Origin of the sequence: Kangiella sp., assembly GCF_048265365.1 — a bacterium.
Classification (GTDB): Bacteria; Pseudomonadota; Gammaproteobacteria; order Enterobacterales; family Kangiellaceae; genus Kangiella.
The window spans coordinates 403,701-461,371 of the sequence record NZ_JBLXBT010000002.1 but is presented as its reverse complement, the minus strand read 5'-3'; the positions used below and the strand labels follow the sequence as shown (position 1 = coordinate 461,371).

Annotated in this window: 54 protein-coding genes (2 of these 54 cut by a window edge); 42 read left to right on the top strand and 12 right to left on the bottom strand. The window is 44.1% G+C overall.

The window, feature by feature from the left end:
* The 3 genes in view from ACN0VI_RS11285 to ACN0VI_RS11275 are tightly spaced (at most 4 nt apart) and all read left to right on the top strand, a layout consistent with a single transcriptional unit that may run on beyond the window.
* Positions 1–406, top strand: the final stretch of a protein-coding gene (locus ACN0VI_RS11285) for a PD-(D/E)XK nuclease family protein (protein ID WP_417446866.1). 2,333 nt of this gene lie to the left of the window's left edge; the window shows 406 of its 2,739 coding nt (coding positions 2,334–2,739); its start codon lies off the left edge, out of view; it ends in the stop codon at positions 404–406.
* Positions 403–3,822, top strand: coding sequence for a UvrD-helicase domain-containing protein (locus ACN0VI_RS11280; protein WP_417446865.1), 3,420 nt, complete (start codon positions 403–405; stop codon positions 3,820–3,822). Before ACN0VI_RS11285 ends, ACN0VI_RS11280 begins: the two co-directional genes overlap by 4 nt.
* Positions 3,823–3,826: 4 nt before the next feature.
* On the top strand, positions 3,827–4,366 hold the full coding sequence (locus ACN0VI_RS11275; RefSeq protein ID WP_417446864.1) for a GNAT family N-acetyltransferase: 540 nt from the start codon (positions 3,827–3,829) through the stop codon (positions 4,364–4,366).
* Positions 4,367–4,427: 61 nt separating this feature from the next.
* Here ACN0VI_RS11275 and ACN0VI_RS11270 read toward each other — a convergent pair whose 3' ends face one another.
* Complete coding sequence (locus ACN0VI_RS11270; protein ID WP_417446863.1) at positions 4,428–6,290, bottom strand: DUF885 domain-containing protein; 1,863 nt, start codon at positions 6,288–6,290, stop codon at positions 4,428–4,430.
* Between the two features lie 121 nt (positions 6,291–6,411).
* On the opposite strand from ACN0VI_RS11270, the gene ACN0VI_RS11265 reads away from it, so the two are divergent.
* The 6 genes from ACN0VI_RS11265 to ACN0VI_RS11240 all read left to right on the top strand — a co-directional run bounded on the left by ACN0VI_RS11265 (position 6,412) and on the right by ACN0VI_RS11240 (position 13,017).
* A complete protein-coding gene (locus ACN0VI_RS11265) occupies positions 6,412–6,930 on the top strand; it encodes a DUF4442 domain-containing protein (RefSeq protein ID WP_331892734.1) in 519 nt (172 codons plus the stop codon).
* Between the two features lie 193 nt (positions 6,931–7,123).
* Positions 7,124–8,222, top strand: a protein-coding gene (gene prfB, locus ACN0VI_RS11260; RefSeq protein ID WP_331892732.1) for a peptide chain release factor 2 whose coding sequence is annotated in 2 segments (ribosomal slippage) — positions 7,124–7,198 and positions 7,200–8,222 — 1,098 coding nt in all. Because the reading frame shifts where the segments join, the coding sequence is not laid out codon by codon here.
* A gap of 184 nt (positions 8,223–8,406) precedes the next feature.
* Positions 8,407–9,906 (top strand): lysine--tRNA ligase, encoded by a 1,500-nt coding sequence (gene lysS, locus ACN0VI_RS11255; RefSeq protein ID WP_417446862.1) that lies wholly within the window; start codon positions 8,407–8,409, stop codon positions 9,904–9,906.
* A 112-nt stretch (positions 9,907–10,018) separates the two neighbouring features.
* Positions 10,019–10,294, top strand: coding sequence for a DUF3081 family protein (locus ACN0VI_RS11250; protein WP_331892728.1), 276 nt, complete (start codon positions 10,019–10,021; stop codon positions 10,292–10,294).
* A gap of 120 nt (positions 10,295–10,414) precedes the next feature.
* Positions 10,415–12,250: a DUF885 domain-containing protein gene (locus tag ACN0VI_RS11245; RefSeq protein WP_417446861.1), complete on the top strand. Its 1,836-nt coding sequence runs from the start codon at positions 10,415–10,417 to the stop codon at positions 12,248–12,250.
* A 134-nt stretch (positions 12,251–12,384) separates the two neighbouring features.
* The gene (locus ACN0VI_RS11240) at positions 12,385–13,017 is read left to right on the top strand and encodes a peroxiredoxin-like family protein (RefSeq protein WP_417446860.1); all 633 of its coding nucleotides are present in this window, start codon (positions 12,385–12,387) and stop codon (positions 13,015–13,017) included.
* A 90-nt stretch (positions 13,018–13,107) separates the two neighbouring features.
* Here the strand turns inward: ACN0VI_RS11240 and ACN0VI_RS11235 are convergent, their stop codons facing one another.
* The gene (locus ACN0VI_RS11235) at positions 13,108–14,022 is read right to left on the bottom strand and encodes a folate-binding protein YgfZ (RefSeq protein ID WP_331890731.1); all 915 of its coding nucleotides are present in this window, start codon (positions 14,020–14,022) and stop codon (positions 13,108–13,110) included.
* A 107-nt stretch (positions 14,023–14,129) separates the two neighbouring features.
* Here ACN0VI_RS11235 and ACN0VI_RS11230 point away from each other — a divergent pair, with 107 nt between their 5' ends.
* Both ACN0VI_RS11230 and ACN0VI_RS11225 read left to right on the top strand, forming a co-directional pair.
* Positions 14,130–14,384, top strand: coding sequence for a succinate dehydrogenase assembly factor 2 (locus ACN0VI_RS11230; protein ID WP_331890732.1), 255 nt, complete (start codon positions 14,130–14,132; stop codon positions 14,382–14,384).
* 39 nt (positions 14,385–14,423) lie between these two features.
* Positions 14,424–14,930 (top strand): protein YgfX, encoded by a 507-nt coding sequence (locus ACN0VI_RS11225; protein ID WP_417446859.1) that lies wholly within the window; start codon positions 14,424–14,426, stop codon positions 14,928–14,930.
* Between the two features lie 3 nt (positions 14,931–14,933).
* On the opposite strand, the gene nadB is transcribed toward ACN0VI_RS11225, so the two are convergent.
* Positions 14,934–16,535 carry an L-aspartate oxidase gene (gene nadB / locus ACN0VI_RS11220; RefSeq protein WP_417446858.1) on the bottom strand — a complete coding sequence of 534 codons (1,602 nt, stop codon included), beginning with the start codon at positions 16,533–16,535 and terminating at the stop codon, positions 14,934–14,936.
* 243 nt (positions 16,536–16,778) lie between these two features.
* Between nadB and rpoE the strand changes: the two genes are divergently transcribed.
* The 13 genes from rpoE (at position 16,779) to ACN0VI_RS11155 (ending at position 28,111) form a co-directional block, all read left to right on the top strand.
* On the top strand, positions 16,779–17,369 hold the full coding sequence (gene rpoE / locus ACN0VI_RS11215; protein WP_331890735.1) for an RNA polymerase sigma factor RpoE: 591 nt from the start codon (positions 16,779–16,781) through the stop codon (positions 17,367–17,369).
* A 351-nt stretch (positions 17,370–17,720) separates the two neighbouring features.
* Positions 17,721–18,419, top strand: a complete 699-nt coding sequence (locus ACN0VI_RS11210) for a sigma-E factor negative regulatory protein (RefSeq protein ID WP_417446857.1) — start codon at positions 17,721–17,723, stop codon at positions 18,417–18,419.
* A 162-nt stretch (positions 18,420–18,581) separates the two neighbouring features.
* Positions 18,582–19,073 carry a SoxR reducing system RseC family protein gene (locus ACN0VI_RS11205; RefSeq protein ID WP_331890737.1) on the top strand — a complete coding sequence of 164 codons (492 nt, stop codon included), beginning with the start codon at positions 18,582–18,584 and terminating at the stop codon, positions 19,071–19,073.
* Positions 19,074–19,228: 155 nt separating this feature from the next.
* Complete coding sequence (locus ACN0VI_RS11200) at positions 19,229–20,527, top strand: trypsin-like peptidase domain-containing protein (RefSeq protein WP_417446856.1); 1,299 nt, start codon at positions 19,229–19,231, stop codon at positions 20,525–20,527.
* A 194-nt stretch (positions 20,528–20,721) separates the two neighbouring features.
* Positions 20,722–22,530, top strand: a complete 1,809-nt coding sequence (lepA, locus tag ACN0VI_RS11195; protein ID WP_331890739.1) for a translation elongation factor 4 — start codon at positions 20,722–20,724, stop codon at positions 22,528–22,530.
* 15 nt (positions 22,531–22,545) lie between these two features.
* Positions 22,546–23,418 carry a signal peptidase I gene (gene lepB / locus ACN0VI_RS11190; RefSeq protein WP_417446855.1) on the top strand — a complete coding sequence of 291 codons (873 nt, stop codon included), beginning with the start codon at positions 22,546–22,548 and terminating at the stop codon, positions 23,416–23,418.
* A gap of 75 nt (positions 23,419–23,493) precedes the next feature.
* The gene (locus ACN0VI_RS11185) at positions 23,494–23,859 is read left to right on the top strand and encodes a DUF4845 domain-containing protein (protein WP_331890741.1); all 366 of its coding nucleotides are present in this window, start codon (positions 23,494–23,496) and stop codon (positions 23,857–23,859) included.
* A gap of 48 nt (positions 23,860–23,907) precedes the next feature.
* Positions 23,908–24,597, top strand: a complete 690-nt coding sequence (gene rnc / locus ACN0VI_RS11180; RefSeq protein ID WP_417446854.1) for a ribonuclease III — start codon at positions 23,908–23,910, stop codon at positions 24,595–24,597.
* 2 nt (positions 24,598–24,599) lie between these two features.
* Positions 24,600–25,499 carry a GTPase Era gene (era, locus tag ACN0VI_RS11175; protein ID WP_331890743.1) on the top strand — a complete coding sequence of 300 codons (900 nt, stop codon included), beginning with the start codon at positions 24,600–24,602 and terminating at the stop codon, positions 25,497–25,499.
* Positions 25,499–26,218 carry a DNA repair protein RecO gene (recO, locus tag ACN0VI_RS11170; RefSeq protein WP_417446853.1) on the top strand — a complete coding sequence of 240 codons (720 nt, stop codon included), beginning with the start codon at positions 25,499–25,501 and terminating at the stop codon, positions 26,216–26,218. Before era ends, recO begins: the two co-directional genes overlap by 1 nt.
* A gap of 121 nt (positions 26,219–26,339) precedes the next feature.
* Positions 26,340–27,089 carry a pyridoxine 5'-phosphate synthase gene (pdxJ, locus tag ACN0VI_RS11165; RefSeq protein WP_331890746.1) on the top strand — a complete coding sequence of 250 codons (750 nt, stop codon included), beginning with the start codon at positions 26,340–26,342 and terminating at the stop codon, positions 27,087–27,089.
* Positions 27,090–27,098: 9 nt separating this feature from the next.
* Positions 27,099–27,482 carry a holo-ACP synthase gene (acpS, locus tag ACN0VI_RS11160; RefSeq protein WP_331890747.1) on the top strand — a complete coding sequence of 128 codons (384 nt, stop codon included), beginning with the start codon at positions 27,099–27,101 and terminating at the stop codon, positions 27,480–27,482.
* 119 nt (positions 27,483–27,601) lie between these two features.
* Entirely contained in the window at positions 27,602–28,111 is a 510-nt protein-coding gene (locus tag ACN0VI_RS11155) for a porin family protein (RefSeq protein ID WP_331890749.1), read from the top strand.
* A gap of 64 nt (positions 28,112–28,175) precedes the next feature.
* Here the strand turns inward: ACN0VI_RS11155 and ACN0VI_RS11150 are convergent, their stop codons facing one another.
* Both ACN0VI_RS11150 and ACN0VI_RS11145 read right to left on the bottom strand, forming a co-directional pair.
* The gene (locus ACN0VI_RS11150) at positions 28,176–29,006 is read right to left on the bottom strand and encodes an SDR family oxidoreductase (protein WP_417446852.1); all 831 of its coding nucleotides are present in this window, start codon (positions 29,004–29,006) and stop codon (positions 28,176–28,178) included.
* On the bottom strand, positions 28,999–29,484 hold the full coding sequence (locus ACN0VI_RS11145; protein WP_417446851.1) for a glutathione peroxidase: 486 nt from the start codon (positions 29,482–29,484) through the stop codon (positions 28,999–29,001). The genes ACN0VI_RS11150 and ACN0VI_RS11145 overlap by 8 nt, the downstream gene beginning before the upstream one ends.
* Before the next feature lie 107 nt (positions 29,485–29,591).
* Between ACN0VI_RS11145 and ACN0VI_RS11140 the strand changes: the two genes are divergently transcribed.
* The 10 genes from ACN0VI_RS11140 (at position 29,592) to ACN0VI_RS11095 (ending at position 38,782) form a co-directional block, all read left to right on the top strand.
* Positions 29,592–30,986, top strand: a complete 1,395-nt coding sequence (locus ACN0VI_RS11140; protein WP_417446850.1) for a M28 family peptidase — start codon at positions 29,592–29,594, stop codon at positions 30,984–30,986.
* A 294-nt stretch (positions 30,987–31,280) separates the two neighbouring features.
* Positions 31,281–31,766 (top strand): Na+/H+ antiporter subunit E, encoded by a 486-nt coding sequence (locus ACN0VI_RS11135; RefSeq protein WP_331890754.1) that lies wholly within the window; start codon positions 31,281–31,283, stop codon positions 31,764–31,766.
* A complete protein-coding gene (locus ACN0VI_RS11130; RefSeq protein WP_012800699.1) occupies positions 31,766–32,041 on the top strand; it encodes a monovalent cation/H+ antiporter complex subunit F in 276 nt (91 codons plus the stop codon). The genes ACN0VI_RS11135 and ACN0VI_RS11130 overlap by 1 nt, the downstream gene beginning before the upstream one ends.
* Complete coding sequence (gene mnhG / locus ACN0VI_RS11125; RefSeq protein ID WP_331890755.1) at positions 32,038–32,412, top strand: monovalent cation/H(+) antiporter subunit G; 375 nt, start codon at positions 32,038–32,040, stop codon at positions 32,410–32,412. The genes ACN0VI_RS11130 and mnhG overlap by 4 nt, the downstream gene beginning before the upstream one ends.
* A gap of 20 nt (positions 32,413–32,432) precedes the next feature.
* Complete coding sequence (locus tag ACN0VI_RS11120) at positions 32,433–33,422, top strand: DUF4040 domain-containing protein (protein ID WP_417447050.1); 990 nt, start codon at positions 32,433–32,435, stop codon at positions 33,420–33,422.
* Positions 33,419–33,787: a cation:proton antiporter subunit C gene (locus ACN0VI_RS11115; RefSeq protein WP_331891973.1), complete on the top strand. Its 369-nt coding sequence runs from the start codon at positions 33,419–33,421 to the stop codon at positions 33,785–33,787. The genes ACN0VI_RS11120 and ACN0VI_RS11115 overlap by 4 nt, the downstream gene beginning before the upstream one ends.
* Positions 33,784–35,262 carry a monovalent cation/H+ antiporter subunit D family protein gene (locus ACN0VI_RS11110; RefSeq protein WP_417446849.1) on the top strand — a complete coding sequence of 493 codons (1,479 nt, stop codon included), beginning with the start codon at positions 33,784–33,786 and terminating at the stop codon, positions 35,260–35,262. Before ACN0VI_RS11115 ends, ACN0VI_RS11110 begins: the two co-directional genes overlap by 4 nt.
* A complete protein-coding gene (locus ACN0VI_RS11105; protein WP_417446848.1) occupies positions 35,259–36,779 on the top strand; it encodes a monovalent cation/H+ antiporter subunit D family protein in 1,521 nt (506 codons plus the stop codon). The genes ACN0VI_RS11110 and ACN0VI_RS11105 overlap by 4 nt, the downstream gene beginning before the upstream one ends.
* Entirely contained in the window at positions 36,772–37,104 is a 333-nt protein-coding gene (locus ACN0VI_RS11100; RefSeq protein ID WP_331891977.1) for a hypothetical protein, read from the top strand. The genes ACN0VI_RS11105 and ACN0VI_RS11100 overlap by 8 nt, the downstream gene beginning before the upstream one ends.
* Positions 37,091–38,782, top strand: a complete 1,692-nt coding sequence (locus ACN0VI_RS11095) for a Na(+)/H(+) antiporter subunit D (protein ID WP_331891979.1) — start codon at positions 37,091–37,093, stop codon at positions 38,780–38,782. Before ACN0VI_RS11100 ends, ACN0VI_RS11095 begins: the two co-directional genes overlap by 14 nt.
* Before the next feature lie 70 nt (positions 38,783–38,852).
* Here the strand turns inward: ACN0VI_RS11095 and ACN0VI_RS11090 are convergent, their stop codons facing one another.
* Positions 38,853–40,934 carry a hypothetical protein gene (locus tag ACN0VI_RS11090; protein WP_417446847.1) on the bottom strand — a complete coding sequence of 694 codons (2,082 nt, stop codon included), beginning with the start codon at positions 40,932–40,934 and terminating at the stop codon, positions 38,853–38,855.
* A 201-nt stretch (positions 40,935–41,135) separates the two neighbouring features.
* On the opposite strand from ACN0VI_RS11090, the gene ACN0VI_RS11085 reads away from it, so the two are divergent.
* Entirely contained in the window at positions 41,136–43,343 is a 2,208-nt protein-coding gene (locus tag ACN0VI_RS11085; RefSeq protein WP_417446846.1) for a winged helix-turn-helix domain-containing protein, read from the top strand.
* Between the two features lie 29 nt (positions 43,344–43,372).
* On the opposite strand, the gene ACN0VI_RS11080 is transcribed toward ACN0VI_RS11085, so the two are convergent.
* Positions 43,373–43,570, bottom strand: a complete 198-nt coding sequence (locus tag ACN0VI_RS11080; RefSeq protein ID WP_417446845.1) for a hypothetical protein — start codon at positions 43,568–43,570, stop codon at positions 43,373–43,375.
* Positions 43,571–43,964: 394 nt separating this feature from the next.
* On the opposite strand from ACN0VI_RS11080, the gene fadR reads away from it, so the two are divergent.
* From fadR to ACN0VI_RS11055, 5 genes are all read left to right on the top strand, one after another.
* Positions 43,965–44,687, top strand: coding sequence for a fatty acid metabolism transcriptional regulator FadR (gene fadR, locus ACN0VI_RS11075; protein WP_331891984.1), 723 nt, complete (start codon positions 43,965–43,967; stop codon positions 44,685–44,687).
* A 118-nt stretch (positions 44,688–44,805) separates the two neighbouring features.
* Positions 44,806–46,947, top strand: a complete 2,142-nt coding sequence (locus ACN0VI_RS11070) for a hypothetical protein (protein WP_417446844.1) — start codon at positions 44,806–44,808, stop codon at positions 46,945–46,947.
* A gap of 202 nt (positions 46,948–47,149) precedes the next feature.
* Positions 47,150–48,304: a protease SohB gene (gene sohB / locus ACN0VI_RS11065; RefSeq protein ID WP_417446843.1), complete on the top strand. Its 1,155-nt coding sequence runs from the start codon at positions 47,150–47,152 to the stop codon at positions 48,302–48,304.
* Between the two features lie 13 nt (positions 48,305–48,317).
* Positions 48,318–48,980 (top strand): thiopurine S-methyltransferase, encoded by a 663-nt coding sequence (gene tmpT / locus ACN0VI_RS11060; RefSeq protein ID WP_417446842.1) that lies wholly within the window; start codon positions 48,318–48,320, stop codon positions 48,978–48,980.
* A gap of 5 nt (positions 48,981–48,985) precedes the next feature.
* Positions 48,986–50,878 carry a S9 family peptidase gene (locus tag ACN0VI_RS11055; protein ID WP_417446841.1) on the top strand — a complete coding sequence of 631 codons (1,893 nt, stop codon included), beginning with the start codon at positions 48,986–48,988 and terminating at the stop codon, positions 50,876–50,878.
* A 14-nt stretch (positions 50,879–50,892) separates the two neighbouring features.
* On the opposite strand, the gene ACN0VI_RS11050 is transcribed toward ACN0VI_RS11055, so the two are convergent.
* The 3 genes from ACN0VI_RS11050 to ACN0VI_RS11040 form a co-directional block, all read right to left on the bottom strand.
* Positions 50,893–51,480 carry a hypothetical protein gene (locus ACN0VI_RS11050; RefSeq protein ID WP_417446840.1) on the bottom strand — a complete coding sequence of 196 codons (588 nt, stop codon included), beginning with the start codon at positions 51,478–51,480 and terminating at the stop codon, positions 50,893–50,895.
* Complete coding sequence (locus tag ACN0VI_RS11045) at positions 51,473–52,024, bottom strand: hypothetical protein (RefSeq protein WP_417446839.1); 552 nt, start codon at positions 52,022–52,024, stop codon at positions 51,473–51,475. The genes ACN0VI_RS11050 and ACN0VI_RS11045 overlap by 8 nt, the downstream gene beginning before the upstream one ends.
* A gap of 95 nt (positions 52,025–52,119) precedes the next feature.
* Positions 52,120–53,430, bottom strand: a complete 1,311-nt coding sequence (locus ACN0VI_RS11040; RefSeq protein ID WP_417446838.1) for a dicarboxylate/amino acid:cation symporter — start codon at positions 53,428–53,430, stop codon at positions 52,120–52,122.
* Positions 53,431–53,580: 150 nt separating this feature from the next.
* Between ACN0VI_RS11040 and ACN0VI_RS11035 the strand changes: the two genes are divergently transcribed.
* Together ACN0VI_RS11035 and ACN0VI_RS11030 are read left to right on the top strand one after the other, a co-directional pair.
* Positions 53,581–53,958 (top strand): BlaI/MecI/CopY family transcriptional regulator, encoded by a 378-nt coding sequence (locus tag ACN0VI_RS11035; RefSeq protein ID WP_417446837.1) that lies wholly within the window; start codon positions 53,581–53,583, stop codon positions 53,956–53,958.
* Entirely contained in the window at positions 53,948–55,963 is a 2,016-nt protein-coding gene (locus tag ACN0VI_RS11030; protein ID WP_417446836.1) for a TonB family protein, read from the top strand. Before ACN0VI_RS11035 ends, ACN0VI_RS11030 begins: the two co-directional genes overlap by 11 nt.
* A 56-nt stretch (positions 55,964–56,019) precedes the next feature.
* On the opposite strand, the gene astB is transcribed toward ACN0VI_RS11030, so the two are convergent.
* Together astB and astD are read right to left on the bottom strand one after the other, a co-directional pair.
* Entirely contained in the window at positions 56,020–57,390 is a 1,371-nt protein-coding gene (gene astB / locus ACN0VI_RS11025) for an N-succinylarginine dihydrolase (RefSeq protein WP_417446835.1), read from the bottom strand.
* Positions 57,391–57,671: the end of a succinylglutamate-semialdehyde dehydrogenase gene (gene astD / locus ACN0VI_RS11020; RefSeq protein WP_417446834.1), read on the bottom strand. The gene runs 1,195 nt beyond the window's last position; 281 of the gene's 1,476 nt are visible here — the last part of the coding sequence; its start codon lies beyond the right edge, outside the window; it ends in the stop codon at positions 57,391–57,393.

Genomic DNA, 57,671 nt, shown 5'->3' with positions numbered 1-57,671 from the left:
TAAAACGGGCACGCCAACCCGCGCCAAACTGTACCCGAGAGATAAAGAGTTAGCGCCTGAGGAGCCACAATTAGCACTGTACGCGATCAATCAGGGCGACACGCCCATTGCCGGCGTTAGCTTCTTTAATATTAATGCTAAAGAAATTCGTTATCAGGGTATTGCCGATAGCATTGAGCATCTTGCGCTTGATAAACGAAGTGCGATTAAAGAAGACATGTCCGATATTATTGATCGTTGGCAGTTGCAAATGTCAGAAGTTGCGCGTGATATTAAGGCAGGAACTGCAATAGTTGATCCCAGAAGTTGCGACTATTGTGACTTTGCCTCCGCATGCAGAATCAACCAACGTAAAACCATGCTACAGCCCAAAGATGATAAGCGCAGCCAGGGAGGTGCAGCATGATAAAAGATTTACAGGCACGTCAGAAAGCCATTGACCACACTCGCTCCTTTATTGTGCAGGCGCCGGCCGGTTCCGGTAAGACTGAATTATTGACTCAGCGAGTGCTGAAACTGCTAGCCGTGGTGCAAAATCCTGAAGAAGTAGTGGCGATTACTTTTACCAATAAAGCTGCACGAGAAATGCAAAATCGTATTGTGCAGTCTCTCTACTCCGCGCAAGGCGAAAAGCCCGAAGAACCACACAAGGTTCTAACCTGGGAGTTGGCTAAAAGTGTATTGCAGCGTGATCAGGAGTTAAGCTGGGGCTTAATGCACAGCCCGCATCGTTTGCGCATTAAAACCTTTGACTCACTGTGTGCCACTATCGCCAATCAGATGCCGGTTCTAGCAAAGTTTGGTGGTCAATTAAGTCCCACTGAAAATCCTTACGAACTTTATTATCAGGCTGCTAAATCTGTGGTGGATGGAGTCAAGACACAGGAACCCTGGGCGGCACATGTTCATCGCGTTTTGGCGCATACCGACAATAAGGTCGAACAATTGCAAGAACTGTTGGCGCAACAGTTGGCGAAGCGTGATCAATGGTTGCGGTTGGAACAGGAAGGCACTGCCGAGCGTGACATATTGGAACAGGGTTTTATTGATGTACTCGAAGCTGAATTAAAGCAACTCGATTCGTCAATCCCTAACGCATTAAAGCATCGATTGCTATCCTGCATAATTTTTGCAGCAAATTATTTTGAAGATACTCATCCATTATTTGAGCTCAAAACTTTGGTGGAATGGCCAGAACCAAAAGCTGGACACTTAATATATTGGCAAGCTATTGCTAACTTCTGTATGAGCAAGAATGAAGCTAAGCTGTTAAAAACGGGGCCAATGCCGCCGCAAAAATTGGGCGAAACCAAAGACGAAAAAGGCATCATCAAATTAAAGAAAGATGAGGCGACAGAAGTTATGGGTGAACTGGCTGAGTATTCAGCTTTTGTTGAACACATGGCCATCATCCGAAATTTCCCCAATATTCATTATCAGGACGACGAGTGGGAAGTGATTGAGTCCTTAACTGAACTGATGCGCATTGCCACCGCTCATTTAACGATAGAGTTTAAGCGACAAGGCATTGTAGATTTTACCGAAATATCTATGGCTGCTGATCGCGCACTGGGCAATATTGATGAACCATCCGAGTTAGCCCTTAAGCTCGACTATGGTATTTCCCATATCCTGGTGGACGAATTTCAGGATACGTCTTATGGTCAGTATCAGTTGATCGAAAAGTTAACTGCCGGCTGGCAAGCGGATGACGGACGTACTCTGTTTGTGGTGGGCGATCCGATGCAATCTATTTATCGCTTCCGTGAAGCCAATGTCGGCTTATTTATTCAGGCTCGGGATTATGGCCTGGGCGATACCCGGCTAGAATTTCTACAGCTGACCAGTAACTTCCGTTCGAGCAAGAAAGTCGTGGATTGGGTTAATAAGAGTTTTGCCAGTATTTTCCCCAGTTATGACGATGCCGTATTGGGGGCTGTGAGTTTGGCAGAAGCAACGGCTACAAAAGAGATTGCAGTTGAAGATAAGGTTGAGTTTAAGATCTTCTTTGGAGATGAACTTGACACTGATTCTGTTTCTAGCTCTGGTTTAGATGAAGTCATCACTGACGCTGCGGCCCAGGAAGCGAGTTTCATCGCTGAACACATTGACGTTTTATTAAAAAATCACCCCGAGCAAGATATTGCCGTATTGGTCAGAGCGCGCAATCATGGCTTTGCCATAATTGAAGCACTGCAACAGCGTTCGATAGCTTATGTAGCGGAAGAGTTTGAAGAGCTGGCCGAAAAGCAAAGTGTTCTCGATGTGCTGACATTGTTAAGGGTATTGATTCATCCTCACGATAAACTGGCCTGGATGGCTTTGTTGAAGTCCCCGTGGTTTGGTTTGACTTTAACAGATATGACTTTAATTGAGTCTATGTTTGGGGATGATGTTTACCGTGTGTTAACAGAACACACTTTAGTAGGCGGCTTGTCCGAGCAAGCGGTTTTAGCACTGACTAACCAAGGCACTATTCTCGAACAGCATCGAACTCAATTGTACCAGCAACCATTAGCCATTCAGTTAGAAGCGCTGTGGTTGCATCTTGGTGGTGCTATGTTGTGCCAGCCTAATGAGATTGAGCAGGTTTACAGCTTCCTCGATTTTGTCAGTCATTATGAACAGAATCAGATCATTACCGATTACAAACCATTGCTTTCGGCAATGAGTAAACTGCATGCGCCACCAAGCCGGGAAGATAATTGCCGCGTGTCGGTTATGACCATGCATAAATCAAAAGGTCTTGAGTTTGATACGGTATTTTTGCCACAGCTGCATAAAGGTAGTGGCAATAATGACAAGCAGCTGATGGTGTGGGAAGAGTTTCCAGCGCAAGATGATTCCAGTCAGTATTTAATGGCACCTGTTGATCAAGTCGGGGAAAGCAACTCGCTGTATAAATTTGTCAATAATTTTTCACGACAAAAAGATCGCCTGGAAAGCGGTCGCTTACTGTATGTCGCATCAACTCGTGCCAAGCATCGTCTCTTTTTAACTTGTTGCGGATCGGTTTCCTATAACCAGAAAGAAGAGCGATTGAAACTGGCTTCCTTTGGCAATGATAGTTTGATGAATCTATTGAAGCCAATTTATGAAACCTTCATCGAATCGGAAGTGCTGAGACTAGAGTCTGATGGTCAAACCAAGCAAAGTTCAGAGCAGACGTTAGACCATAGTTGGCAGCGGCTTAAAGCTGACTGGAGCTATCCCGTATTAAGTGATCCATTCCAAGATATAAAAACACTGCTTGAGCAAAACTCAGTGGTCTCTGAACAAGCAACGATAGAGTTTGATTGGGCAACGGATGTTGCACAAACGATTGGTGTCTTAATGCATCGGCAGTTGGAACTCGTCAGTAAAGGGCAATGGCAACTTAACGAACAATCACTGATGGATTACGCGGCCGCAATGTATGAGCTGTTACTGGGTTCAGGATACAGCGAAAAGAATGCTCGTTATGCCCAACAGCGCATTGAAGAGGGTTTACGCAACGTATTAAGCGATCCTAAGGCGCAGTGGATCTTATCAGCTCAGCACCAACAGTCAGCCTGCGAGCTGGCGTTGACGGGTGTAGTCGATGGGGGATATAAAGCATTTGTGATTGATAGAACCTTTATTGATGAAGAGGGCACTCGCTGGATTATCGATTACAAAACCGGTAGTCACCTTGGCGATGATGTTGCTGGATTTATCCAGTCCGAGAAAGAGCGCTACCAAGCTCAGTTAGAGCAATATAAAACACTGATGGCACAGATTGATGACCGACCCATTAAACTGGCATTGTATTTTCCAATGATGAAACGGTTTGAGGAATTATAACTTGATGGACTATATTATAGAAACAGAACGATTAATGTTAAGGCCATTCATCGAATCTGATGTTGATGATTACCTTGAATATGCACTTGATCCTGAAGTAATGAAATATATCCGTCCTATAGCTGATCCAAAGGAGGCGAGAGAGTTATTCTTAAGTCACGCAGGCGAGTGGGATGGTGAAGAAGGTAAGTGGATGGGTGCTGCGGTCGTGCTTAAAAGTACTAATAAAATGATTGGAGATGTTGGATTCCGTTATAAGAGTAAACAGCATCAACAGATTGAAATCGGTTATAAATTTAATCGTCATTTTCAAGGACACGGTTATGGCTCAGAAGCTTTAGTCACCTTAGTGAAACTGATAGTTAGAGATTGGCCGTTTCACAAACTCGTCGCTTATTGCGAACCAAGAAATATTGCTTCCTGGAAACTGATGGAAAAAATTGGAATGAGAAGAGAGGGATATTTTCAGGAAAACTTCAACTTTGATGGACGCTGGCAAAATGAAGTGGCTTATGGTGTTCTGAAAAGAAACTTGAAGGTATAGAAGTTCACAATAAAAAAGGAGCCGAAGCTCCTTGTTTATTAGATGACATTTTAGACGAGAATTAGGCCTCATCTAGCTGTGAATCAATCCATTCGCGGATTTTAGTTTCCAATACCGGCATTGGCACGGCACCATCCACTAACACTTCTCGGTGGAAAGCTTTGATGTCAAACTTATCGCCAAGCTTTTCTTCAGCTTCGGCTCTTAGGTTGCTGATTACGCGCTGACCAACTTTATAGGAAACCGCCTGACCTGGCCATGCGATATAGCGCTCAACTTCGGAAACCACATCGGTATCTGCCATCGAGGAGTTAGCCACCATATAATCAATGGCATCCTGGCGTGACCACCCTTTGGCGTGTAGTCCAGTATCAACCACTAAGCGCATGGCACGTAACATCTCGTCACTTAATCGACCATAGTACTGCATGGGGTCGCTAAACATTCCCATTTCCTTGCCGATAGATTCAGCATACAGAGCCCAGCCTTCGCTGAAGACACTCAATCCACCAAAGCGACGAAACATCGGTAGGCCTTCGATTTCCTGTTGCAATGAAATCTGGAAGTGGTGACCTGGCGCAGCTTCGTGAATGGACAAGGTTTCCATGCCAAACTTAGGCTGACCTTTTAGATTGAAGGTATTAACATAGAAGATGCCGGGACGAGAACCATCCGGTGAACCTGCCATGTAGGATGCGCCTGCTGCTGACTCAGCACGGAAGGCTTCAACTGCACGAACTTCGTAGTCAGTTTTGGGAGCAATATCGAACATGCTCGGCAATAACTTGTTAACCTTGGCTTGTAAGTCCCGATAGCCCTGCAACAAGTCTTCTTCGTTGTCGTAATAGAACTCAGGATTGGTTTGTACGTACTTGAACCATTCTTCTAATGTACCTTCAAAACCTTCCTGTTCCATCACGCCTTCCATCTCGGAACGGATTCGCACCACTTCATTCAAACCAAACTGGTGAATTTCTTCGGCAGTCAGATCTGTTGTGGTGTAAGTTTTCAGCTGATAGTTATACCAGGCTTCGCCATTCGGTTGCTCGCTTAAGCCAAAGCTATCGCGTGCGTGCTTCAAGTAATCATCTTTGATGTAATCATGGAGTTTTTTATAAGAAGGAACCAGCTTTTGAACGATGGCTGTGCGGTAAGCTTCTTCTAGACGTTTCTTGTCTTCTTCAGCAAAGTCTTCTGGCATATCGCTAATCGGCGTATAGAAAATGCTCTCGGTTGGATCAGAAACCACATGTGCTGCCAGCTGTGGAATCACCTTTTCCATTAAAGCTTTTGGCTGAACGACTTTCTGCTCAATACCTTGATTCATATTAATTATGGCTTGTTCCATTATGGCAACGCCACCGTCAACTCGCTTTAACCAGTTGTCATAGTCCTCAACAGTTTTAAAGGGTTGGAAGCTTTGACCAGAACCCAGCTGAGCAAAGAAATTGGCAATATTGCTGGACTGGTTTATGGGAATAAGGTAGCCAGGGAATTGTTCACCTTTAAGACTGTGTTCTGATTGGTGAACAAAAATGTCATAACTCAGGCGGTCCTGACCGGATAACAGGCTGCGATCAATCTGTTTAACTTTGTCTAGCCACTCAACAGTGAAGTCTTGGCTTTTCTTGCGGAACTCTGAGGATAAAAAATTAGGTAATTTATCGTTATAACCTGGAATGCCTATGGCAGTTGCCTGGATTGGATTGAGAGCCAGGCTAGCCTGAAATTGCTGCTCAAATATTTCATTTAAAGCTTTTGACGCTTCTTCTTTGGTCATGCTTTGTTGTGCTTTATTTTTAACAACGTTTTGCGTCACTTCGCTTGCTGCGGCGTTGGTCGTAGGACTGGTTTGTTCTTGATCATTATTACAGCCATATAAAGCCAGAGCTAAGCTAAGGCTTACTAATGTTATTTTGGTCATACTAATTTGTTCCTGAAAATTTCCTACCGAGCTAAGAACATTAGCACTAAATTATTGAAGAGGATATGATTTGTAATATCTGTTTACAAATAGGCGACAGCCGACTCATCAAGGAATTAATATGAATGAAACAAACTCAGCCAGCGCTTTGCTGGTGGACAACCGACTCGCCAAAGTGGTCAACACTATTAAGGGCTATCCACAATTTATACAGGGCTACTTGCTTAATTTTGTCATTAGAAGAACCGTTAAGTTGGTGGGTACGGCCAAAGTTGAAGTATTAACACTGACTAAAGAATCATCTCAGTTCCGTATTCAGAACCGTAAAAAAGTGCAAAACCACATAGGTACCATTCATGCAGCGGCCATGGCTCTCATCGCAGAAACAGCTACTGGCATGGTAGTGGGTATGAATGTGCCGGATGATAAGTATCTGGTTATTAAGACCCTTAAAGTCGATTTCCTGAAAAGAGCCGTAGGTAGTTTAACGGCGACTGCAAAGCTAAGCGAATCGCAGCGCCTGGCAATCCTCAATGAAGATAAAGGTGAAGTTGATGTTCAGGTGTCGGTAGTTGATGAGGAAGGCAAAGAACCTATCGAATGCACCATGATTTGGGCCTGGACACCTAAGCGACGCTAACAGCCCATCAGTTTAGAGGCGAAAGGTATAAGAAAAGGGGCAAGACACCATATTTAAGGTATGCAGTGAGCATCAGATTGGTTAAAATATGTCCCTTTTGCGCCATCTACCAGCTGGTTAGAACCGGACGGTACCAGTATAAAAGAGTGATAAACGGGCGCAAAACACATAAATGAGAAGTGATTAACACACTATGTTGGAAGTAAACCCAATCCGAGAACAACTAAAAGATATGTCTGAGCGTGTTGCAACGCTTAGGGGGTATCTTTGACTTTGATAGCAAACAGGAGCGACTGGTAGAGGTCGAACGCGAGCTTGAGCAGCCAGATGTCTGGAACGATCAGGAGCGCGCTCAATCCTTAGGTCAGGAGCGAGCAAAACTGGAAACAGTTGTTAACACCATCAAGAACCTGGAAACAGGCATCGATGATAACCAGGAATTGTTGGAACTGTCGGTTGAAGAAGATGATGCAGACAGTGTTGCCGAGATTGAAAACGAGGTAAAACAACTCAACGCCAGTCTCGAAAAACTAGAGTTCCGACGCATGTTTTCTGGCGAGATGGATGAGAACAATGCCTATCTGGATATTCAGGCCGGTTCAGGCGGAACTGAAGCGCAAGATTGGGCCAGCATCTTATTAAGGATGTACCTGCGCTGGTGTGAAAGTCGCGGCTTCAAAGCTGAAGTCACCGAAGAATCCGATGGTGATGTAGCGGGCATCAAAAGTGCCACTATAAAAGTTGAAGGCGAATACGCCTATGGCTGGTTAAGAACTGAAACTGGTGTTCATCGTCTAGTGCGTAAGTCACCATTCGATTCAGGCAATCGTCGGCATACCTCTTTTGCATCCGTATTTGTGTATCCCGAAGTGGATGACGATATCGATATTGAAGTCAATCCGGCAGACTTGCGGGTAGATACCTATCGCGCCAGTGGAGCCGGTGGTCAGCACGTTAATAAAACTGATTCAGCGATCCGTTTAACGCACATTCCAACCGGAGTTGTGGTGCAATGTCAGAATGATCGCTCACAGCACAAAAATCGTGCGCAAGCGATGAGCATGATGAAAGCCAAGCTGTATGAGTTAGAAATGCAAAAGCAGCGCGACGAGCAACAAGCTCTAGAAGATACCAAGTCGGATATCGGCTGGGGTAGTCAGATTCGGTCTTACGTCTTGGATCAGTCGCGAATTAAAGATTTGCGCACCGGACATGAGTCGAGCAGTACGCAGTCGGTGTTGGATGGGGATCTAGACGGTTTCATTGAGGCCTCACTGAAAGCCGGCGTTTAGAGCGCTTGTGCTTTGCAGCTACTGTGTTAAAACTTTTTTGCAGGATATAGTCTATAGTCACTTACTTTAACTTGAACAACTTGAAAGTGTTTTGACATTTTTATCACAGCAACAATTGAATAGTAGTCACTGATAGTAACAATGAAATTTTTTTTATAACGGTAAATTGAGGTAATAAACGAAAATGAGCAATCAAGAAACCCCAGTAGTTGATGTCAACGAGCAGATTACTTTACGTAAGCAGAAGTTGACAGATAAACGAAAACAGGGGATTGCCTTCCCGAACGACTTCCGTCGTGATTCTTTAGCAGCGAATATTGCCAATGAGTATGGCGATAAGGACAAGGCTGAGCTAGAAGAATTGGGTAAGAAGGTTACGGTTGCTGGTCGCATCATGTTGTTCCGCAACATGGGTAAAGCGAGCTTTATTACTATTCAAGATATGTCGGGCCGTATCCAGTCTTATGTTCGTAAAGATGCGGTAGGAGATGACGTTTATGATGATTTTAAAACTTGGGATATTGGCGATATTGTCGGTATTGAAGGCACAGTCTTTAAAACTAATAAAGGCGAGTTATCGGTTAAAGCATCGAACATTCGCTTGCTGACCAAAGCTTTGCGTCCGCTTCCTGATAAGTGGGGCGGCCTATCTGATCAAGAAACGCGCTACCGTCAGCGCTATGTTGATCTGATCGTCAATCAGGAGTCGCGCGAAACTTTTATCATTCGCTCTAAAGTCATTAAAGCGATTCGTGAATTCTTGGAAGCGCGTGAATTCCTTGAAGTAGAAACGCCAATGATGCACGTCATTCCAGGAGGTGCTTCAGCTCGTCCTTTTGAGACACACCATAATGCGCTAGACATGCCGCTTTATTTGCGTGTCGCACCGGAATTATATTTGAAGCGTTTAGTGGTTGGTGGCTTAGAGAAAGTTTTTGAGATCAACCGCAACTTCCGTAACGAAGGTTTATCAACGCGCCATAACCCTGAATTCACTATGTTGGAATTCTACTGGGGTTATGCCGATTACAATGATCTGATGGACTTAACCGAAGCCATGTTGCGCCACACCGTTGAAACTGTGCTTGGAAAAACTGTATTCGAAAGTAGCGGTGAAACTTATGACTTTGGTCAGTCTTTCGCACGTATGACGGTACTCGAAGCTATCATGAAATATCAGCCAGAAATTACTCTTGAACAACTAAGCGATTTAGACAAAGCGCGCGAAGTTGCCAAGCGTTTAAAAATCAAAACGGAAAAATCATGGGGCTTGGGTAAAGTTCAAATCGAAATCTTCGAAGAAGTGGCTGAGCACAAACTAATTCAACCAACCTTTATCACTGCCTACCCAGCAGAGGTATCGCCATTAGCGCGTCGTAATGATGAAAACCCATTTGTCACTGATCGCTTTGAGTTTTTTGCTGGCGGTCGTGAACTCGCTAATGGTTTCTCGGAGCTTAACGACGCAGAAGATCAGGCGGAACGATTCAAAGCACAGGTTGAAGCAAAAGATGCCGGTGATGACGAAGCCATGCATTATGATGCTGACTATATTCGCGCATTGGAATACGGTTTGCCACCAACAGCCGGTGAAGGTATTGGTATTGATCGCTTGGTGATGTTGCTCACAGATTCTCCGTCTATTAGAGATGTGTTGCTGTTTCCTCACATGCGACCCGAATAAAACTCCTGCGTTTTATATTTATGCTGTAAGGGCGACTGATGAGTCGCCCTTTTTTATTTAGAATCCCCGCCATTTCCTTTATGATGATTCAAAATCATCAAGCAAAACATATATGTCTACTGATATTGATATTCGCCAAGCATTAAGAGTGTTTCAGATCATTGCTGAGCAGGGCGAGCAGCGTGGTAATCGTCATTACTTTAAGGGTATCTACGCCACTTCGGGCTTTGATGGCTATGACGTTGAGTTGACGGATGAGAAGGTGACTCTGAGTATCTATTTCCATAGTAGATTCGATTTGGACTATAAAAATCAATTGGATAAAGAGGCCTTTTTGGAGAAGTTGGCTAAAATCGATTCGCTTAGGAAGTCTAAAACGAGTGAATAATTACTTTTAAAACTCTCGATTTGTTTACACTTTGTTACCAGTTACTTTTGAGTTGTGATTTACCCGCGGTTATAGTGATTTTCACTAAGTTAATCTAAATAGAACCAGTGGGAGTATTCAATGAGTCGTTCGAGAGTTCACAAAATAACAGCTCTTTCTTTATCCATCGCGATGGCTGTCTCCAGTGCAGCCGTTATGGCAGCCCCGTCCTCAATCAGTCTTTTATCTAGTGACAAAGTTACCGCAGCGCAACAGCAGACTGAAGCCGAAAAAGCAGCAGCTATTTATGCGGAACATTGGGAACGTAGCCTTGAAATGAATCCGTTAATGGCAACTTTCATGGGCGATAATCGTTTTAATGACCAATTAGGTGATTGGGGTACGGAAGAAGGTCTTGCAAAACAGCTGGCGTTCAGTAAAGAGTTTCTCGCTAAGATAAACACTATTGATGCTTCAAAACTTCAAGGCCAGGATCTACTGAGTTATAAAGTTTTTAAGGGCGAGCGCGAGGCCGAAATTGAAGGTCATCAGTACCCTGATCATCTGCAGCCGATCCAGCAGTTCTATAACCCGTTCAACTTTATTGCCATGCTGGGTTCGGGCAATAGCGCGCAACCCTTTAATACGGTTAAAGATTACGAAAACTGGCTCAGCCGTCTTGAGCAGGCCGCCGGTGGTGTAGATGTTATTATCGGAAACATGCGCGAAGGGATGGAGCAGGGCGTTGTTCAACCTAAGGCTTTGATGGTCAAAGTACTGCCACAGTTGAAAGCACATGTGGTTGATGATGTCGAAACCAGCCTATTCTATGGACCCATAAAAAATATGCCTGAGTCATTCTCTGAGGAAGACAGAAAGCGCTTAACTCAGGAGTATGTTAAAGCGATTAAAGGCTGGGTTGTGCCAACTTATCAAAAGATGCATGACTTCATTGAGAAAGAGTATATTCCTGCGGCACGTGAGACCTCGGGTATGGTGGCACTGCCGAACGGTAAGGAGTGGTATGCCTTTAAAGTTAAAGAAACGACCAGTACTGATTTAACGCCAGAGCAGATTCATCAGATTGGTCTTGATGAAGTGGCTCGTATTCATGAAGAAATGAAAGGGGTTATGGAAGAGGTTGGTTTTGAAGGCAACCTGCAAGAGTTCTTTGAGTTCACTAAGACCGATCCTCAGTTCCAGTTTGATACCAAAGAAGATATGTTGCAGGCTTATGAGAACTTGAGAGGAAAGCTCGACAAAGCCGCTCCTGATTTATTCAAAGTGATTCCAAAAGCTGAGTTTGAGATCCGGGCAGTTGAAGCTTATCGCGAACAGTCTTCGTCAGCGGCCTCTTATCAAAGCCCAGCTCCGGATGGTTCACGCCCAGGTATTTTCTACGTTAATACATATGATTTAACCGCTCGCCCAACCTGGACTGTTGAATCATTATATTTGCATGAGGCAGTGCCAGGGCACCACTTCCAGCGTTCAACTCAGATTGAGTTAAAGGATGTTCCGAACTTCCGTCGCTTTGGGGGAAACACGGCTTACACTGAAGGTTGGGGATTGTATTCTGAGTCATTAGGTAAGGAAATGGGTGTTTATACCGACCCATACCAGTACTTTGGAGCTTTAGGTGCCGAACTATGGCGCGCGATTCGTTTAGTCACGGATACCGGCTTACATGCCAAAGGTTGGACTCGTGAGGAAGTGCTGGCCTATATGGAGCAAAACTCTCCGGCTGCAGAAGCGCGTATGGTGTCTGAAGCAGAGCGTTTCATGGCAATCCCAAGTCAGGCGCTCGCCTATAAAATTGGTCAAATGAAAATTCGCGAGCTGCGTACTTTGGCTGAGAAAGAGTTAGGTGATAAGTTTGATATTCGCGAGTTTCACCATGAAGTACTAAAAGATGGTGCGATTCCGTTGAATATTCTGGAGGATAAAATTAAGCGCTGGATTAAGACTCAGTCATAGTCTTCGCTTCCTTGAACCGAAAAGCCCTTACCTGGTTAAGGGCTTTTTTGTGCATGATATTTTTGTAACAAATGCCTGCATAGATGCTCTAATAGCCTGAACCAACTCAAAAAAAACCATAAGGTGTATAACCTATGAAACCGATTAAAGCAGTATTGATACTGATTATTAGCAGTATGATCAGTGTTTCAGCCGTAGCTTTAGAGCGAACCAAAATTGCTGACAATGCAAATCACGTCACTCCATTGCTGATTGGTCAACAAGTCCCTGATATCCATCTGTGGGATACAGAAGGTAAGCCATTTCGTTTATTGGATAAAGTTAAGCAGCAACCCACCATACTATTATTTTATCGCGGTGGCTGGTGTCCATTTTGTAATGCGCAACTGAGTCAAATTCAGGAAATTGAGAGTGAGTTGGTTGAGATGGGTTATCAGTTATTAGCGATCAGCCCTGATACGCCTGATGAGTTGGTACAAACCAGCGAAACACGCAATCTTTCTTATGAGCTTATTTCAGATTTCCAACTTGCCGCTACGCGTGGTTTTGGCTTAGCGTTTCACATTGAAGATGATTATGCAGGTAAGATAGAAGAGCTTGGTGGAAAGGCGGCAAAAGCAGACGGAGACACAAAAAGTGTACTGCCGGTGCCAGCTGTTTTCATCCTTGATAAAAATGGCGTGATTAAATTTGAATACATTAATCCGAATTACAAAGTACGAATTGATCCAGAGCTATTATTAGCAGCTGCCAAAATTGACCTCTAATTTATTCTGATCAACTTTTTCAAGCAAAAAAAACAGGGCTTTTGGCCCTGTTTTTTTCTAAAGGTATGAATCAATCATCTAAAACAAGAGCTAGTCAAGAATTTCAAACTCTGCATTATTGATGCTTAACGGGCTTTCTAAAGCTTTATCCGCAAGGCTGATTAAGGCATAAGTTTTGCCATCAAAAACAGTCGAACGTATAACATCACCCACCGCTTTATCTTCTGCGTTTAGAACCTTATCTCCCGGTGTTAATGTTGCCGTGTCTTTAGAGTAAGCAAGCAGAGCGTGAGTTTTTAGTTTGCCACGATAATGCATCCGGGCGACGATTTCCTGGCCGGTATAACAACCTTTGTCGAAACTGACGCCGCCAACCAGGTGCAGGCCGACAAAGTGAGGTAATAATTCTTCAATAGTTTCTTCAAGAACTAACGGAATATGTGCCTGAATCTCGATGTAATCCCAGGCATTGACGTCCGCCAATGTGGTGCCTTCCAGCGCCTTGATGATGGCACTGCCATGTTCTTTCTCAGCTATCATAAAGGATGCGTTGAAGAGGCTGTTCAAGTGAACTTCGGTGACTCCATTATCGCGGGTGACAACCAAACTCATATCCTCAGCAAAGTTGGCAGTTGCCCCTTTTTGGGTATGGCCCCAAATTTGAAAGTCGAGGCTGGCATCCGTTAGTTCCACTTTAAAGAACACGGCGTACATTTTGAGCTTGTTCAGCAAGTGCTCAAGCCCTTGTTTGGGGACTAACAGTAAATAATCATCACCATATTTAATGGTGAAAAAGATACCATGCAGGCGCCCTTGAACATTACAGAGGCCGCCAAGGCTGGCGCACTCATCTGTGACGTTTTCTATGTCGCAGGTTAATTGGCCCTGTAGAAATTTCTTGGCATCCTCGCCATGCACTCGAATAATGCCGTAATGGCCGAGCTCGCAAGCAATATTTTGAAGTTGTGTGATGTGCTGCATTGCGTCTTGATTGGTAAAATTCATAGTTGAATGCTTATTTTGCTTTAAAACTGGGATAATTTTACTCTCATTCTTAGCGGTTTTGCACCGTTACCGTTATAATTCCGCGAAACAATTTTAGGTTTGTGCCAATGATTGATGAACAGCTAAAGAAATTACACTGGGCTAGCCGCCGTGGGATGTTGGAATTGGATGTGGTTCTGATTCCTTATCTAGAGCAAGAAGCTTGTCACTTTGATGATGCCAAGTCTGCCGAATACGCTATTTTCCTCGAGCAGGACGATCCGGATCTCTATTCATGGATTATGGGTTATGAAACACCTAAACCCGAATTTGCAGCTTTTGTTGCTGATATCAAGGAGTTTATCAACAAGCAGATTAAGTGATTTGTTGAGTCTTATTTAACGCTAATGTCAGGGAGTGACATGAATTTATTTATTGACATACAAGTATCCAAAACGCTGCCTCGAGTATTTATAGCCCTTTGGGCCTTATTCATCGCCGGATTTGGCCTATTCGTTTTTTCACAATACGCTTTGCTGACTAGCTTGATCCTGTTACTCGTGGGGATGCTGGTTTTTTTGCCTTGCGTGCTTTGGCAACAGAAGGCATTTAATCATCTCAATCAGGGTGTGCAACAGCTTCAGTTTGTTGATGGCTGTTGGTATTTAGTTGAAAAGAGTGGGTCAGACACAGAGAGGCATTCAATTGAGCTTGCTAATGATAATGTGTTGTGGCCGTGGTGGATTAAGTTGAATTATAAGTTGGAACAAGACCAAGACGACCAATCGTTCATGAGTCGATTTTCTCCACATAAAAGACAGCGGCTACTCATTTGTCGGGATGCGGTAAGCGAGACAGACTTTAGGCATCTATCTCGAGTGTTACGGTTTTATCGGAATGAAGAGCGTGATCAGCTCGAGTCGAACTAGCCGTTATGGCTTCAGACTTGAGTCTACAGCAGTGTCAGCAAGCTCTGGGTAGTCTAAAGTATAATGCAGGCCGCGACTTTCTTTGCGTTGCATGGCGCAGCGTACGATAAGCTCGGCTACGACAACAAGGTTTCTCAGTTCGATCAGGTCGTTACTGACCTTGAAGTTGCTGTAGTATTCGTGGATTTCCTGTTTCAGTAGTTCTATGCGTCTAAGTGCTCTTTGCAGACGCTTATCGGTGCGCACAATACCTACATAGTCCCACATTAATTGACGCAGTTCGTGCCAGTTATGGCTCAGCACAACTTCTTCGTCCGAGTCAGTGACTTGGCTTTCATCCCACGGTGGTAATTGTGGTGGTGACTGGCTGGGGTCCCATTGTGCTTCAATGTCATTGGCTGCTGCCTGAGCAAACACCAGACATTCGAGTAATGAGTTGCTGGCCATGCGATTGGCGCCATGCAAGCCGGTACAGGCCACCTCACCGATTGCATAAAGACCTTCCACATCAGTACGGCTGTTTAGATCGACGCGTACGCCACCACAGGTGTAATGTGCTGCCGGAACTACAGGAATGGCGTCTTTGGTAATGTCGAGTCCAAACTCAAGGCAACGCGAATAAATGGTGGGGAAATGGCTTTTAATAAAGTCTTCGTCTTTGTGAGAAATATCCAGATAGACGCATTCTATTCCGTGCTTTTTGATTTCATGGTCAATGGTGCGCGCGACAATATCTCTAGGCGCCAGTTCTGCCCGCTCATCATATTCCGGCATGAATCGTTCACCATTGGGGCGCAATAATATCGCACCCTCACCACGCAGTGCTTCGCTGATCAGAAAACTGCGTGCTTGCGGGTGATACAGGCAGGTTGGATGGAACTGATTAAATTCGAGATTGGCCACGCTACAACCGGCGCGCCAGGCCATAGCAATACCATCGCCGCTGGCCACATCGGGATTTGATGTATAAAGATAAACCTTGCTAGCACCGCCGGTAGCTAACACCACAAAGCGGGCACTGATAGTTTCAACGCGGTCTTCTTTGAGGTTTAGTACATAAGCGCCATGACAGCGGTTATCAGCGTTACCAAGCTTTTGGCCGGTAATCATATCAACGGCGATATAGTGTTCGAGAATATGGATATTGGGTTCATTAAGGACGGCGGAAACCAGCGTGGTGGAAACCGCTTTGCCGGTAGCGTCATCGGAATGAATGATGCGGCGTTTACTGTGCCCACCTTCGCGGGTGAGGTGATATTGTTCTGCTTCTTTGCTGAACATAACACCGCGCTCAATTAGCCACTCAATGGCTTCGCGAGAATGTTCGACGGTATAGCGAACGGCCTTCTCATCGCACAGACCTGCGCCAGCAATTAGGGTATCCTCTACATGAGAGTCAACGCTGTCGCTTTCATCCAGCACTGCGGCAATACCGCCCTGGGCATAAAAGGTCGAGCCCTCGGTGACTTCAGCTTTACTAAGAACTGTGATTTTGCCGAGGTGCGCTAAGCGAAGGGCCACTGACAAACCGGCTGCGCCACTGCCAATAACCAGCACGTCAGTAGTTTGCTGGGTAGGATTAATTTTGTTTTTCACGATATCCATGATAAAAGTTGGGAACTTTTTTGCCGTTAACCGAGTCTGTGTTTGTCGCTTCTGTTAGAAAGTCACTGGAAACTTTAGTTTTTTCCTAGCAGAATACCGTTTAATATTGGCGGACTGTATCATAACCGCACGATAGCCAGTTAGTTTTTTTGCTGGTTAGCGAAGGGTTGAATGACCCTGATCAATCAATGTTTGCCCTGCAAGCAACTTCATAAAGAAGATAACAATTAAAAAGGGGATTATATGTCTGGGCCTGATTTAGACTCAGAGTTAGTTAAGCGTGTTCAAGAAGGCGATAAGAGTGCTTTCGATATGCTGGTGAAGAAATATCAGCATAAAATCATGAATTTAATATCCCGCTATGTCAGAGATAGTCATGAGGTGGCGGATATTTCACAAGAAGCTTTTATTAAAGCTTACCGTGCCTTACCAGGTTTTCGTGGCGATAGTGCTTTTTATACCTGGTTGTACCGGATCGCGATTAACACCGCAAAAAATCATCTGGTATCAAGAGGGCGTAGACCTCCTGGCAGTGATATTGACTCAGTAGAAGCCGAACAATACGAAGGTGGCGATGCTTTGCGCGACACCGGAAGTCCTGAACGCATCATGTTCCGTGATGAGATTCAGACGATTATTTTCAAAACCATAGACGAATTGCCGGAAGATTTGAAGTCTGCGATTACTCTCAGAGAGATGGACGGTTTGAGTTACGAAGAAATTGCTGAGGTTATGGATTGCCCGGTCGGCACGGTGCGTTCGCGCATTTTTCGTGCGCGGGATGCGATTGATCAAAAAATTGCTCCGCTTCTGGAACAGAGTTGGCGTTCCTAGCAGGATGAAGTTAACAGCGGAAATACAAACTTTTTTACATTTCTGCTGAACTTTTTACACAGAGCCCAGTCAATGTGTATAGGATTTGAGCTGAACGAGGCAAGCTGAATTATCGCTGAATCAGTATTCAAATCAATTTTTCATTTAAAATCAAGTAATTAGAGATTGCTTGATGTCTAACAGAGTAGGGTTGAAAGCAACTGCCAAATGCTTTTGGTTAGAGAAAACGTACTTTTATCCTTTCTGAAAAGACAATTTGACGCATGGATAGTGAGTCGCGGGTTATGCCCTATTTTGCGTATTTAGGTAGCATATTTAGGCTTGTGGTTGGAATTAAGAGGTTGGATTTTAATGTTGGATAAAAACGATTTAGATAAAGGCGCTGCCGGAAGCTTAGATAAGCAAAGCGTATCCGCATGTGTGGATAACGAGCTTCAAGCTTTTGCAACTGAAAGCAGTTTCGCCCTTGAGTCTGAGGAAATGCAGCTATGGAGCCGATATCATTTAATCGGTCAGGTTTTGCGTGATGAGGCTCAGCACCTGGATATGGATATTTCCAGCCGTATCAACGAGCAAATTGCTAATGAGCCTGCTCATACAGCAAGCCCGGCGAAGCCCAAGTCCAACGTCATTACATTCCCAACCAACCCATTCAAACAGTTTGCAGGTTATGCCATCGCTGCTTCAGTGGCCTTGGTGGTGCTTTTCAACGCGGGTACTCAATCGCCAGGCAATTCACAAGCAACGACTTTAGCAGCAGTGACCAATACCAATGCTCCAGCTTCTGGTGATGCCATTACTGCACATACACAGGCTTCTAACTTGAGTATGGCTGAGCGTCAAGAATTACAAACGATTCATGACATGTTCTTAAAGCATGAGTCTTTATCACACTCTAGTTTGCTACCTAGCGTACAAGTGGTCAGTAACCAGAAAGTGATTCCGGTCAGTGTGCCTATGTTAGCTGAACAGCCGCTGTCTCAAGAGTCTGGGATGCAAGGGCAGCCTGTACAAGCAATCGAAGAATCTGAGCAAGAAGGCACTCAATAAAAAAACTTCCTACATCCAACCTTACAAAAAGCCGAAGTCTGACTTCGGCTTTTTGTTTTTAGCCAGTGACTGATTGTTTTTTCGTTTATGTTTTGATCCTTCACTGCTTTTCGTGGCAGTTTGCAGTAAAATGGCAACTTCAGTCTAAAAGACACTTTTCTTATGACAGAAAGCAATATGTTGACAGAACTTGGCCGTGTTGTGGCTAAAGAGAATGATACTGTCTGGGTGCAAACACAGAGCAAAACTGGCTGTTCAAGTTGCCAGGTTAATTCGGTTTGTGGCAGTGGTATTGTTAGCAAGGCTTTTTCTCATAAGGTGTTTGTCACCCCCTTGAAAAATCGTATAAATGCCAATATAGATGATGAAGTAGAAGTTGGAATTCCTGAAGATCTGGTGGTTCGAGCTTCTTTTATGGTGTACCTGGTGCCGCTGATTAGCATGATCATTGCTTTGCTGGTTTGGCAGTTCTGGCTCGCTAACCCTTCTGAGTTGAGCTCTATTCTCGCTGCTGTAGTTGGTCTGGCAATTGGTTTTGTGATTACTCACTTTTATAGCAAGTCGGCGGCCCGCAAAGGCCAAACGGAGCCGGTTCTGTTAAGAATTGTAAAGAGACCGATTGTGGTGAAACAAATCGAAACAACCTTGGACTAACCACTGACGACTCTGTCGGAACTGTTTACCTTATTATATTTCCAACCTTTAAATCTGTAGCATTTTTTGGCAAGCCTGCTCGTTTTATGAGGCTTTCCTTGAAACGGCTAATAATTTAAATACTTGTAGTCATAAAACAAGTTGCGGGAGTATTAATGATGCTGAAGCGTTTTTATTCGAGTGGACTAATCCTATTGTTATTTCTGCTAGCTAGCTCATTGAGTTCGCCGGCGAGAGCTTCCTTTCCTGAATTTACTGAGCTGGTTGAAAAAGTTCAGCCCAGTGTTGTCAGTATTCAGGTAGATCTGGTGCGCTGGGGGCGAACGACTGGACGTTCGGGCGGTTCCGGTTTCATTGTTGATGATGAAGGTTACATTTTGACCAATCATCATGTCATTGATAATGGCAGCAAGGTCACCGTTAAACTGTTCAATGGTCGCGAGTTTGAAGCTGAAGTAGTTGGTAGCGATGCCAATACCGACGTTGCCTTGTTGAAAATTGAGCCCGGCAAGCAAAAACTGAAAGCCCTGAAACTGGGTACTTCAGATGTGCTTAAAGTCGGTGAGTGGGTACTTGCATTCGGTGCACCCTTTAATCTAGAGCAGACGGTCACTGCGGGAATCGTAAGTGCCAAAGGTCGCGGCGAAGTTGGCTCGCAATATGTGCCATTTATTCAAACGGATGTTGCTATCAATCGCGGAAACTCAGGCGGTCCACTGGTCAACCTGAAAGGGGAAGTGGTTGGCATTAACTCAATGATTTTTAATCCTATGGTTAGCTCGGGTCTGTCTTTCTCCATTCCAATTGATTTAGTCAATAATGTACGCCAGCAATTGCTGGACAGTGGAATGGTCAACCGTGGCTATTTGGGTGTCCAGTTTGGGCCAGTGGATCAAGATAAAGCGGATGCTTTTGGTCTCAAAGAGGTGGGTGGTTCGCTGGTTACTCGTATTTACCCTGATTCAGCCGCAGAAAAGGCCAGATTGCAGGAAGGAGATGTGGTAATTGCCGTCGATGGTAAGCCGGTACGTAAAGCTCAAGACTTACCTTATTACATTGGGCAGAAAATGCCGGGTGATAAGGCCAAGTTGAAGATAGTGCGTAACGGTAAAGAGCGCGAGGTTGATGCGGTACTTACTGATGGAGCGGGTCGTATCGTCAGCGTGGATAGTGGACGTAATCAGCTTGGTATACGAGTACAGGCATTACGAGATGATTTGCAGGAAGCTTATGGAGTTCGCCATGGCGTGGTGGTTAGCGAAGTGATGGATAAGAGTCCGGCTGCAGAAGCAGGGATTCAAAGCGGTGATATCATTCAGAAGCTACACCGCACTCCGATCCGTTCAATGGATGATTATCAGGCCGCGCTGTCAGATTTGCCGGAGCGAGGCAAAGTCGCTGTGCTGGTGGCCAGACCGGGGCGTGGCAGTGACTTTCTGGTGATTGAGCTATAATAGAGAAACTCTTACAGGCCAGCGCTTCTAGTGCTGGCCTTTTCAGTTGTTTCAGCTACAATAGGCCGCTAAATTCCTAGGGTCTGTCGGCTCTAGTCTGCCAACGCGTAGCAAGCTATTTTGAGCTAAGCAACGAACAATGCTGCTCAAAGTAGCAAATTCATCAACATTTGAAGGAATTCAGCGGAACATCTATGTCCTACACCGATTATATTCGTAACTTCTCTATTATTGCCCATATTGATCACGGTAAGTCTACCTTATCAGATCGTTTGATCCATGCTTGTGGCGGTTTAACTGACAGGGAAATGGCGGAGCAAGTACTGGATTCCATGGATTTAGAGCGTGAGCGCGGAATTACCATTAAAGCGCAAAGCGTGACCCTGAATTACACAGCTAAAGACGGTCACACCTATCAGTTAAATTTCATTGATACGCCTGGACACGTTGACTTCTCTTATGAAGTATCTCGCTCATTGGCGGCCTGTGAGGGTGCTTTGTTGGTGGTGGATGCAGCGCAGGGTGTTGAAGCGCAAACTCTTGCTAACTGCTATACCGCGATTGAACAGGATCTGGAAGTGGTGCCTGTACTCAATAAAATTGACTTACCAGCCGCCGATTGTGATCGTGTGATTCAAGAGATTGAAGACATTGTTGGTATTGAGGCAATGGATGCGGTCCAATGTAGCGCTAAAACCGGTGTTGGTATAGATGAACTGCTGGAGCGCATTGTACGCGATATTCCACCAGCAAAGGGTGATCCAGATGCGCCACTACAGGCATTAATTGTCGACTCCTGGTTTGATAACTACCTTGGTGTGGTGTCGCTGGTGCGCGTCATGCAAGGCACTATCCGCAAAAACGACAAGATGCAGGTCATGTCGACAGGTAAATCGCATGTGGTTGATCATGTGGGCATTTTCACCCCCAAGCGCAACGATACTGAGATTTTACGTGCTGGCGAGGTCGGTTTTATCATTGCCGGTATTAAAGAGATTCAGGGCGCGCCAGTGGGTGACACCATCACACTGACCAAAGCCCCAGCAGAAAAACCGTTGCCGGGTTTTAAGAAAGTTAAACCACAGGTTTATGCCGGTCTATTTCCTGTTAGCTCGGATGACTATGAGTCGTTCCGTGATGCTTTGGCCAAATTGAGCTTGAATGATGCCTCATTGTTTTATGAGCCTGAAAACTCGACAGCACTCGGCTTTGGCTTCCGTTGTGGCTTCCTTGGCATGTTACACATGGAAATCGTTCAAGAGCGATTAGAACGTGAATATAATCTTGATTTAATTACCACAGCACCGACGGTGGTTTATGAAGTAACCACCACTGATGGTGAAACACTTTACGTAGATAATCCTTCCAAGTTGCCTCCGCTTTCTAATATTGACGAGATCCGCGAACCTATTTGTGAAGCCAATATTTTAGTACCACAAGAGCATCTGGGTAGCGTGATTACCTTATGTGTCGAAAAGCGTGGTGTGCAAACAAAAATGCATTATGCTGGAAACCAGGTTGCTTTAACTTATGAGATGCCGATGAATGAAGTGGTCCTCGACTTTTTCGACAGGCTAAAGTCGGTCAGTCGTGGCTATGCATCGCTGGACTATAGCTTTAAAAGGTTCCAGGTTGACCAGCTGGTGCGCTTAGATATTCTGATCAATGGCGAAACGGTTGATGCCCTGGCATTGATCGTACATAAAGAACAGGCGCCTTATAAAGGGCGTGAGCTGGTTGAGAAGATGAAGGAAATTATTCCTCGCCAAATGTTTGAAGTCGCCATTCAGGCGGCGATTGGTAATCATGTTATCGCACGCTCGACAGTCAAAGCTTTACGTAAGAATGTATTGGCAAAGTGTTATGGTGGTGACGTATCGCGTAAGCGTAAGCTATTGGAAAAACAGAAAGCCGGTAAAAAACGCATGAAGCAGGTGGGAAAAGTTGAGATTCCACAAGAGGCTTTCCTAGCGGTTCTACATGTCGGCAAAGACAACAAATAACAAAAGAAGGCCCTGATGATTTATTACGACTTTGGATTTTATCTGCTATTGGCAACCCTGATTACAGGTGTTGTTACACTGATTGATAAACTTAAGTGGCGCAAGGAGCGAGAAGCTAAAGGTATCGAGTATGATGAAAAAGGCAACGAAAAGATGCCAATGCTTATTGATATCAGTCGTTCGTTTTTTCCGATTATTTTAGTCGTGCTCCTGCTCAGGTCTTTTCTGTTTGAACCTTACCGTATTCCCTCCGGCAGTATGAATCCAGGTCTGTATGACGGTGATTTTATTCTGGTCAATAAGTTTTCTTATGGCATTCGCATGCCAGGATTTAATACAACCATTATCCCAACAGGCTCTCCTAAGCGTGGAGAAGTCGCTGTATTCCATCCACCGCATGAGCCACAAACTGCCTATATCAAGCGAATCATTGGCGAACCCGGCGACCGGTTAGAGTGGAGTCGTGGTGTCTTAACAATCACGCCAGAGTGTGAAGCAGGTGAAGCCTGTGAGCCGATTGTGATTCGTTCAGAGCTGGTCTCAGATGAGGTGCCGGAATTGGTTCCGCAGGCAGAAGTGTTTGACTTGTATAGAGAAAGTCTTGGCGAGAATAGCTACCAAGTTCTTTATCTTGACCCGCGAGCGCGTGCCAGACAGAGTCTCAAGCAGTCATGGTCAACGGTAGTACCCGAGAACAAATATTTTGTTATGGGTGATAACCGAGACTCAAGTATGGACTCACGATTCTGGGAGTTTGTCGACGAAGAAGCTTTGATTGGTCGCGCTGCATACAAATGGTTGTTTTTAGAGTTCACAGATGAGCCAGTAATATTTGGCAAAAAGTTACCAAAAGGCGTATCTTTTGCTAGAGTAGGTTCTATTGAATAAGTAATATCAGTGGTTTAACGTGATTCTTGCTAAACAATAAGTTATCCGGCGAGAAGGACAAAGGAGTATGGGGAAATGCTGAACAGAAAACATCAAGATGGTATGACAGGTGCAGGTTGGATCGTTATATTGGCCATTGTCCTGTTTTTTATGTTTATGCTTATTAAATTAACGCCTGCCTATTTGGAATACTTCAGCATCAAGAGTTCAATGTCATCTGTTGCTGAGCAGAATGTTGGCGATAGTTCAACTGGTGAAATCCGACGATTGTTGGAGGGGCGGTTTACAGTTAATGACGTTACATCGATTAAAGCGTCTGATGCGAAGGTGAAAGATATTACTGGTGGGCGCGCACTTTATGTCAAGTATGAACGCCGTATTCCTTTGTTTGGAAACATAACTGCTCTACTTGAGTTTGAAAACGAAGTGCCACTTAAGTAGAAGCTTTTTCAAAAAGCTTAGTTAAATAGTAAGGTTTTTAGTGCCAAGATGAGTCAAAAAAAACTGTTAATAGAACGATTGTGTAATCGTCTTGGCTATCAATTCAATGACCCTTCTCTTTTAAAGTTAGCGCTAACTCATCGAAGTGGCGCTAATAAGCACAATGAACGACTCGAATTTCTGGGTGATGCCATTCTTGGCATGGTGATTGCCGAATATCTATTTTCTCACCTGAAAAAGGCTGATGAAGGTCAACTGACCCGTTTAAGAGCAAGTCTGGTTAAAGGTAAAACGTTGGCAGAAATAGCCAAAGATATCGAGTTAGGTGAGTGCTTATACTTGGGTGAGGGTGAACTGAAGAGTGGAGGCTTTCGCCGAGCTTCGATTCTTGCAGATGCCTTAGAAGCGATTATTGGTGCGATTTATCAAGATTCTGGATTTGATGCTACAAAGAAGATTATTTTGAACCTCTATCAAAATAGGTTAGAGAGTATTGATCTGAAAGCAGTACACAAAGACCCTAAAACAGAATTACAAGAATGGCTCCAGTCTCGAAAACTTCCTCTGCCTGATTATGAATTATTGAAGGTTACAGGTGATCCACATAAGCAAACGTTTGATGTGGCCTGTATCTTAGCAGAGAAAAAAGTTAAAACTCATGGCTCGGGCTCGAGCCGTCGCAATGCCGAGCAGCAAGCGGCAGAAAAAGCGTTAGCAATCATATTAGATGGTAATTAGTTATGCATGAAAATTTTCGTTGTGGTTATGCCGCTGTTTTAGGACGCCCGAATGTCGGTAAGTCGACTTTGATGAACCATATTCTTGGCCAAAAAGTGAGCATTACTTCGCGCAAGCCGCAAACGACTCGCCATCGAATTTTAGGTATTTATACCGATGATGATGCGCAAATATTATTCGTAGACACACCGGGTATTCATAAGAATGAAGCGCGCTCTATCAACCGCTATATGAACAGGGCAGCTTCCAGCTCAATGGTTGATGTTGACGTAGTTATCTTTGTGATTGATGGCACGCAATGGACCGAAGACGATGAACTGGTTTTAGAAAAGCTACAGCAGACTAATTGTAAAACCATTCTGTTCGTCAACAAGGTTGATAAGATTCAGGATAAAAATCAGCTATTACCACACCTGGCAAAAATTACTGAACGTTTCGATTTTGATGCTGTATTTCCAGGTTCGGCGTTAAAAGGCGAAAACCTTGAGCCGTTAGTTAAACAAATAAAAGAGTGGCTACCGAAAGGTGATTTGTTTTTCCCTGAGGATTATGTAACCGATCGCAGTCAACGCTTTATGGCGGCAGAACTCATCCGTGAAAAATTGATGCGCTCTTTGGGAGAAGAAATTCCCTATTCATCAACTGTAGAAATTGAGCAGTTCAAAACCGATGAGAAAGGCATTTTGCACATCAATGGCTTAATTTTGGTTGAAAGAGCAGGACAGAAAGCGATTATCATTGGTAAACAAGGCCAGCGCTTAAAGCAAATCGGTCAAGATGCTCGGATTGATATGGAAGAGTTATTTGGTTCCAAGGTGTTCCTGCAACTTTGGGTAAAAGTCAAAGACGGTTGGGCCGATGATGAGCGAGCATTACGCTCTTTGGGCTATGATGATCATTAATGGCAGACTCAGAACTCACTGCAGCGTTTGTTTTACATTCCAGACCTTTTAAGGAAACCAGCCTGATTGTTGAGTTGTTCACGGAAGAGAATGGCCGCGTGAATGTCTTAGCAAAAGGTGTACGTGGTAATCGAAAGAATTCTTACCGAGCTTTATTGCAACCTTTTCAACCGATAAAAGTCAGTTGGCTCGGGCGAAGTGAGCTAAAAACCTTAAAGCAGATCGAAGCGGATGGTTTTAGCCATCGTCTAAGCGGCATCGCCAGCCTTTCAGCCTTGTACCTTAACGAACTATTACTGCGTCTGTTTATTCAATGGGATCCTCACCCAGATATTTTTCATCTTTATAAAACCAGCCTGCAACACTTACAGCTTGGCGACAAACCCAGCCTGATTTTACGTGAGTTTGAGTTAGAATTACTGGATGTGCTCGGCTACGCGGTTGACTGGCAGCATGATATTTATGGTGATGCGATTGAAGAAAACATGACCTATGGGTTTATAGCTGAACAGGGCTTTATTCCTCAGTTACAAGCTCCCAGCGAAACCTGGTTAGCTGAAGGCAATATTATATTAGCAGTGGCAGATCACCAATGGCATGTTAACGGTGCCCCAGCATTAGCGCGAAAAGTATGTCGACTCAATATCGATCAGCTGTTAAACGGCAAAGAACTCAATAGCCGAAAGCTTCTGCAACAAACCCTTGCCATGCAATCTTAGGTTTCATAGCATAGTCCAGGTGCTCGTAGTATTAGCGACATAACCTTTAATTCATTGTTGTCAGGACAATCCTTCATTACAATCGTGATAAGTTAGACTTATTAAATTAACGGCAAAAATTATGAAAAAACCAATTTTACTTGGCGTAAATATTGACCATATCGCTACGGTGCGCAATGCGCGTGGCACCGACTATCCTGACCCGGTTCAAGCAGCATTTGTATCTGAGCAGAATGGTGCCGATGGAATTACGGTTCATTTGCGCGAAGATCGCCGTCATATAACCGACCGTGATGTGGAAGTATTGGCTCGTACCATACAAACGCGTATGAACCTTGAAATGGCTGTGACTGAAGAAATGCTTTCCATAGCAGAACGCATTAAGCCTCATTATGTTTGTTTGGTTCCTGAAAAACGTGAAGAGCTTACTACAGAAGGTGGTCTGGACGTTAAAGGTCAGGAAAGCAAAATTAAAGAGGCTTGCTATCGTATGGCTGAAGCGGGCATTCAGGTGTCTTTGTTTATCGATGCCGATGAAGAGCAAATTAATGCGGCTGCCAGGACTGGAGCTCCGCTCATAGAAATTCACACTGGTGCTTACGCTGATGCTAAGAGCATCGAACAGCAAAAGGTTGAATTGGTTAAAGTGAAACATGGTGTTGAACATGCCGTATCAGAAGGTTTGCAGGTCAATGCTGGACATGGATTGCAATACCATAATGTTCAGCCAATAGCAGCTATCCCTGAAATTGTTGAATTGAATATTGGTCATGCGATTATTGGGCGGGCAGTTTTTAGTGGCTTGGATCAGGCGGTTGCCGATATGAAGAAACTGATGATTGAAGCGCGTCAATGGCCCTTTAATGCGTAAGGAAATCTTATGATATTTGGAGTTGGCACTGATATTGTCGACATTGAGCGCATTAAGCGCTCAATGGAGCGTCACGGTGATAAGTTTGCTGAACGGATCCTGGCCTCTGCCGAGTTAGAAATATATCAGGCTACCAAGAATAAAATCAATTACTTAGCTAAACGTTTTGCCGCCAAAGAAGCGGTAAGCAAGGCACTAGGAACCGGCATGCGGAATGGCATTGATTTTGTGCAACTGGTCATAACTAATGACGACATAGGGAAGCCTGCTGTCACGTTAGAGGGTAAGGCCCAGGCTTGGTCAAAGCAAAATAAGATTACAAAAATTCATCTATCTATTTCAGACGAAAAAAGTCATGCGATGGCTTTTGCGATTGCCGAGTCACATCCTTAACCACACATCATTGTAATTATTCAAAAGTTAGCTATACAATTCAGACTGCGTTCAGTTTCATAGTGCTTAACTAGCGCGTGTAAAGAACCTTTATTTAAAACAACAGAAGGAAATTTGTGATGAAAAAAACAATGATAGCCGGTGCAATTATTGCATCATTAAGCTTAGCGACTGCTGTAGAAGCTAAAGAAGGTAACTACTTTGGTTTTGGACTAACCCAACACAGCCTTGATGCAGGCTTTTTTGATGCGGATGTGACGACGTTAGACGGTAAAGTCGGTACTTATTTTAACGAAAACTTTTCTGGTGAACTGCGTCTTGGCCTAGGTGTTCAGGATGATACAGTGTTTGGATCTGACATCGAAATCGAAAACTATTATGGTGCATATTTAAGAGCCGGCATTCCGGTAACGGATGGTTTCTACCCTTATGCTATTGTTGGTTACACCAATACTAAAGTTGGAGTTTCTGGTGGTGGTAGTGACTCAGAGTCTGATATGTCTTATGGATTAGGTGCTGATTTCGCTATTTCTGACAGTGTGGACTTCACTGCAGAGTTTATGCGCTATCTAGATAAAGATGGGGTTGAAGTTGACGGTATTGGTTTAGGCTTTAAATTTAAATTCTAAGCTACTATTTGATAAAAAAAGCGAGCCCTGAGCTCGCTTTTTTTTGCGCACTTAACAGTGCTTATTAATCTAAAAACAAATCCTTTTTGATCTGGCCTTCGAAGTCAGAATTGTAAGCATATTGGCTAAAGTCAGTGACTTTTGCTGCTTTTAAAACTTGCTCATCTATTAACCATAAACCCGTATAATTCTTACTGGGATGAGTGAGGACGACATGGGCCGCGTCAGCCATAATCTCAGGTTTACGCGCATAGTTAAGGGTGTCTTTATTGCCCACCGCAAACTCAATGGCCGCCGTTGCAATATAGGTTTCTGGCCAGAGTGTATTCACTGCGATACCATAAGGCTTAAATTCTTCTGCAATACCGCGACTTAAAATGCTCATGCCGTATTTTGATAAGCTATAAGGGCTGTAATCCTTCAGCCATTTTACGTCTAAATTGACCGGTGGAGACAAGCTTAATATGTGCGGGTTATCTGATTCTTTTAAATAGGGCAGAGCATAGTGCGCGAAGCAATAAACAGCTCGCGAGTTAACCTGTTGCATCAAGTCATAACGTTTTGGAGAGGTATCTTCGACAGTCGTTAAGCTTATAGCGCCTGCGTTATTGACCACTGCATCAATTCGCCCAAATTGTTCTCCGATTTGATCGCACAGTTTTTTTATTGCTAATTCTTTTCTGACATCCAGTTGCACTGGAATTGCTTTACCACCCGCATCTTCAACTTCTTTGGCCACTGTATGAATCGTGCCGGGAAGTTTCGGATGAGGCTGATCCGACTTGGCGGCAATAACGATAATGGCGCCTTCTTGAGCAAAGCGAATCGCCATGGCGCGACCAATGCCGCGACTGGCTCCAGTAATGATAATAACTTTGTCTTTTAAACTAGGCATTAAGTGCTTCCTTAATAGGTTCCTCTAATGCTTCTGGTTTAGTTGCTGTAGCAAATCGAGTAATGGCCTGACCGTCTTTACCGACTAAAAATTTTGTAAAGTTCCATTTAACAGCTTTGCTGCCGAGTAGGCCAGGTGCTTCATTTTTTAAGTGCTGATAGAGAGGATGTGCATCATCACCATTCACATCAATTTTTTTGAATAATGGAAAGCTGATATTAAAGTTTAGATCGCAAAATTTCTTTATCTCTTCATCACTGCCTTTTTCCTGACTTTTAAACTGATTGCAGGGGAAGGCTAATATTTCCAAGCCTTGATCCTTGTACTGTTCATACAGTTTTTGTAGCCCTTCATATTGAGGAGTGAAGCCGCAAGCACTGGCTGTATTTACAATCAGTAACACTTTTCCTTTGTATTGCTCCAGTGAAACTTCCTGCCCATTGTTCAAAACGGCTGAGTATTCGTATATGGTATTCATCTTTTGTCCTCGATTGATGCATTGAAACACTCTAGCTATGACTGGTCTGCTCTGTCAATCGAAACCTTTTTTAACGTGAACCATTGGTGGGGAGATAGGTAGAAAGTATGAAAGCATTGATAGGTTTTTCTGCGTTCTTATTGGCGAGCGCATCAGCACTGGCACAGGTGCCATCCGTCGCTGACAAGGACTTGAAAATAGCAGCTGAGTTACGTGATGAAGCTTTAAAAAGCTCTATTGGCTATAAAGTGGTTGAATCATTAACCACTGAAGTTGGCCCACGCATGGCGGGCACTCCGGGCGATGCTGCGGCAGTTAAATGGGGCGTTGCTAAGTTGGAAGAGCTTGGTTTTGACAAAGTATGGACTGAACCCGTTACCTTCCCAACTTGGAAGCGGGGTACTGAAAAAGCCGAAGTTATCGCTCCCTACCCGCAACCTTTAGTGATTACGGCATTAGGTTTCAGTGTTGGTACACCAGAAGGTGGCTTGAGTGCAGAAATTGTTGAATTTAACACCCTAGAAGACTTGGTTAGCGCACCTGAGGGAGTAGCAGAGGGCAAAATTGTATTCATTAAAAATCGTATGAAGCGTGCCCGTGATGGTTCGGGTTATGGTCCAGCAGTGTCGGCACGTGGTCGTGGTGCTGTTGAAGCCGCCAAAAAGGGCGCTGAAGCGATTCTGATTCGTTCTATTGGTACCGACAGCCATCGTATGGCGCACACCGGCATGATGCGTTACGAAGAGGGTGTGAAGCGTATTCCGGCAGCAGCTTTATCAGCACCTGATGCGGACTTGTTGGAAAATATGATTCGTCGTGGTAAACCGGTAGTCATTAAGTTAGATATCGACGCGCAAGACGGCCCTGATTACACTTCGCACAATGTGATCGGTGAAATTCGTGGCTCTGAAAAGCCGGAAGAATACGTTATCTTGGCAGCGCACCTGGATTCCTGGGATTTAGGCACTGGCGCATTGGATGACGGTGCCGGCATTGGTATCACAGTAGCCGCTGCTGAGTTGATTGCACGCTTGCCAGAGCGGCCTAAGCGGTCAATTCGTGTCATTATGTTCGCCAATGAAGAGCAAGGTCTAGTGGGCGGGAAGTTTTACGCAGGAGCACACAAAGAGGAATTGAACCGTATCATTACCGCGGCTGAGTCTGATTTTGGCGCGGGTAAAATATGGCACCTTGATTCGCGTGTGAAACAGGAAGCGATTCCTGTGGTAGAGAAAATGGTCAAAGTGATGGAACCGTTAGGTATTACTTATGGTAATAATCGCGCTGGCGGTGGCCCAGATCTGATCCCTTTGCGTGGCTATGGCATTTCAGTGTTTTCATTACGTCAGGATGGCACCGACTATTTTGATTATCATCACACACCGGACGATACTTTTGACAAAGTAGACAAGGAGTCGCTTGATCAAAATACAGCAGCTTACGTGGTGTTTGCATATCTTACTGCACAGATGGAAGGTGACTTTGGTTTTGATCTTGAGTAGGTGATAAGATTTTTATGTGTATTAAAAGACGTGCTTATAGGCGCGTCTTTTTTTATGCATACTGTTTGTTTTTTATCCAATTTGTTAAAAAGTGTAAAAAAACACGCCTTTCTTACTACTTATTTATGTAGTTAAACGAACGATAATTTCAGCTAATAGTACGCATGAGCTTTGCTTGCGCGGGTTTTGGGGGGTTGCTACAATCGATGGGATTTCTTGACTTGAGCCGATACTTTCATCGGTGAGAGATTGGTTCGCTTGTGTTTTGATTGGACACTTTAGTGTGAGTAATTAATGGCCAAAAACAGTTTTCGATACACCTTAAGTCTCATTATTGTTCTGGCGCTGATCTGGATCGGCAACTCGGGTTTTTATAATGGCCTTCTGTTGTCGTTAGGTGCAGCGTCAGTATTATTTGTTGTGTTTGTTGCTCACCGGCTGGATATCGTTGATGAAGAGTCACAGCCATTGAATCTTAGCGGTCGAATTTTTGGGTACTGGTTGTGGTTACTTAAAGAAATTATTCAATCAAACATTCATGTGATTAAGCGAATCTGGCTTGGTCCCAAGTCTATTAGCCCTGTGGTTATGCAACTTCAAATGAGTCAAAAAACCGATATGGGCAAAACCATCTATGGTAACTCAGTCACTTTAACACCGGGAACGGTAACGCTGGATATTGAAGACAGCGTAATGACAGTATATGCACTGACTTATGATTCGATCGAATATCTTCAGGGTGGAGAGATGAATCGAAGAGTTAAGCGACTGGAGGATTAATGTTTCTTGCTGCTGCAATTGCAATCATGGCTGCCATGATGCTCGCGATAGTGCGTGCATTTGTTGGCCCAACAATCTATGACCGTATCTTGGCGGTGAATATGTTCGGTACAAAAACCGTTTTATTCATTGCTGTATTAGGCTTTTTGATGGGCCGCCCTGAGTTTCTTGACGTCGCGCTGGTTTATGCGCTGATCAACTTTATTGCAGTGATTGGCGTATTACGTTTCTTCGAATATAAGCGTGTAGCCGACTCTAAGGAGGATGCGCAATGAGCATGTTTCTTGATGGTGTCAGTTGGGCGCTGCTGATTACTGGTGGCTTTATGTGTTTCTCTGGTGGAATTGGCATCCACCGATTTCCTGATTTTTTTAGCCGTATGCATGCGGCGGGTGTAACCGATACATTGGGTAGCGCCTTCATACTTATTGGCTTAATGCTGCAAACCGGTTGGGAAGTCACAGTGCTGGTTAAGCTTGTATTGATTTTGTTATTTATTCTGTTGACCAGCCCCACATCAAGCCATGCTCTTGCAAAAGCTGCTTTACATGGCGGTTTACGACCCTTACTGGGTAAATCATCTGATAACAGCGCCATTCCTGATAAGTTTGGAAAAGCACGCTCAGAAACTGATGGTCAATCTTGAGAAGTTAAAGGAGCAGAGTCATCGAAATTACCATTAATGTCATACTTCTGGCACTGTTAACGTTAACGGCACTGTCTTTAGCGTTTACGAAAGATCTGTTTGCTTCGGTTATGTTGATGGGTGTTTATAGCCTACTGACAGCAAGCTTCTTCGTGCTTATGGATGCGGTAGATGTTGCCTTTACCGAAGCTGCCGTAGGTGCTGGTATTTCAACCATCTTGATGGTCACAGTTTTATCTATGGCGGGGCGCTTTGAAAATCGGCAGCTTCATCATCCCAGGATTGCATTATTCGTTGTGTTGGTTACTGGTGTCATGTTGGTTTACGGTACCTTTGACATGCCTGCTTTTGGTGATCTGAATGCACCGGTGCAGACGCATGTTGCTCCTTACTATTTGCAACAATCGGCACAGGATATTGATATCCCGAATGTAGTCACTTCTGTGTTAGCCAGTTATCGTGGATTTGATACTTTTGGTGAAGTGGTGGTTGTGTTCACTGCGGTGATTGGTGTTTTGGCAATGCTTGAGTTCTCAAAGAAGCCTGAAATTAAGGGTAATGAACCTGCGCCAATGTACCAGCATAAAATTTTGCGTATCGTTGGTAAGATTCTTATTCCACCGATTATGTTGTTTGCACTGTATGTCCAGTTCCACGGTGAATATGGTCCCGGTGGTGGATTTCAGGCTGGCGTAATTTTTGCTGCAGCTATTATTTTGCATGCCATGCTTTTTGGTGTAGAAACAACGCGCAAAGCAATTTCAATGCCTGTTGTGAAAGTGTTAGCAGCGGTCGGAGTGTTGATCTATGGCAGCGCGGGTGTGGTTGCCATGTTAAACGGTGGTCGTTTCCTTGAATACAACGCTCTAGCTGAAAACCCAGTCACAGGTCAGCATGTGGGAATTATTATCATCGAGCTTGGAGTTGGCATTACCGTGGCAACTGCCATGATGCTGATCTTTTTAACCTTTGCCCGACGAGTTGGTAAAGCCAACGGAGAGAGTGCATGAATTTTCTAGAACAATACAATTACTGGATCGTCATCATTTTGATGATGAGCGGTTTTTATATTGTCATTGCCCATGGCAATTTAATAAAAAAATTGATAGGGCTAACCGTTTTTCAGACCTCGGTTTTTATTCTTTATATCAGTATGAGTAAAATAACCGGCGGTACTGCACCAATCTTAAATGAAGTCTACAAGGTTTATTCAAATCCATTACCACATGTGCTAATCCTGACTGCGATTGTGGTGGGGATCGCAACCACTGCATTGGGGTTAGCATTAGTGGTTAGAATTAAAGAAGCTTACGGCTCAGTTGAAGAAGATATCATTCAAGAAAAAGACCTGCAGCAAGAGGGGACTGACGAGTGATAGAACATTTACCGATACTGCAAGTAATTATTCCACTACTTGCAGCCCCTATTTGTTTAATTTTACGTGAAGCACAACTCGTTCGTTGGTTCACTTTTATTGCCAGTGTTTTAGCTTTTGCTGTCAGTATCTTGTTACTTCAACAGGTACAGGCACATGGCACTTTAAGCTATTCGTTGGGCGGTTGGGATGCGCCTATTGGCATTGAATATCGTATCGATTTGCTGAATGCTTACCTGTTGATTTTGGTGACCTCAATCAGTTCGGTGGCATTATTTGCAGCCGGTCCTAGTCTGCGCAACGAATTAAGCGAACGTAAAGAAAGCTACTTTTATGTGGCCTACCTTTTATGCTTAACTGGCCTGTTAGGTATTTTGGCCACTGGTGATGCTTTTAATGTCTTTGTCTTTTTAGAAATTTCATCACTTGCATCTTATACGATGATTGCAATGGGCCGAGACCGACGCGCGTTGTGGGCATCCTATCAATACCTAATAATGGGTACCATTGGTGCAACCTTCATTCTGATTGGTATCGGCTTAATGTACATGATGACTGGTACCCTGAATATGTACGATCTGGCCGAGCGATTGCCGGAAGTACAACAAACCAAAACAGTATTTACGGCATTTGCATTTTTCGTTGTTGGAGTTTGCTTAAAGCTGGCACTTTTCCCACTGCATTTATGGTTGCCCAACGCTTATGCTTATGCACCATCAATTGCCACAGTTTTCCTGGCTGCAACGGCAACCAAAGTGGCCATCTATGTCTTGCTGCGATTTATTTTCAGCGTGTATGGCTTCGAGTTTTCATTCTCGCACTTACCGCTCCAGGAAATACTGGTAGCTCTTGGTTTGATGGGTGTCTTTGCTGCTTCGATCGTTGCCATTTACCAAACTAATGTTAAGCGGTTGTTTGCCTATTCAAGCGTAGCTCAAATTGGTTACATGATTTTAGGGTTAGGTGTTGGCTCCAAAACGGGTTTAACCGCAACTCTGTTGCACTTATTTAACCATGCCTTGATGAAAGGCGCCATATTCCTTGCTTTAGCGGGTTTAGTTTATCGCGTAGGCAGTGTCCATCTTCGAGCCTTTTCGGGACTTGGCAAGCAAATGCCTTGGACAATGGCCGCCATTGTCGTTGGTGGCCTGAGTTTAATTGGTGTGCCGTTAACCGTTGGTTTCGTCAGTAAGTGGTACTTGGTTCTTGCCTTGTTAGAGTCGAACTGGTGGCCGATTGCTGTCTTAGTATTAATGGGTTCGTTGCTTGCAGTGATTTACGTCTGGCGAATCGTTGAGGTGGCCTATTTCCATAAAGCAATGCAAGACACTGCACCCTACAAAGAAGCACCTTTGATGATATTGATTCCAACCTGGATTCTGGTGCTAGCCAATATTTATTTCGGCATCGATACTGGCTTTACCGTTGGCCTGTCTGAGCAGATTTCTGAAATCTTGTTTGAGGGGGCGAAATGATTGAACAAAGTGTTCTAATGCAACTGATCATCATTTTGCCACTACTGGCAATACCGGGCATTATTCTTTTCAGTAAGTGGCCCAACTTGCGAGAAGCTGTGACATTGATTGCTGGCGCTTTATTGCTGATTGCAGTGATTGTGTTCTATCAGAATTTTGATGCCGGGCAGGCAGCTTATGTTCACTGGATTGAACTGCTACCGGGTTTAAATATTTCATTTCGGGCTGAACCGCTAGGGGTATTATTCAGCCTGGTGGCTGGCTCCTTATGGGTAGTTACTTCGATTTACGCAATTGGTTATATGCGTGGCCATGGCGAAGTGAATCAGACCCGCTTCTATGCCTGTTTTGCAGTGGCTATTTCAGCCGTTATGGGCTTAGCCTTTGCAGACAACCTGTTCACTTTATTTATATTTTATGAAGTCCTGACTCTGTCTACTTATCCTTTGGTAACTCATGCCGGCAGCGATAAAGCCAAGCAGGGTGGTCGTACTTATTTATCCATATTGTTAGCGACTTCTATCGGCTTCTTATTACTGGCGATTGTTGGCACCTGGTGGCAAGCCGGTACATTAACCTTTACCCAAGGTGGCGTATTTGATGATAGCACCTCAAAGTTTGCTGCCAGTGTGTTACTGGTGCTATTCATCTTCGGCATTGGTAAAGCAGCCATCATGCCATTCCATCGTTGGCTACCCGCGGCGATGGTGGCACCGACTCCGGTTAGTGCATTGTTACACGCCGTGGCGGTAGTTAAAGCTGGTGTCTTCACTGTATTAAAAGTTTGTGTTTATATTTTTGGGATAGATTTATTGCGCGACATTCCAGCCACTCAATGGTTGCTTTATTTGGCAGCGGCTTCGGTGTTGTTGGCGTCATTAGTGGCGATGCGGCAGGATAATCTCAAGAAACGATTGGCTTACTCTACGGTCAGCCAGTTGGGTTACATCACGATAGGTGCCTTGCTTGCTTCACAGGCCGGTATTCTCGGCGGTGCTTTGCATATTGTTGCCCACGCATTCGGTAAGATCACTTTATTCTTCTGCGCGGGTGCGATTATGGTGGCGGCTCATAAAACCGAGATTAGTGATATGCGTGGTCTGGGAAAAGCCATGCCGATTACCATGATTGCATTCTTCATTGGAAGCTTGAGCATTATTGGCTTGCCACCAGCTGGTGGTGTCTGGAGCAAGTGGTATTTACTGATGGGTACTTTGGACACTCATCAATGGGTTGTGATGACAGTATTAATGATCAGTTCTTTATTGAATATTGCCTACCTGTTACCAATCCCATTGCGCGCATTCTTTCCAGGGGCTGGTCCTCAAGGGAAAGATTTTCGCGAGAATAACAAGATTATTCGACTTGAACGAGCGCAGATAAAAGAGGCTCCGTGGCCATCATTAGTTGCCTTATCTTTAACAGCATTAATGACGATGGTGTTATTTTTCTGGCCTCATGTGTTTTACGAACTGGCCGCTTCTCTAGCAGGTTTGTCCGGAGGTATTAATGGCTAAGCAAGATAATACTGAAAAACAGTATTTATTTGATAACCCAAAAAACGTCAAGCGCCTGCTTTATGTGGTCTATGCCTGCTGTATTGTGTTGGTGCTGTTGGACTTTGTGATTCATCGCCATATTTATCATTCATGGGAATCGTTGTTTGGTTTTTATGCCATTTATGGTTTTGTGGGCTGTGTTGTTCTGGTATTGGTTGCCAAGTGGATGCGAACTTTCCTGATGCGTGATGAAGATTACTATGACCGCACGGAACTCAAGCAGGGTAAAAAACCGATTGAGCAAGCAGAGAAAAAAGTAGGGGGCGAGCATGTGGATGACTGAGATGCCAGCTTTTGCTCCATTCTTTATAGGTGCGTTGATTGCACTATTAACTAGTGGCCGTGTGCGTCAGGCTGTGCTTCTGATCACTCCTGTTTTGAGCGGGCTGCACTTATTAACAGTGCCGGTGGGAACCAGCGTTGGTTTTGATCTGGCGGGATTCTCATTAGAAATCTATCGTGTCGACAAGCTCAGCCTGTTGTTCGGTTACATTTTCCATATCGCTGCTTTCCTGGCTATTTTATTCTCCATTCACGTTAAAGACACACTGCAACAAATCAGCGGGCTTTTGTACGCAGGCAGCGCGATAGGTGCTGTTTTTGCCGGCGATTTGCTCACGTTATTTGTTTTCTGGGAGCTGCTGGCCATAACTTCAGTATTTTTGATCTGGGCCAGAGGCACTGAGCGCTCTTATGTTGCTGGCATGCGTTATCTGATCATTCAGGTGCTTTCCGGCGTCATTCTGTTGGTGGGCATTATTTTCTACGCTTATCACAAGCAAAGTATCAGTTTTAGTTTGATTGGCCTTGAGGGTACTGCGGGCTGGCTGATATTTATCGCCTTTGGTATCAAGTGTGCCTTCCCAATGTTGCACAACTGGTTAACCGATGCCTATCCAGAAGCCACACCTACCGGCACAGTGTTTTTAAGCGCCTTTACTACCAAAGTCGCTGTCTATGCTCTAGCGCGAGCCTATCCTGGCACTGAGCTGCTGGTTTACATCGGCGTAACGATGGCCTGTTTCCCGATTTTCTTTGCCGTCATTGAGAACGACCTTCGTCGTGTACTGGCCTATAGCATGATCAACCAGATAGGTTTTATGGTGGTGGGTATTGGTATCGGTACTGCATTAGCAGTAAACGGTGCGGTATCGCATGCTTTCAACGATATTTTGTTTAAGGGCCTGCTCTTCATGTCGATGGGTGCCGTGTTGCACATGACCGGAAAAATAGACGGTTCAAAGTTGGGAGGTCTTTATAAAACTATGCCCAAAACCGCTATTTTGTGTATGGTTGGTGCCGCTTCGATTTCTGCCTTCCCACTGTTTAGTGGATTCGTCAGTAAGTCGATGGTGATGTCGGCAGCGATTGAAAATGGCTATGGCTGGGCCTGGTTATTGCTATTATTCTCAGCAGCAGGCGTATTCCATCATGCGGGTATTAAGATCCCATACTTTGCTTTCTTCGCGCATGACTCTGGAATTCGTACCACAGAGCCGCCGAAGAATATGTTGATGGCGATGACCATCTCAGCGGTATTATGTATCGCGATTGGTGTCTATCCGAATGTCTTGTATGGGTTGTTACCATTTGATACAGGCTACAACCCGTATGATGCAACCCATGTGTTAACCCAGTTGCAGCTGCTGTTTTTCTCTGCGTTGGCGTTTGTCTGGCTGAACTTGCGTGGCATGTACCCGCCAGAGCTTCCATCAGTGAATTTGGACGCAGACTGGTTGTATCGTCGCCTGTTCCCAGCAACCTTGAAACCATTGCTTAACGGTATGTGGCGTCTGGATGAAGCCTTCAGAGGCTGGTTCATGAATCGCTTAAATGGAGCGCTTGGTATGCTATCTCGTCATGCACCAGATGGTGTTTTATCAAGAACACAGCTTTCGGGAAGTATGGTTATCTGGGTCACGATACTGTTAGCGACCTTTTTGATATTAAGCTTTTGGTAGTTCTTAATTATTTATGTCAGACAAAAAAAAGCCGGCTTGCGCCGGCTTTTTTGTTTGAGCGATTGAAAGTCTATTGAACGATAACAAAGTCTTCTAACTCAGGGCATAAGCCTTCCAGTTTTACTTTGTAATGCCAGTCTGCAGTGGTATCTCCCATGAACCAGTTGCGTGTATCGAGATAAGCAGTTGAGTTCACACAATGTTGTGGTGAAATTCTGTAACTGCGACCGCTGCCTTTAGGGTTGTCATACTCATATGTAATCACTTCAAACCCTTTACCGATACCAGGGCCAGTGCCACGATATGGGTTGGCAAAGCAGGATGTAGCAGCTAAGCAAGTGTAATCATCAACCGCGATGGAACCTTTATATACGTGATGATCATAGGTGTCAGATGCTGATGTCTTTTCAAGCTTTTTAACATTGGAGTTCAACCAGTTGTAAAGAATAACACCAGGATAAGCTGCACTAATTGCTCCAGTTGTATAAGCCAAAGGATGTTCACAATCTGCCCATTGTCGAGTATTACGACAAGCATCCATAGCCGTGCTAATTTCTATCTGTGAGCTGCCACACTGGCTTGGAGTGCTTCTATTGTAATCACTCCATGGTGAACAGCGTTCGGTGTGCTGAACACTAATGTTACCCCAGCGGCGCATTTGAGCTAGAGGTCCTTGATTACCAGTAAAATCAGCAAAAATAGCAGAGTGAGGATAATTGCTATAAGCAGAAGGTCTAACATATTGGCGAGTGGAGAACTCAACCGCTGCCCAATTGCTGGAGTTGGTACCTTGTAAGAACTGATTATACTTGTCGACAACATTAGCTGGCGTCACGCTGGCCGATAAACCCTCTGGGCCACCGACTTGCGAAGCGCTAATGCTAACCTGTAGATTTTCAAGAAGAATTTCCAACTCGCTATTTGATGAAGCAGCACCGTTAGCGTTGAATACATCCCCTAGTTTTAAACCAAGCTGACCTTTCTTCTGTTCACGCTCTGTATAGCTGTATTTCTTGGAGTCAAAGGAAAACACTAGATAAAGTGCTGAGCCAATGTTGGCACCATCAATAAATGCATCGCCACAGAATTCTCTGAAGTCTGCTTTAGCATCGTCATCATTAGGTGACAACATATTGTTGGTAAAGTCTGGGTCGATTGGATCGGCAGAAGTTGCCAGGCGCCAGTTTTCCTCACGATTCACGATTTTTACGACAAAACGTATCGTGTCATGATCAGAAATAGACTCGACAAAGCGAGATTTCTCTCCAGACACGCCAAGACTCAGATCATCGCCTGTAAAACCGACTTTAGCCGAAGCTGACACATCAAGTAATTCTGCCAAGTGATCATTGTTTTCCACATAATCCACGTTAAAAGTTACAGGTTCATATGGAGTATTTTGAGTGATTTGAAAGTTTGCCTGATCAACATCGAGACAGGTTTGTTTCAAAGAACCTCGAATAAGATCATAGCCATCACCAAGGTAGAATCGTTCACCTGAACTGGTGGTAGCAAAAGTTGCACTGCTTGAGGCATCATCTCTAATCAAAGCTGATTTGTAGCTATCCACTGAAGATTTATAGGCCGTAGCTTTTTGATCAATATTGGAAAGGAAGCTGTATTCAGCATAAAGGTTTGGACGTGGTTGATAATTAACCATCATCTTGTCGCTATAACGATAACCACTACAGCCTTTGCTATTACATGATCTGACTCTGTAACGCTTTAAGGCTTTGCCAGATGAAGCGGTGAAGTATTTACTAGTTCCGTAACCGTCGTATACTTTTGACCAGCTTCCATTGTTGGTTTGCTGATAGAGCTCATTGCGGACTGAATAACCATAACCATTGCCGCTACTCCAGGTCACACGATAATTGCTGTCATTGGTATAAGTGGGTGTTTTAATAGAGCCAGGAGTTCCTGGCGGATAGTAAGGGCCTGTCGAGCCGCCACCGCCGCCATCACAATCATCAATCGGTTCAATTCGATTGATACTTGGGCTTTGAATACTGACAGGTTCTAAGCAAGGTTCTATGAGTTGAGGAGAAGCTTTTTGGTTTAACGCTTCTTTGTCTTTTGCATGCAGTTCAGGTGAACCTGACCACAATATTGGCAATAAACATGCCATGGTGAGATATTTATAACTTTTCATGATTTAATAACCTTTATCTGTTTGTGAATGAGGCTTCAGAACAGTGCCATAAATCAAAAAAAGTAGTTTGATGACATTGTGATATTTAGTTGATTGTAATCTAATAGCAACCTGATTAAGACAATAAAAAACAAGTAAACTCTTTATTTAACAATAAGTTAATTTTAACCACCATATAGCAAAGAGAGCACTCCAAAAGTCATGCCGAAAACCATAAAAATGGGAAGCTGGTTAGTTTTTCCCGATCGCAATACACTGACTTTCCAGGATGAAGATCATAATATAGAACCGCTAGCTATGGATGTGCTGGTTTACTTTTCTCAGAACCCACAGAAAGTCGTGAGTAGAAGTGAGTTAATCGAAGCTGTCTGGGGAGGACGGGTTGTTGGTGATCATTCCGTTTACAGAATCATTAATAAGCTACGACAAATATTGGCAAGAGATCCAGATCAGGAGTACATCAAAACCATTCGCAAGAAAGGTTATCAGCTAGTCTGTGATGTCAGCATTTTCGGTTCACTTGAGGAGACTATTACAGAAGTAGCCCATACTTCGGAGCATGAAAGAGCGAGTCAATCCGAACTTGCCCGTTCTGACAGAAGCGAACATGATACTGAGTTAAATAAAGGAAAGCTTCAAAAGCGAAGCCTTTGGTGGCGCAGTATACTGTGGGGACTTTTGCTGTTGATTGTCTGTGTTGTAGTTTTTTTAAGCGTTAAGCTTTATTTCTATTATTCGATGACTAGTTATTCTCGTTCAACCCCCCTGCTCACTTTAGATGGAGCTATTAGAGATCCCAGCTTTTCGCCGGATGGTCACTTTATAGCCTTTAGTTATCGAGAGAGTGTAGAAGATGACTGGGATATTTATGTGGAATCCCTGGTTGATGGCCGCTTATACCAGATTACGGACGATATTACTGATGAGCTGAGTCCTTCATGGTCACCGGATGGACGAAAAGTAGCCATTCTACGCTACGATAATCAGCGATGCATGATCGATGCGATAGCTGTCCCCGTGTCTGCTTCTTCGTCTGCCTCACCCGAAGAGACAGAGGCAAGCACTCTGGTTCACTGCTCCGGTGTGCTACAGCATAACTCCGTTGCGTGGGGAAAAGAGGGCAGGTATCTCTATTACACCAGTGCTAGCTCCAAGGTGTCTCCGCTGCAGGTTTTTCGACTGACCATAAAAACCGGCAAGACAGAGCAACTAACTAATTACACGCAAGGAGAAACTCGTGGTGCTCTGGGCATAAAATTATCACCTGAGAATAATAAGCTGGCCATTCTGAGTGACGTTAATTGGCGTAATAGCCGAATTGACTTATTGGACTTAGAGAGCAATAGCGTTGAAACAGTACGACAGTTGGTTGGTTGGAACCGTTACTTCGATTGGTCGATTGGTGGGGAAATTATCATTTATAATCGAAATTCGACCGAGATCGATGCTTACCACGTGCGCATGGACGTAGAAAGAAACATTGCTAAAAATGTTGAGCCCATTTCTTTCCCGACTCACTCTACCACAAAGCATGAGATGGTAGTGGTGACTGGCCGTAAGGTCGTTAATATTGTGGCTGAGTCATTAGGGGAGGGGGTGGTGACCGAACAAAAGCCTCTTACTATTATAACGTCCAGCTCTATTGATAATTATGCCGAGTATGCAAATACTTCAGATAGAATTGTTTTCGTTTCAAGAAGAACTGGCAAGCCACAAATATGGCTTAAAAACCGCAATGGAACGGAACATCAGCTAACCAGCTTTGAAAGAAATTTCGATATTAGACGAATAAGATGGTCGCCGGACGATGACTCCTTATTATTTATACATAATAACTTTCTCTATCAATTAGCATTAAGTAACAAGGAATTGACAGTCTTATATAAAGCGCAAGACGGGGAATCCATAGAGGGTGAGTCATGGGCTGATGATGGTCGTTCAGTGTTGTTTTCGTCAGATCGCGATGGTGACTGGCAGGTTTACAAACTGTCTTTGCAGGCTGAGAGTGGTGACGTTATACCAGAGCAACTAACTCAGAAGGGCGGTTATGCAGCTTTTGAATCACCAGATCAAGAAGGGATTTTCTTCCTTAAGTATCACACCAAAGGATTATGGTTTAAAGGTTATGGCGCGGTAATGGATGGTTCTGAGAAGGAGATTCGCGTAATAGACAATATTGATGTGTTTAGTTGGAACAGCATTTACCTTAGGCAAAACAACATTTATTACTTATCCAATGACTACCCTAAGATGAGTATTTACCGTTATAACCTCTCCGAGCAAAAGCGCTATTTTGTACAAAGCTATTACGGTTCCCCCTGGTTATTATCGGTTTCTCATCAGGCTGATAAAATTCTCTATCAGAGAAATACTCAAACCCAATCATCATTAGTGTTACTGAAGCCTTGAGTCATAAAACCCAGGGCTCCAACAAAAAGCTAATTAGTTTTGCAAAAAACACCGAACAAACGACACATCATTCCGCGCTCAGCAGTATCTTCGCCATCGTTACCTGTTCCCGGCTCGTCAGCTTGGAGCATGAAAGGGCTAGCTATGTTGTTCTGCATATTATTTTGAGTTAACCCGTAGCTAGAACCAATGATTAAAATTATAAGCAAAGTAAATAGTACTTTCATTTAACTTCTCCTTCAGCGTTATTTCAGTTATTCAAATTATAGAGCCTCAGGGTGAGGCGGATTAAAGCTTAATTGGCTCGGGTGTTATTAGCTAGTGATGTTGGTTAATGTTTATTTAATGAAAAGTTAAGCGGGTGAGATTCGAGTAGTTGCGGATAGGTAGAGCGATAGACCTTAGTATGACGCAGGTTTATCTTTTAAGGCATTTAAGGTATTTTACTGCGCTCTATTGATACTAAATGCGGTTGATTTGATTCTAAGTCTTACCGAGAGTGATGATATTTCCTGGGGTGGCTGTCGTTACAGCTGGAAATGGCTCTTACTATGTGCTAAAAAGTCTGTGACAATTGACCTCTTACCAGTTACAAGAATTCTTAAATTACGGGGATAGCTGATGGTTTCAACAGCTAAGGCGTTAACGCCAGCTGCTTTTGCAGAACAATATATCGTTGAATCAATCTGGAACGGCAAGTTTGCCGCCGGAACAATTTTGCCTGCCGAACGTGAGTTGGCAGAGATTATTGGGGTAACTCGCACAACATTACGTGAAGTCTTACAACGTTTGGCTAGAGACGGCTGGTTAACGATCCAGCACGGTAAGCCAACCAAAGTGAATGACATCTGGCAGTCGGCGACTCTGAATGTTTTGGATACTTTGATTACTTTAGATGATGAAGGCTCCATGAAGTTGGCAGATGACCTGCTACAGGCCAGAACCTCTATTGCCAGTATTTTCCTACGTCAGGCCGTTAAAAATGACCCACAGCAGCTTTTAGATGTTCTAAAAGAGCTGGATGATGTGGAAAACGATACTGATGGCTACATTGATTTTGACTGGCATTTCCATCATACCGCTACGCGAGCATCTGGAAATCAAATTTACACCTTAATGTTAAATGGCTTCGAAGCGATTTATTATAAGCTCGGTCGCTTTTACTTTGGCTGGGAGCAGACGCGTAAGCTGGCATACCAATATTACAAAGACCTGGAAGTGGCAATTGGTAAAGGCGATGCTGATCAAGTGGTCAAAATCCTTTGGGATTACGGTCACGAAAGCGGCGAGTTATGGAACAAGGCAAAATCCGAGTTAAAAAGTTTTAGCGAATTGGGCGTATAAATTACTGGTAAGTCCACTTGCATAAAACCACTGTTAAAGAGTAGGATTGGGGTAATTCTGCATATAAACATAACGAATAACGGCTTTTAAGTCGTTTATACCGAATGGGAGTTAAGAGATGAAAAAAGCTTTATACGGAGTCGCGCTGTTGAGCAGCATGATTTTGACGGCTTGTACTGACGGTCCAGAAGAACCAAAAATTCCAGGTATTGGTGAGGGTAGCACAAAGTTAGTCGCCCCAGTATTCGCACCAGGCAACGGTGAGTTGCCAATTCCAAATGATGTGTTGTTCAGTGGCACAGCTGATTTAACTCTTAACATCCCAACGGATGACCCAACCGATATGTCTGATCCGCAAAATGCGATCAGTGCATTGGATGGTTGGTCAACGCATGCTCCATTTAGTATCGAGTTCCGTGGTGCAATTGATGGCTCAACCGTTGTTCCAGGTCAAACAGTTCGTCTATTTAAAGTTTCAGTTGATCGTCCAGAAGCAATCCCTGGAACTGGTATTCCTGCTCCGACAGGCCCGGTGACAGGCGTTGAAGCCGAGTTACAGGCTGGCGTTGATTTTGTTGCTGTGCCTGCAAGTCCAACTTCTGTTGGCGTTGTTCCTTTAAGACCTCTTGAGCCTCAGGGCGCTTACATGGTGGTTGTTACTAATGGTATCAGTGATACCAATGGTAATCCTGTCATTTCAGACGCACAATTCTCAGTTGTTAAGTCACCAGATGCCATTCCAGAAGGCAGCGCTACATCCGGCTTAGAACCACTACGTCAATTGACTCAGGCAATGTTAGCAGCTTCCACGGGTGCCGGTATTGATCGCGATGATGTTGTTTTAACGTATCAATTTACGGTACAGTCAGTTGCCAATGCATTAGTCACAGCAAATAACGCTTATGTACAAGTAGCGGCAGATGCAGGCTTCCGCCCAGCTTCAAGTTTCTCAAGCCTATTCACAGACACCGCACCTTTTACCGGTATTGGTGCTGCTAACCTCTATAAAGGTGAAGTGACGCTTCCTTATTTGTTAACAGCCCCAACACTAGAAAATCCTACTTCTGTATTGAATAATAGCTGGGTTGGTGCTGAACAAATTCCAACGGAAGGTGGGCCTGTGCCAAATCCATTGGCTGGTGCTCCAATTACCTATGCCAATCCGTTAGCTCAGAAGACAGGTGATGAAGTTGTTCCACTGTTAGTGTCCTTACCTAAGAATATTAACTGCCCAAAACCTTATCCTGTAATGATTTTCCAACATGGTATAACCAGTAACCGTACCGCGATGTTGGGTATAGCAGATACTATGGCTGGAGCATGTACAGCAGTAGTAGCGATGGACTTGCCATTGCACGGCATTGCTGAAGATAACCAGGTTCATCAAGGGCTACAGGTTGCTAGTGCTGGTGCTATCGGTATTTTTGAAGGTTATGCAGCTGGCGATGTTCGTGAACGCACCTTTGGTGTTGACTATATAGACAACGCAACTTCTGCACCAGGCCCTGATGGCACTCCTGATCCATCTGGTGCCCATACTATTAACCTGACCAACTTAGTGGTTTCTCGTGATAACTTACGCCAGGCGGTATTGGATCTGTTAGTACTGGAAGAAGCTATTCCTGCAATGGATGTTGACGGTGATACTCAGCCAGATTTTGATGCCAACAATATTAGCTTTATGGGGCATTCATTGGGTGGTATTGCAGGCTCAAAGTACATCGGCTTAACAGACAAAGTTAAAGTTAGTGTACAAGCGACTACGTCAGGTAGCATTGCGCAAATGCTGGATGGTTCTGCCTCGTTTAGCCCACGTATTCGTGCAGGTCTAGCAGCAGCTTCAGGTGTTCCAGCTGATGACCCAGCGTTTGAAGCAGAGGTATTGAACCCCTTCTTGTTTGCTGCTCAGACAGTTGTGGATTCTGGCGACCCTGTTAACTATGCTGTGTTAGCTCAAGCATTAGATATTCCAACACTTGCTTTGCAAGTCAGGGGTGACCAGGTCGTTCCGAATGCAGTTGAAGGAGCTCCATTAGCAGGTAGCATCCCTCATGCAGCAGTGTTTGGCTTACCGACGGTAACTGAGTCTACGGCAACAGATCGTGCTTTCTTGAAGTATGTTTCCGGTGACCATGCTTCGCCACTAAGTCCATCAGCAGATGCTGCAGTAACGGTTTCTATGCAAACTGCGATTGCTAACTTCATTGCCTCGGGTGGTACACAAGTGGTAGTAAATGATCCGTCTTTGGTTGAAGAATAAGCCAAAACAATCGTAATCCATTAAAGCCCTCGAGAGAGGGCTTTTTTGTGCCTGAAAGTTGTAGCGAATCAGTAAACAAGCTTAGCGTGGTAACTGTTATACCTTTAGCTAAGTCGGTGTTAAAATAGCCAACTATTTTGTGTTCAAGGGCTCTATAGCCTGAGAAATACAAGAATTGACAGTCTGACATTCGGAGAATGACTTGGAATTTTTAAGCGAATACGGTTTATTTTTATTGAAAACAGCCACCATTGCAGTGGTCATCATCATTATTATCAGTATGCTGATTAGCGCAGGCCAAAGACAGCGCTCAACAAGCAAAGGTGATATTAAGGTGGTCAATCTTGGCGAGACCATAAAAGACAACAGTCAATCGATTAAAAATGAGATCCTGACTAATGCGGAGTATAAGCAGCTTCTTAAAGAAGAGAAGGAGCGCGATAAACAGCAGGAAAAGGACGCAAAACAAAAGCTTAAACAGGCTAAAAAGTCGGCTGGTAAAGCATCAAACGAACCCGTTGTGGCCATTGAAGCCTCTGGTGATAAACCCACAAGCGAAGAGGGCGATGTCGTTGCTGTTGAAGGTTCTAGCGATAGCCCTCAAAGGATGTATGTTATTGACTTTGAAGGTGATATTCACGCTTCTGGTGTTGAGTCATTGCGCGAAGAAATAACTGCGATTTTAGCAACAGCCAATAAAAGTGATCAGGTTATGGTGCGCTTGGAAAGCCCGGGTGGTTTGGTGCATAGCTATGGCCTTGCTGCTTCTCAATTAAAACGAATTCGTGACGCTGGTTTAAAGCTGACCATTACCGTTGATGAAGTTGCAGCCAGCGGGGGTTACATGATGGCCTGTGTCGCCGATGAACTGGTGGCGGCGCCTTTTGCAGTTTTGGGCTCGATTGGCGTAGTTGCAGAAATTCCAAACTTTAATCGTTTATTGCAAAAAGCCAATATTGATTATGAACAGCATACAGCCGGTCAGCACAAACGCACTCTAACCATGTTCGGTCAGAACACTACAGTGGCTCGCGAAAAATTTAAGCAGGAACTGGAAGAGGCACATGATTTGTTCAAAACCTTTATCCATGAGAACCGTCCCGATTTAGATTTGGATAAAGTGGCAACAGGGGAACATTGGTACGGCAGACAAGCCTTACAACTTGGCTTGGTTGATAAGATTCAAACCAGCGATGATGTGATCCTTGATGCGCTTAATACTATGGATGTGTACTCAATTAAATACGATATTCGTAAGCCACTAACTGAGCGTTTATCTGTCAATTTATATCAGGCAATGGATAAGTTTGTGTTACGTTGGATACAACGTTCGTCACAAAGCAATATCTTTAAATAACTTATTACACTTTATGGAATTTGAGTTCTGGGATAATTGCTGGCAGCGTGAGTCTCAGCCGTTTCATCTGGCTGAGGCGCATACTTTTTTAGTTAAATATGTCGAGCAGTTTTTTTCCAAAGATAAAAAAATCTTTGTGCCACTTTCTGGTAAGTCAGTCGATTTAGTGTTCCTTTCTCAGCAGGGATATTATCCGGTTGGTATTGAGTTTAATCCTAAAGCGGTCAATCGATTTATACAGGAACAGCAGCTTGAATTCTCTTCGCAAAATTTTCCTGTTGCCAATGGCAATCAATTAACTCGCCATCATAATGATACTATGGAAGTCTGGTTAGCAGATTTTTTCGATATTACTGAAAATCATGTGGGAAAGTTTGAACAAGTTTATGACCGAGCAGCATTTATTGCTTTGCCCGAATCGATGCGTGCAGACTATGCAAACCATCTAAAAACATTGCTAGCAGAGCATGCAACCATACTGTTAGTCACCATGGACTACCAACCTGACGAAATGTCAGGCCCTCCTTTTCACATCACTTTGGATGAAATCAAACAGCAATTTCCGGAAGGGGGAGTTGAGGAGCTGTGTCGTTGCAGCTTATTAGACAGTCACCCGCGCTGGAAAGAGCTTGAGTTAAGTCGTTTAGACGAAGTGTTATACCGAATTACTTTTTGATGAATATGAAAAACAATACCGTTTACGGACTTTGGCAGTCACCCATCACTCCTGAAATGTTGGCCAGCAAATCTACTCGCTATGGCCAGATTCAATATATCAATGATGTCTTTTATTGGCTGGAATCACGTCCCCACGAACAGGGCCGTGGTGTCATAGTGCGTTCGCACAATGGAGAGCGAGAGGATGTGACACCAGAAGGCTTTAACGTGCGTACTCGCGTGCATGAGTATGCCGGTGGTGACTTCTGGGGACGAGGCGATTATTTGTTATTTGCCGATGATGCCAATCAGCAACTATGTCTGCAAAACTTGGTCACCAACAGTGTTGAGTTCATTACTCCTGAGCCACCCGTAAAACGTAGCTTGCGCTATTGCGATGGTGAAGTAGCGCCCAACATGGCGTATACCGTCTGTGTACACGAACGACACGAAGCGGATCAGGTGATCAATGAGCTGACTGCTGTTTCACTGTCATCGCCTTTTACTAAGCATGTTATTGCGCAGGGGGCTGACTTTTATTCCAATCCACGCATTAGTCCTGATGGCAAACAGTTATGTTGGATTAGCTGGAATCATCCAAACATGCCTTGGGATGAAACGGAGCTGTGGCTGGCAGACATATCTGAGTCCGGTGAAATTTCCAATCCGTGCAAAGTAGCTGGCGGGGACAATGTTTCGGTCTATCACCCATACTGGTCAGCGGACAATCAGCTGTACTATGTGGCAGATCCGGAAGGCTGGTGGCATATTTACTGTTTAGCGTCTAACGAAACCCCAGTACATGAAAAAATGGAGATTGAGTTTGGTTTGCCGCAGTGGGTGTTTGGTTGCCGTACGGTGCAATGGCTTGATGACAAATCTTTGGTGGCTATTGGCACCAAACAAGGCCAACAGGCGCTTTATCGAATTAAGCTTGATACTGGCGACGTTGAGCTGTTTAGTGACCACTGGACAGCTTTTAATGGTCAGATGATTGCTGCTGGTGATGAGTTGTATTTTATGGCAGCAAATCCGCAGACTGGAGAAGCCGTTTATCAGGTTAATGTGCAAAGTAGTAAATCCGAGCAATTAACTGAAAGTGACAGTGATAATGAGCAGCTGTCAGAATACCTTTCTGTGCCGCAGCATATTGAGTTTCCGACTACCGGTGATCAAAAAGCTTATGGTTATTTTTATCCGCCGAAAAATCCTCAGTACCAAGCATCGGAAGAGGAAAAACCGCCTTTGATCGTTATGAGTCATGGCGGTCCAACCGGCATGACCGATAATGGTTTAAATCTGACCATCCAATATTGGACCAGCCGCGGTTTTGCGGTAGCTGATGTGAATTATCGTGGTAGCACCGGCTATGGCAGAGCTTATCGAGATAGCTTGAAAGGGCAGTGGGGCATTCTAGATGTAGATGACTGCATTGCCATGGGGCAATACCTGGAAAAGCAAGGCTTGGTGGATGGTTCCAGAATGGCGATTAGAGGCGGCTCAGCGGGTGGCTACACGACTTTGTGTGCTCTAACCTTCCATGATGTCTTTAAAGCCGGTATGAGCCGTTACGGCGTTGCCGAGTTGGTTTCTCTGTCGCAGGATAGCCATAAGTTCGAAATTCGCTACCTGGACTCAGTCGTTGGACCCTATCCTCAATGCGCTGACCTCTATTACCAACGTTCTCCGGTTAATCATACCGAATTACTGTCTTGTCCGATTCTAATTCTACAAGGATTGGAAGATAAGGTGGTTCCGCCGAATCAGGCTGAAGCCATGGTAAAGGCGCTTGAGGAGAAAGGTTTGCCTTATGAGTACATCACCTTTGAAGGTGAAGGGCATGGCTTTAGAAAGCCGGAAACCATCATCAAAGCCTTTTCCGCAGAGCTAGAGTTTTATCAGAAATACTTGCTCTAATATGGGCAAGCTGGCTATTGAGCCTTTTGAGTTTCTGTAGAAGACTCTGCAGAGCTTGCTCCTGAGGTTTGATCAATTTCAAGATCGTAGAATAGGGTGAAGTAGCCGTCTTCAGGATCGAGCAGGAGGTCAGCGCTTAGTAGAAATTGCATCGGTGAGTCTTCGGTGTAGACAGTTTGAACGGATAACTCAAAAGTTCCTTCCCGATCCTTATCTTGCAAAACAGGGTGTTGTTGCAATGCCCTGAATTGCTTGATTCCTTCTTCATCCAACTTATACCAGCTAATATGCTCAACACTGTCACCCTTGAACCAGTGTTTGATAGTTCTGACCTGTTCTTCTTCAACTTTCTCCAAAGATAGGTATCGATCAATATAGACTTCAGTATCTTTATAGCTATAAGTGAGCTGATTAGCGGCTATGACGTTATTATTTGTATTACTGCGAACTCTGACTCGAAGCTCTTCAGGATTAAGTTGAATGAAGTCTTCTTCATCGAAACTCGACATCTTAATCATGGTGGATAGAGGAACATTGGAGCATGCCTGCAGGAGCAGGGTAATAAGAGTCACAATAAAAATCGTGCCTAATGCTTTACTCATTTTGTGCTTCAGTTAGATTGAACTCATGCTGATCTAATAAGGTAAAGTATCCATCTTCGGGGCTTAAGAGTAAATCGATACTCATATTTAATTTCTCTGGTGTAGTCTCAGTTAATTTAAATGTGACCGAAAACTTAAATTCTCCCTCTTTTTTCCTCATTGCTAATAATGGGTTTTGCTGTAGTTGTTTAAAAAGCTTTACTCCTTCCGCATCCAGTCTATATCTGCTGCTGTGCTGAAAGCTATCATCAGCAAACCAATGCTCGATAGTTTCTATATCTTCTTCGATTAACTCCATCGAGAAGCTTTGATCAATAAGCCCTTCAGGACCCTTGTACCGATAACGCAGAACGTTACTCTTCAGCACATTTTTCTGAGTATTATTACGTACCTTGACCCGAATATCCTCTGGATTAAGCTTAACAAAATCGGTTTCGTCGAAGCTGGACATTTTAAGCATGGTGGATAATGGCATACTGGAGCAGCCTTGCAGAATAAGGATTAAAACTAAGGTTTGAATGATGGTGGTCATTGGTCTCTTCATTATTGTTCCTTGTGATCTTTATGTTATTAATCCTGATAAAAAAAGAGGTGGCAAAAGCCACCTCTGAATTATAGATATTCTGAACGAATTCTCAATTAATCGTCGAATTCGGTATGAACTTTAGGATGATTATAAACATCCTTATCCAGTTCATTTTCACTCTTAGCGACGATAACACTCACTGCAGCGTCACCGGTAATATTGACAGCGGTACGCGTCATATCGAGCAGTCGGTCAATACCCAGAATCATACCTATCGCTTCGACAGGCAAGTTAACTTGCGTCAGTACACCAGCTAGTAGAATCAAACCAACGCTCGGAACCCCTGCTGTACCAATTGAGGCTAAGGTTGCGGTCAAAACCACGGTCAGTAACTGCGCCATGCTCAAGTCAACACTGTATGCCTGAGCGATAAACAGAGTCGCTATACCCTGCATAATGGCGGTGCCATCCATATTAATGGTCGCGCCAAGCGGTAAGGTGAAGGAGTAGGTGTTGCGGTGAACACCAAGGTTCTTCTCAACGCACCGCATAGTGACCGGAAGGGTAGCGTTACTGCTGGAAGTACCAAAGGCGGTTAACATGGCTGGCCACATACCTTTGAAAAAATTGATCGGATTGAGACGGGCAAGGAAAGTAATGAGAACCCCGTAAGTTATCAAGGCGTGAAGCATTAATGCGATAATTACTAATAAGAAGTATGAACCCAGTGAGCCGGCCAAATCTGAGAATGGGAACTCGGCAAAGGTTTTAGCAATCAGGAAGAAAACACCATAAGGCGCAAAGCGCATAATAATATTAACCAGTTCCATCACCACTTTATTGACATCATTAAACCAGTTGCCGATTCTTTTCCCTTTTTCTCCAGACATAGTAATCGCCAAACCAATCAAGATCGCAAAGACAATGATTTGCAGCATATTGGCGGTAACCATGGCTTCAAAAGGATTGGTCGGGACAATATCGATTAATACTTTGGTTAGTGGTGGCTTATCACTGGCATCGAAAGTAGCGTCGCCTACCGGCATGCCAACGCCGGGCTTGAAGATTGACGCCAAAGAAAGTGCACCGGTTAATGCGATAGCCGTTGTCAACAAATAGAGGCCAATAGACTTTAAACTCAATTTACCCAGCTTGGAAGGATCAGCTAAAGAGCTAACGCCACATACCAACGACACTAAAACCAACGGAACCATCAGCATTTTGAGCGCATTAATAAACCAGCTGCCACCAACATCAAAGATCCCATTCACGAAGTATGTGTAGGCCCAGCTATCGTTTTGAATAGCAGAGCAAGCTTCCTTAGAAATACCTTTTGCGCATTGATAGTCGCCAAACTGCAGGAATAGTACGCCAACCAGCGCACCAGCAACCATAAAGATAAGGATCTTTAAACTAAGATTCATAATTATTAGCCCCATTTTCGAATAGTGGAACTCTAAGCGATTGGCATAAAAACTGCAAATTTAGTGTTGACCGACAGAGATTACAAGTGTAATCTCTATCTTAGATTACAACTGTAATCATAACTAACATAAACTGATATGAGTCAAAGTATGTCAATCAGAGTGAGTGAAGCAGAAAAGAATGTAATGGATATTCTGTGGCAGGAATCTCCATTAACCAGTACTGAGGTCGTGGAGCGTCTCCAAACTCAAGACTGGAGTGAAAAGACTGTTAAAACCTTTCTTAATCGTTTAGTAAAGAAAGGTGTTGTGACCTTCCAGAAAGATGGTCGTCGCTATTTGTATTCTCCCGCCATAGAGCGAGACGAGTTTCTGGCAGACGAAAGTGAAAGTTTTCTGGATAAAGTTTTTAAAGGCAATATAAAAGAATTGCTTGCCACATTCGTGGACAATAAACAGCTCTCAAAAGATGAACTGGATTATTTAAAAGGATTACTGGATGACAAGGAGGGCAGGGATGTTAGGTGATCTTAAAATGAACGGTTGGCTGGATGCTTTCTGGCATTTTAATCTTGACCTAAGTGTTATTGTCCTGACAGTTCTTATCGTTCGGTTCTTTATTAGAAAAACCACAAAAAGTTATAATTCTTACTTACTCTGGTTAGCAATTCCACTGGGATTTGCTGTTGCTAAAATAATTGCTTCAATTGATTTCAGTGGTGCAAGCTCTGAGTACATTGGACAAGCAGTCTCGGCCATGATTGTTAAACCTGTGGAAACGCTGCAGAACTATTGGTGGCTCGGTGCTTTATGGTTATCAGGGACAACTCTGTTGTTGTTGAGGCTGATTATTCAGCACATAGAACTGAGAAAAGATCTAAGAGAAATAGAAAGACCAATTGATGAGCTACCAGGTATTCATTTAATAAGTAAAAGTCGGTATCGTGTTATAGCCGTTGCCCATAAAGAAATGTCGCCAGCGGTCTATGGTTTTGTCACCCCAACGATTTATTTTCCAATACATGTTGCACAGAAGCTCTCGGTGCAGCAAATTCAATTAATCATAGAGCATGAAGAGCAACACATCAAACAAAAGCACTTATGGCTGAATTTGTTATGGGATGTGCTGGTCTGTATTGGTTGGTTTAATCCACTCATTTACATTGCTCGAAAAAATTTTAGGCATGATCAGGAGTTATTTTGTGACTATCTGGTGCTGAATAAAGGCAATCAATCACGAACTAAAGATTATGGTCATGCGCTACTGTCAACAGTTTCTGCCACTCACTCTGTAAGTCTACTTTGCTCATGGAAGGTTTTTAACCAACTTGAGGAAAGAATTATGAACATCACAGATCCATTAAACAAAACCGGCAAGGTAATCATGACATTAGGCGCAGCCTTTGTCTTGAGCTGCTGTGCTGTCTATGCCGCCAATAAGGAGCCAAAACAAGAACGTATTGTAACCACCGAAAATATCGTCATTGATGATGAAGGAAACAAGAAAGTCGTTATTGAGTTTAGTGAAGGTGACGGTATTACCTATCTACAGGAAAATGATAACTACTATATCCTGGAGGGCGACAATAAACGTTCAATGACCGAACAGGAGCGTAAAGATTTTGAGAAAAAACACGAAGAAGCCGAAAAACATTTGATGGCAACAGAACAAGAGTTAATTCTTGCTGAGAAAGAACTGGAAAATGCTCATAGAGTATTGGTGCTGCATGAAGATGATCTTCAAGATGTTGAGATTGAAATTGAAAGCGCACACAAAGCGCTGGCAGAAGCTCAGCGTGAAATTGAAGTTGATTATCAGCAAGGAAAGATCACTAAGGCTGAAATGGAACAAGCTAGAGAAGCCATCATGAAAGCTAAGCAAGAGTTATCTAGCGGCGAGATAAAGAAAACTATCCGCGTTGATATGGAGCGAGCTAGAGCCGATCTGGAAAAGTCGCGTGCTGATATTGCGAAACAACGTCGTGAAATTATCATTAAGCGAGAGTCAGGAGACAGCAGCAGTGGTTCCCATAGAGTATTCATGATTGACGATAAGGAAATCATTAATGGTGAGAATAAACAAACCCGTGTGATTAAATGGGAAGAAGACAATGGAAAAGTTTATTCAGTCGAAAATGACAAGTACATGATTCATGAAGATGGAACGAAACGCGAAATGACAGAGGAAGAAAAAGAGCTATTCGAAAAGAAAGTTCGCATGATTCCTAAGCCCGATATGCCGCGGATTCCACCGCAACCTAAAAAACCTGAACCTGTTAACGAAGTAGGTTTCACAAAAGCACCTAAGGCTCCACAATATCCTAAAGAAGCAGTGGAGAAAGGTATAGAAGGGCATGTGATATTTAAATTTGACGTTGACCAGAGTGGAAGTCCATTGAATATTGAAGTGCACGATTCTGTTCCTGAAGGGGTATTTGATGAAGTTGCTATGAATGCATTCAAAGAGTGGGAATTTGGAGAAAACAAGAGCGCGCAAGATTTAAAATATAAGTTAGACTTTAAGCTTCAGTAATTAATTGCGAATAAAAAAGCCCGCGTAAAGCGGGCTTTTTTTTGATCTCATTTTTTTCAAACCATTTGGAAAGGATAAACCGAACCAAGGTTTAAGATTTTGGTTAATTCATCAAGTGCCATACGAGATTCATTGAGCAGACTCGGATCGGCTAAATCATCTTCAGTTAATGTGTCGCGGTAATGCTTTTCAACCCAGGCGTTAAGTGTTGCAAACAGATCATCATTCATGATGACGTTTTGATTCATTGCACTAACTTCTGTTTCGTTGAGCACGATGCGCTGACGTAAACAGGCAGGGCCACCGCCGTTTTGCATGGATTGTTTTACATCAAAGATTTTGACTTCGGTAATAGGCGTATCCTGATCGACTAACCAGTCCAGATACTCTTTTACTGCAGGAACTGATTCACATTCCCCTGGTGCGATAATCGCCATTTTACCATCGGGTAAAGTTACCAGCTGGCTGTTAAATAGGTACGACTTAACAGCATCTTCAACCGACACATCACTGTTGCCCACTTCAACCACATGGAACTCTTCGCCATCGAACGCGCGTTCAAGATCAGTGTAAACCTGCATCTGATTTAGGAATGCTTTCTGGTGGGCGAACAATACATTGCCATTACCCACTGAGATGACGTCATTATGGAATACGCCTTTATCAATAACATGCGGGCTCTGTTGAGCGAAAACCACATTGTCGCTGTCCAGCATGTGCAGACGAGCAACGGCCTGCGAGGCCTCAAAAGTTTGGCGTGCTGGATACTTGTGTGGAGCGGGTTTGCTGTCATCAAAAGCGTACTTACCATAAACAAAGAAATGTAAGCCTTTCTTGCCATAGCCTTTGTCGCTGTTCACATCTACAAAGCGCGTATGATTTGCTGCGCCTTCATCGCCGAAGTGATCACCCATCGGAAGGGCAGGGTGGTGCACAAAATGATTTTCGTCCTTGAACATAGCCTGCAAAACTCGACCAGTGGTTGAGTGTTCAATCGAACGATGGAATTTATTGGCCAGGTTGGCAGGTGTGAAATGAACCTTCTCATCAGCGGTATCGCTGGATGGCGCCATGGTGCAGGCATTGGCGGTCCACATGCTGGACGCTGAGCTACAGGCGGCAAGCACTTTAGGAGCCTGTTTAGCGGCTTTAATGATGACCTGAGAGTCAGTGCCAGTAAAACCTAAACGACGTAATGTAGCCACGTCTGGGCGCTCCATGGGGGCGATGACGCCTTGCTTTAAGCCCAGGTCATGCAGTGCTTTCATTTTCTGCAAGCCTTGCTTGGCAGCTTCTTTTGGCTTGGCAATCAAGTTTGCATTGGAAGTTGAGGCAACGTTGCCCACTGATAAACCGGCATAGTTATGAGTTGGGCCAACCAGTCCATCAAAATTAAATTCGTAAGCCATATTTTTATTAGTGCTCATTTATAGAGTTACTCCAGGCGTTAACGTTTCAGGCATGATACATGCCGGGTTTTCAATAGAAGCCACCGGGTAGGCGCAGTAGTCAGCGGCGTAGTATGCGCTCGGGCGATGATTGCCTGAGTTACCGATACCGCCAAATGGTGCGGCACTTGATGCACCGGTCAATTGGTTATTCCAGTTGACGATACCGGCACGAATGCGACGATAGAATGTATCGTATTGTGATTTGTCATCGCTGAATAAACCGGCTGATAGACCAAAACGTGTGTTATTGGCTTCGG

Bases quoted from the DNA above. Each gene is read 5' to 3' on its own strand.
- fadR (WP_331891984.1), top strand. From the start codon at position 43,965: ATGGTTTCAACAGCTAAGGCGTTAACGCCAGCTGCTTTTGCAGAACAA.
- astB (WP_417446835.1), bottom strand. From the start codon at position 57,390: ATGAGCACTAATAAAAATATGGCTTACGAATTTAATTTTGATGGACTG.
- ACN0VI_RS11240 (WP_417446860.1), top strand. From the start codon at position 12,385: ATGAAACCGATTAAAGCAGTATTGATACTGATTATTAGCAGTATGATC.
- tmpT (WP_417446842.1), top strand. From the start codon at position 48,318: ATGGAATTTGAGTTCTGGGATAATTGCTGGCAGCGTGAGTCTCAGCCG.
- ACN0VI_RS11035 (WP_417446837.1), top strand. From the start codon at position 53,581: ATGTCAATCAGAGTGAGTGAAGCAGAAAAGAATGTAATGGATATTCTG.
- ACN0VI_RS11130 (WP_012800699.1), top strand. From the start codon at position 31,766: ATGTTTCTTGCTGCTGCAATTGCAATCATGGCTGCCATGATGCTCGCG.
- ACN0VI_RS11100 (WP_331891977.1), top strand. From the start codon at position 36,772: ATGGCTAAGCAAGATAATACTGAAAAACAGTATTTATTTGATAACCCA.
- ACN0VI_RS11225 (WP_417446859.1), top strand. From the start codon at position 14,424: ATGAATTTATTTATTGACATACAAGTATCCAAAACGCTGCCTCGAGTA.
- ACN0VI_RS11245 (WP_417446861.1), top strand. From the start codon at position 10,415: ATGAGTCGTTCGAGAGTTCACAAAATAACAGCTCTTTCTTTATCCATC.
- ACN0VI_RS11210 (WP_417446857.1), top strand. From the start codon at position 17,721: ATGTTGGATAAAAACGATTTAGATAAAGGCGCTGCCGGAAGCTTAGAT.
- nadB (WP_417446858.1), bottom strand. From the start codon at position 16,535: ATGGATATCGTGAAAAACAAAATTAATCCTACCCAGCAAACTACTGAC.
- lepB (WP_417446855.1), top strand. From the start codon at position 22,546: ATGATTTATTACGACTTTGGATTTTATCTGCTATTGGCAACCCTGATT.
- ACN0VI_RS11135 (WP_331890754.1), top strand. From the start codon at position 31,281: ATGGCCAAAAACAGTTTTCGATACACCTTAAGTCTCATTATTGTTCTG.
- rpoE (WP_331890735.1), top strand. From the start codon at position 16,779: ATGTCTGGGCCTGATTTAGACTCAGAGTTAGTTAAGCGTGTTCAAGAA.
- ACN0VI_RS11205 (WP_331890737.1), top strand. From the start codon at position 18,582: ATGACAGAAAGCAATATGTTGACAGAACTTGGCCGTGTTGTGGCTAAA.
- ACN0VI_RS11230 (WP_331890732.1), top strand. From the start codon at position 14,130: ATGATTGATGAACAGCTAAAGAAATTACACTGGGCTAGCCGCCGTGGG.
- ACN0VI_RS11105 (WP_417446848.1), top strand. From the start codon at position 35,259: ATGATTGAACAAAGTGTTCTAATGCAACTGATCATCATTTTGCCACTA.
- ACN0VI_RS11280 (WP_417446865.1), top strand. From the start codon at position 403: ATGATAAAAGATTTACAGGCACGTCAGAAAGCCATTGACCACACTCGC.
- acpS (WP_331890747.1), top strand. From the start codon at position 27,099: ATGATATTTGGAGTTGGCACTGATATTGTCGACATTGAGCGCATTAAG.
- ACN0VI_RS11200 (WP_417446856.1), top strand. From the start codon at position 19,229: ATGATGCTGAAGCGTTTTTATTCGAGTGGACTAATCCTATTGTTATTT.
- pdxJ (WP_331890746.1), top strand. From the start codon at position 26,340: ATGAAAAAACCAATTTTACTTGGCGTAAATATTGACCATATCGCTACG.
- ACN0VI_RS11250 (WP_331892728.1), top strand. From the start codon at position 10,019: ATGTCTACTGATATTGATATTCGCCAAGCATTAAGAGTGTTTCAGATC.
- ACN0VI_RS11090 (WP_417446847.1), bottom strand. From the start codon at position 40,934: ATGAAAAGTTATAAATATCTCACCATGGCATGTTTATTGCCAATATTG.
- ACN0VI_RS11040 (WP_417446838.1), bottom strand. From the start codon at position 53,430: ATGAATCTTAGTTTAAAGATCCTTATCTTTATGGTTGCTGGTGCGCTG.
- ACN0VI_RS11085 (WP_417446846.1), top strand. From the start codon at position 41,136: ATGCCGAAAACCATAAAAATGGGAAGCTGGTTAGTTTTTCCCGATCGC.
- ACN0VI_RS11140 (WP_417446850.1), top strand. From the start codon at position 29,592: ATGAAAGCATTGATAGGTTTTTCTGCGTTCTTATTGGCGAGCGCATCA.
- ACN0VI_RS11270 (WP_417446863.1), bottom strand. From the start codon at position 6,290: ATGACCAAAATAACATTAGTAAGCCTTAGCTTAGCTCTGGCTTTATAT.
- ACN0VI_RS11145 (WP_417446851.1), bottom strand. From the start codon at position 29,484: ATGAATACCATATACGAATACTCAGCCGTTTTGAACAATGGGCAGGAA.
- lepA (WP_331890739.1), top strand. From the start codon at position 20,722: ATGTCCTACACCGATTATATTCGTAACTTCTCTATTATTGCCCATATT.
- ACN0VI_RS11030 (WP_417446836.1), top strand. From the start codon at position 53,948: ATGTTAGGTGATCTTAAAATGAACGGTTGGCTGGATGCTTTCTGGCAT.
- recO (WP_417446853.1), top strand. From the start codon at position 25,499: ATGGCAGACTCAGAACTCACTGCAGCGTTTGTTTTACATTCCAGACCT.
- ACN0VI_RS11185 (WP_331890741.1), top strand. From the start codon at position 23,494: ATGCTGAACAGAAAACATCAAGATGGTATGACAGGTGCAGGTTGGATC.
- era (WP_331890743.1), top strand. From the start codon at position 24,600: ATGCATGAAAATTTTCGTTGTGGTTATGCCGCTGTTTTAGGACGCCCG.
- ACN0VI_RS11155 (WP_331890749.1), top strand. From the start codon at position 27,602: ATGAAAAAAACAATGATAGCCGGTGCAATTATTGCATCATTAAGCTTA.
- ACN0VI_RS11050 (WP_417446840.1), bottom strand. From the start codon at position 51,480: ATGAGTAAAGCATTAGGCACGATTTTTATTGTGACTCTTATTACCCTG.
- ACN0VI_RS11045 (WP_417446839.1), bottom strand. From the start codon at position 52,024: ATGAAGAGACCAATGACCACCATCATTCAAACCTTAGTTTTAATCCTT.
- ACN0VI_RS11095 (WP_331891979.1), top strand. From the start codon at position 37,091: ATGTGGATGACTGAGATGCCAGCTTTTGCTCCATTCTTTATAGGTGCG.
- ACN0VI_RS11235 (WP_331890731.1), bottom strand. From the start codon at position 14,022: ATGAATTTTACCAATCAAGACGCAATGCAGCACATCACACAACTTCAA.
- ACN0VI_RS11070 (WP_417446844.1), top strand. From the start codon at position 44,806: ATGAAAAAAGCTTTATACGGAGTCGCGCTGTTGAGCAGCATGATTTTG.
- ACN0VI_RS11150 (WP_417446852.1), bottom strand. From the start codon at position 29,006: ATGCCTAGTTTAAAAGACAAAGTTATTATCATTACTGGAGCCAGTCGC.
- rnc (WP_417446854.1), top strand. From the start codon at position 23,908: ATGAGTCAAAAAAAACTGTTAATAGAACGATTGTGTAATCGTCTTGGC.
- ACN0VI_RS11265 (WP_331892734.1), top strand. From the start codon at position 6,412: ATGAATGAAACAAACTCAGCCAGCGCTTTGCTGGTGGACAACCGACTC.
- ACN0VI_RS11080 (WP_417446845.1), bottom strand. From the start codon at position 43,570: ATGAAAGTACTATTTACTTTGCTTATAATTTTAATCATTGGTTCTAGC.
- lysS (WP_417446862.1), top strand. From the start codon at position 8,407: ATGAGCAATCAAGAAACCCCAGTAGTTGATGTCAACGAGCAGATTACT.
- ACN0VI_RS11055 (WP_417446841.1), top strand. From the start codon at position 48,986: ATGAAAAACAATACCGTTTACGGACTTTGGCAGTCACCCATCACTCCT.
- ACN0VI_RS11275 (WP_417446864.1), top strand. From the start codon at position 3,827: ATGGACTATATTATAGAAACAGAACGATTAATGTTAAGGCCATTCATC.
- ACN0VI_RS11115 (WP_331891973.1), top strand. From the start codon at position 33,419: ATGAATTTTCTAGAACAATACAATTACTGGATCGTCATCATTTTGATG.
- mnhG (WP_331890755.1), top strand. From the start codon at position 32,038: ATGAGCATGTTTCTTGATGGTGTCAGTTGGGCGCTGCTGATTACTGGT.